Annotated in this window: 42 protein-coding genes (1 of these 42 running past the window's edge); 17 read left to right on the top strand and 25 right to left on the bottom strand. The window is 51.6% G+C overall.

Going from position 1 to position 57,671, the window contains the following annotated elements; all coding sequences use genetic code 11:
- The 3 genes from CRP01_RS36435 to CRP01_RS36425 form a co-directional block, all read right to left on the bottom strand.
- Positions 1–197: the 5' portion of a hydroxypyruvate isomerase family protein gene (locus CRP01_RS36435; RefSeq protein ID WP_099155028.1), read on the bottom strand. 724 nt of this gene lie to the left of the window's left edge; only the first 197 of its 921 coding nucleotides appear in the window; the start codon lies at positions 195–197; its stop codon lies off the left edge, out of view.
- A gap of 180 nt (positions 198–377) precedes the next feature.
- Positions 378–1,070, bottom strand: a complete 693-nt coding sequence (locus CRP01_RS36430) for a response regulator transcription factor (RefSeq protein WP_099155027.1) — start codon at positions 1,068–1,070, stop codon at positions 378–380.
- Between the two features lie 10 nt (positions 1,071–1,080).
- Positions 1,081–2,562 (bottom strand): sensor histidine kinase, encoded by a 1,482-nt coding sequence (locus CRP01_RS36425; protein WP_170110697.1) that lies wholly within the window; start codon positions 2,560–2,562, stop codon positions 1,081–1,083.
- A 122-nt stretch (positions 2,563–2,684) separates the two neighbouring features.
- On the opposite strand from CRP01_RS36425, the gene CRP01_RS36420 reads away from it, so the two are divergent.
- Positions 2,685–3,851, top strand: a complete 1,167-nt coding sequence (locus tag CRP01_RS36420; protein ID WP_099155025.1) for a redoxin domain-containing protein — start codon at positions 2,685–2,687, stop codon at positions 3,849–3,851.
- Between the two features lie 125 nt (positions 3,852–3,976).
- Here CRP01_RS36420 and CRP01_RS36415 read toward each other — a convergent pair whose 3' ends face one another.
- From CRP01_RS36415 to CRP01_RS36400, 4 genes are all read right to left on the bottom strand, one after another.
- On the bottom strand, positions 3,977–4,987 hold the full coding sequence (locus tag CRP01_RS36415) for a S41 family peptidase (protein WP_170110696.1): 1,011 nt from the start codon (positions 4,985–4,987) through the stop codon (positions 3,977–3,979).
- 195 nt (positions 4,988–5,182) lie between these two features.
- The gene (locus CRP01_RS36410) at positions 5,183–5,542 is read right to left on the bottom strand and encodes a hypothetical protein (RefSeq protein ID WP_099155023.1); all 360 of its coding nucleotides are present in this window, start codon (positions 5,540–5,542) and stop codon (positions 5,183–5,185) included.
- A gap of 227 nt (positions 5,543–5,769) precedes the next feature.
- Positions 5,770–6,558 carry a methyltransferase domain-containing protein gene (locus tag CRP01_RS36405; RefSeq protein WP_099155022.1) on the bottom strand — a complete coding sequence of 263 codons (789 nt, stop codon included), beginning with the start codon at positions 6,556–6,558 and terminating at the stop codon, positions 5,770–5,772.
- A gap of 27 nt (positions 6,559–6,585) precedes the next feature.
- Positions 6,586–7,086, bottom strand: coding sequence for a DUF4395 family protein (locus CRP01_RS36400; RefSeq protein ID WP_099155021.1), 501 nt, complete (start codon positions 7,084–7,086; stop codon positions 6,586–6,588).
- Positions 7,087–7,331: 245 nt separating this feature from the next.
- On the opposite strand from CRP01_RS36400, the gene CRP01_RS36395 reads away from it, so the two are divergent.
- The 4 genes from CRP01_RS36395 (at position 7,332) to CRP01_RS36380 (ending at position 12,846) form a co-directional block, all read left to right on the top strand.
- Complete coding sequence (locus CRP01_RS36395; RefSeq protein WP_099155020.1) at positions 7,332–9,581, top strand: hybrid sensor histidine kinase/response regulator transcription factor; 2,250 nt, start codon at positions 7,332–7,334, stop codon at positions 9,579–9,581.
- 304 nt (positions 9,582–9,885) lie between these two features.
- Positions 9,886–10,563, top strand: coding sequence for a Tat (twin-arginine translocation) pathway signal sequence containing protein (locus CRP01_RS36390; RefSeq protein WP_099155019.1), 678 nt, complete (start codon positions 9,886–9,888; stop codon positions 10,561–10,563).
- A gap of 473 nt (positions 10,564–11,036) precedes the next feature.
- Complete coding sequence (locus CRP01_RS36385; RefSeq protein ID WP_099155018.1) at positions 11,037–11,843, top strand: sulfite exporter TauE/SafE family protein; 807 nt, start codon at positions 11,037–11,039, stop codon at positions 11,841–11,843.
- Positions 11,836–12,846 carry a c-type cytochrome gene (locus tag CRP01_RS36380; protein WP_099155017.1) on the top strand — a complete coding sequence of 337 codons (1,011 nt, stop codon included), beginning with the start codon at positions 11,836–11,838 and terminating at the stop codon, positions 12,844–12,846. Before CRP01_RS36385 ends, CRP01_RS36380 begins: the two co-directional genes overlap by 8 nt.
- A gap of 239 nt (positions 12,847–13,085) precedes the next feature.
- On the opposite strand, the gene CRP01_RS36375 is transcribed toward CRP01_RS36380, so the two are convergent.
- From CRP01_RS36375 to CRP01_RS36355, 5 genes are all read right to left on the bottom strand, one after another.
- The gene (locus tag CRP01_RS36375) at positions 13,086–13,970 is read right to left on the bottom strand and encodes a hypothetical protein (protein ID WP_099155016.1); all 885 of its coding nucleotides are present in this window, start codon (positions 13,968–13,970) and stop codon (positions 13,086–13,088) included.
- A gap of 82 nt (positions 13,971–14,052) precedes the next feature.
- A complete protein-coding gene (locus CRP01_RS36370) occupies positions 14,053–16,077 on the bottom strand; it encodes a hypothetical protein (protein WP_099155015.1) in 2,025 nt (674 codons plus the stop codon).
- An 89-nt stretch (positions 16,078–16,166) separates the two neighbouring features.
- Positions 16,167–18,074, bottom strand: coding sequence for a hypothetical protein (locus CRP01_RS36365; RefSeq protein ID WP_099155014.1), 1,908 nt, complete (start codon positions 18,072–18,074; stop codon positions 16,167–16,169).
- Between the two features lie 534 nt (positions 18,075–18,608).
- Positions 18,609–19,715: an RICIN domain-containing protein gene (locus tag CRP01_RS36360; protein ID WP_099155013.1), complete on the bottom strand. Its 1,107-nt coding sequence runs from the start codon at positions 19,713–19,715 to the stop codon at positions 18,609–18,611.
- A 260-nt stretch (positions 19,716–19,975) separates the two neighbouring features.
- Positions 19,976–20,326, bottom strand: coding sequence for a DoxX family protein (locus tag CRP01_RS36355; RefSeq protein WP_099155012.1), 351 nt, complete (start codon positions 20,324–20,326; stop codon positions 19,976–19,978).
- 429 nt (positions 20,327–20,755) lie between these two features.
- Here CRP01_RS36355 and CRP01_RS36350 point away from each other — a divergent pair, with 429 nt between their 5' ends.
- From CRP01_RS36350 to CRP01_RS36330, 5 genes are all read left to right on the top strand, one after another.
- Positions 20,756–21,100: a winged helix-turn-helix transcriptional regulator gene (locus CRP01_RS36350; RefSeq protein WP_099155011.1), complete on the top strand. Its 345-nt coding sequence runs from the start codon at positions 20,756–20,758 to the stop codon at positions 21,098–21,100.
- 120 nt (positions 21,101–21,220) lie between these two features.
- Positions 21,221–21,541 (top strand): ArsR/SmtB family transcription factor, encoded by a 321-nt coding sequence (locus CRP01_RS36345; RefSeq protein ID WP_099155010.1) that lies wholly within the window; start codon positions 21,221–21,223, stop codon positions 21,539–21,541.
- Positions 21,538–22,047 (top strand): SRPBCC family protein, encoded by a 510-nt coding sequence (locus CRP01_RS36340; protein WP_099155009.1) that lies wholly within the window; start codon positions 21,538–21,540, stop codon positions 22,045–22,047. The genes CRP01_RS36345 and CRP01_RS36340 overlap by 4 nt, the downstream gene beginning before the upstream one ends.
- Before the next feature lie 95 nt (positions 22,048–22,142).
- Positions 22,143–23,177, top strand: a complete 1,035-nt coding sequence (locus CRP01_RS36335; protein ID WP_233752824.1) for an ornithine cyclodeaminase family protein — start codon at positions 22,143–22,145, stop codon at positions 23,175–23,177.
- 144 nt (positions 23,178–23,321) lie between these two features.
- Entirely contained in the window at positions 23,322–24,716 is a 1,395-nt protein-coding gene (locus CRP01_RS36330) for an alkaline phosphatase PhoX (RefSeq protein ID WP_099155047.1), read from the top strand.
- Between the two features lie 107 nt (positions 24,717–24,823).
- Here CRP01_RS36330 and CRP01_RS36325 read toward each other — a convergent pair whose 3' ends face one another.
- From CRP01_RS36325 to CRP01_RS36310, 3 genes are all read right to left on the bottom strand, one after another.
- Complete coding sequence (locus CRP01_RS36325; RefSeq protein WP_099155008.1) at positions 24,824–25,027, bottom strand: YwbE family protein; 204 nt, start codon at positions 25,025–25,027, stop codon at positions 24,824–24,826.
- A gap of 453 nt (positions 25,028–25,480) precedes the next feature.
- Entirely contained in the window at positions 25,481–27,382 is a 1,902-nt protein-coding gene (locus CRP01_RS36315) for a helix-turn-helix domain-containing protein (RefSeq protein ID WP_170110695.1), read from the bottom strand.
- A 214-nt stretch (positions 27,383–27,596) separates the two neighbouring features.
- Positions 27,597–27,971: a hypothetical protein gene (locus tag CRP01_RS36310; RefSeq protein WP_099155005.1), complete on the bottom strand. Its 375-nt coding sequence runs from the start codon at positions 27,969–27,971 to the stop codon at positions 27,597–27,599.
- A 178-nt stretch (positions 27,972–28,149) separates the two neighbouring features.
- Between CRP01_RS36310 and CRP01_RS36305 the strand changes: the two genes are divergently transcribed.
- Positions 28,150–29,628 carry a CotH kinase family protein gene (locus CRP01_RS36305; protein WP_099155004.1) on the top strand — a complete coding sequence of 493 codons (1,479 nt, stop codon included), beginning with the start codon at positions 28,150–28,152 and terminating at the stop codon, positions 29,626–29,628.
- Positions 29,629–29,634: 6 nt separating this feature from the next.
- Here CRP01_RS36305 and CRP01_RS36300 read toward each other — a convergent pair whose 3' ends face one another.
- Complete coding sequence (locus tag CRP01_RS36300) at positions 29,635–32,601, bottom strand: SusC/RagA family TonB-linked outer membrane protein (protein ID WP_099155003.1); 2,967 nt, start codon at positions 32,599–32,601, stop codon at positions 29,635–29,637.
- A gap of 156 nt (positions 32,602–32,757) precedes the next feature.
- Positions 32,758–34,002: an aminotransferase class V-fold PLP-dependent enzyme gene (locus CRP01_RS36295; RefSeq protein ID WP_099155002.1), complete on the bottom strand. Its 1,245-nt coding sequence runs from the start codon at positions 34,000–34,002 to the stop codon at positions 32,758–32,760.
- A gap of 488 nt (positions 34,003–34,490) precedes the next feature.
- Between CRP01_RS36295 and CRP01_RS36285 the strand changes: the two genes are divergently transcribed.
- On the top strand, positions 34,491–38,030 hold the full coding sequence (locus tag CRP01_RS36285; protein ID WP_143473701.1) for a LamG-like jellyroll fold domain-containing protein: 3,540 nt from the start codon (positions 34,491–34,493) through the stop codon (positions 38,028–38,030).
- Between the two features lie 75 nt (positions 38,031–38,105).
- Here the strand turns inward: CRP01_RS36285 and CRP01_RS36280 are convergent, their stop codons facing one another.
- A complete protein-coding gene (locus CRP01_RS36280) occupies positions 38,106–38,972 on the bottom strand; it encodes a glycosyltransferase family 2 protein (protein ID WP_099154999.1) in 867 nt (288 codons plus the stop codon).
- Positions 38,973–38,979: 7 nt separating this feature from the next.
- On the opposite strand from CRP01_RS36280, the gene CRP01_RS36275 reads away from it, so the two are divergent.
- On the top strand, positions 38,980–41,898 hold the full coding sequence (locus tag CRP01_RS36275) for a CHAT domain-containing protein (protein WP_099154998.1): 2,919 nt from the start codon (positions 38,980–38,982) through the stop codon (positions 41,896–41,898).
- Between the two features lie 18 nt (positions 41,899–41,916).
- On the opposite strand, the gene CRP01_RS36270 is transcribed toward CRP01_RS36275, so the two are convergent.
- Genes CRP01_RS36270 through CRP01_RS36260 form a run of 3 tightly spaced genes read right to left on the bottom strand, consistent with a single transcriptional unit; the run spans position 41,917 to position 44,350 of the window.
- Positions 41,917–42,957 (bottom strand): hypothetical protein, encoded by a 1,041-nt coding sequence (locus CRP01_RS36270; RefSeq protein ID WP_099154997.1) that lies wholly within the window; start codon positions 42,955–42,957, stop codon positions 41,917–41,919.
- A 33-nt stretch (positions 42,958–42,990) separates the two neighbouring features.
- Positions 42,991–43,767, bottom strand: a complete 777-nt coding sequence (locus tag CRP01_RS36265; protein WP_099154996.1) for a tetratricopeptide repeat protein — start codon at positions 43,765–43,767, stop codon at positions 42,991–42,993.
- A 13-nt stretch (positions 43,768–43,780) separates the two neighbouring features.
- Entirely contained in the window at positions 43,781–44,350 is a 570-nt protein-coding gene (locus CRP01_RS36260; RefSeq protein ID WP_099154995.1) for an RNA polymerase sigma factor, read from the bottom strand.
- A 1,388-nt stretch (positions 44,351–45,738) separates the two neighbouring features.
- Here CRP01_RS36260 and CRP01_RS36255 point away from each other — a divergent pair.
- Positions 45,739–46,815 (top strand): hypothetical protein, encoded by a 1,077-nt coding sequence (locus CRP01_RS36255; protein WP_099154994.1) that lies wholly within the window; start codon positions 45,739–45,741, stop codon positions 46,813–46,815.
- A gap of 60 nt (positions 46,816–46,875) precedes the next feature.
- Positions 46,876–47,829 carry a fatty acid desaturase family protein gene (locus CRP01_RS36250; protein ID WP_099154993.1) on the top strand — a complete coding sequence of 318 codons (954 nt, stop codon included), beginning with the start codon at positions 46,876–46,878 and terminating at the stop codon, positions 47,827–47,829.
- Between the two features lie 138 nt (positions 47,830–47,967).
- On the opposite strand, the gene CRP01_RS36245 is transcribed toward CRP01_RS36250, so the two are convergent.
- Complete coding sequence (locus CRP01_RS36245; protein WP_099154992.1) at positions 47,968–50,856, bottom strand: spondin domain-containing protein; 2,889 nt, start codon at positions 50,854–50,856, stop codon at positions 47,968–47,970.
- 817 nt (positions 50,857–51,673) lie between these two features.
- Here CRP01_RS36245 and CRP01_RS36240 point away from each other — a divergent pair.
- On the top strand, positions 51,674–52,384 hold the full coding sequence (locus tag CRP01_RS36240) for a hypothetical protein (RefSeq protein ID WP_143473700.1): 711 nt from the start codon (positions 51,674–51,676) through the stop codon (positions 52,382–52,384).
- Between the two features lie 155 nt (positions 52,385–52,539).
- Here CRP01_RS36240 and CRP01_RS36235 read toward each other — a convergent pair whose 3' ends face one another.
- Both CRP01_RS36235 and CRP01_RS36230 read right to left on the bottom strand, forming a co-directional pair.
- Complete coding sequence (locus CRP01_RS36235; protein ID WP_099154990.1) at positions 52,540–53,859, bottom strand: T9SS type A sorting domain-containing protein; 1,320 nt, start codon at positions 53,857–53,859, stop codon at positions 52,540–52,542.
- A 193-nt stretch (positions 53,860–54,052) separates the two neighbouring features.
- Positions 54,053–55,414 (bottom strand): apiosidase-like domain-containing protein, encoded by a 1,362-nt coding sequence (locus CRP01_RS36230; protein ID WP_099154989.1) that lies wholly within the window; start codon positions 55,412–55,414, stop codon positions 54,053–54,055.
- Between the two features lie 43 nt (positions 55,415–55,457).
- On the opposite strand from CRP01_RS36230, the gene CRP01_RS36225 reads away from it, so the two are divergent.
- Entirely contained in the window at positions 55,458–56,906 is a 1,449-nt protein-coding gene (locus CRP01_RS36225; RefSeq protein WP_099154988.1) for an amidohydrolase, read from the top strand.
- A 149-nt stretch (positions 56,907–57,055) separates the two neighbouring features.
- On the opposite strand, the gene CRP01_RS36220 is transcribed toward CRP01_RS36225, so the two are convergent.
- A partial coding sequence (locus CRP01_RS36220) for an IS3 family transposase (RefSeq protein ID WP_143473699.1) occupies positions 57,056–57,671 on the bottom strand: 616 nt, incomplete at its 5' end.

Here is a 57,671-nt window from a genome sequence, read left to right as displayed (position 1 = left end):
CCCTGATCGGCCATGAATTTGATCTGATCGATAGGGTCTTCGCCCGCCGAATGTTTGAACATGCCGAGATGCGGCGCGTATTTCAGTTTGAAAGGCTCGGCTTTGCTGATGCTGGCTTGAGCCGCCCTCCCGGTCAGGGGCACGCTTAGCGCGGCGGACGCCGACAGGGCCGTTTTTACAAAAGTTCTTCTTTCCATAAGTTGAAGTGGATTTTCGTTAAGCTTGAATAAGTAGTAAAAAGAAGTTCTAAAGTAGAGGAAAATGGAGAGAGAGAAAAGTTTCGGATGGCTTATACTGTCACGAACTTGATTTTTACGCTGCGGGAATGCGGGGAAGAGACTGGCCCGTTACCTGCCGGTCGGCTTAAAAAGGTCCGGTTAATCGTGCACCACCAGGCGGTATCCCAGTCCCCGGTGGTTGACGATCTCGACGTTCGGATCGTGCCGAAGGTAGCGACGCAGCCGGGAGATAAAGACGTCCAGGCTCCGGGAATTGAGAAAAGCATCGTCCTCCCAGATCTGCAGGAGGATGGTTTCCTTGCGCAGCAGTTCGTCCCGGTTTTGGCAGAACAACTGCAGCAGTTCGGCCTCCCGGACGGTCAACTGGGTAGGAGCCTGACCCCGGCAAACGAGCTGCCGTTTTTTGACATCCAGCTCGTACCGGCCGATGGTATGGGTATCCGCGGGGGGCGGGCCGGCGGAGAGGAGTCTTTTATCACTGAGCAGGACTTTCATCCGCACCAGTAGTTCTTCGATGCCGAACGGTTTTTTGAGATAGTCGTTGCCGCCGGCTTCAAAACCGCGGACCACATCTTTGGGCCGGGCCCTGGAGGTCAGAAATAGGATCGGCGTATCGAGATCGGCGGCCCGGATGATACCGGCGACTTCAAAACCATCCCGGCGGGGCAGCATGACATCCAGCAGAATGATGTCGGGTGCCTGCTCCCGGTATACGCTGACGGCCTGGTCACCGTCCGTAGCCTGGACCACTTCGTAGTCGGACTGTTCGAGATTATCCCGGATCAACATGGCCAAGGAGGGCTCGTCTTCAACCAGCAGGACTTTCAGCATGACATTGGGTTTACTTCTCGATGATCACTTTCATAATGGTTCCCCGGGGGTGGTTGCTGTGCACCTGGATCTTCCCTCCGAGGGTTGCTACACATTGCTGAACGTGGTAGAGGCCGATCCCCGTGCCTTTTACCGTATAATTGCGATCCTGATCCGAAGAGCGATAAAATTTTTCGAAGATATGCCGGCGGTCTTCCGGCGCGATACCCCAGCCGTTGTCGGCTATTTCCAGGACAAAACCCGGTCCGCTGTGCTCCAGACGCACATCGATGTGCACGCCTTCCTGATCCGAATAGCGGATCGCATTCTGGAGTAAATTATCGATAATGGTCGTCAGGTGAAAACGGGAGGAGACCACTGGGAATTCCTCCCGGTCGGGTAGGGTTACCGAAACCCGCTTTTCCGCCTTTTGCCGATAGCGATCGGTGGCGGCCCGCAGGAGTTCCATCAGGTCCATCGATTCTTTCTCGATTTCACCAGACTCCCGGCCGGTACTGTGCAGGAGGATACTCTCCACCAGTTCCGATAGCCGGTTCAGTTCCGTGCCGGAGATTTGGAGGTAGCTCGCAAATTTCTCCGGCCGGTCCTTTACCTCAAAGCGCCGGAGACTGTCTACGGCCAGCCGCAGCGCGGAGATCGGTGTTTGTAGTTCGTGGGTGATATTGTCGATAAAATTGTCCTTCATTTCCGAGAGCTTTTTCTGATAAAGAATGGTAGAGAACAGCAGATAAAAGCTCAGCAGTGTCAACAGGATCACGGCGGCCGATCCGGCGATGGTAAAAATGGAACGCCGGAAAATAGCGTAGCTGGGATTGTCTATTACCGCCATGGCCAGTTTTTCCTCGATCCAGGTATCAGCGAAGAGCGGATGCGCTCTGGAACGCACGGTGGCTTCCATGGCCTCATCCGCAGCGGACGCAAAGCTTGAATCGATCCGGATGGTAAAATCACTGTGAATGTCCAGGCTGTCCAGTTTGCTCCGAAAGCTGTTGTGGAGGGTGGCCGTATCTACCGGTAGCTCCGTCATGTTGCGTTTGATGCGCTCTCCCAGACGATCCGTCCAGAAGACGATACTCTCGGCGTTGAAGTCTTTACGGGCCTGCTTTTCCATCTGTTCCAAAAACCAGATAGGGGTTTCCGGGGTCAGGGTATCGACGAGTTCAATGGTTTGGCGGAAGGAGATGGAGGTGCCCAGATCCCGCGTGTCGGGGTCCATAAAATCGAAAACCATCAGTTCATCTTCCGGGTGGCGATGGGCCTGGATAATGACCACTCCGGGATCATCGAGGTCTTCCATAAAGAGGTGGACCAGCCGGTCGACCCGCGCGGATTTTTCCGCCTGGACGGACTGGGCAAATAGCTCATTTACCAATGCTTTAAAGTCGGCCTGTTGCCGCTGAAATTCCTGGTAGGCCAGATAGCCCTGCATGAACAGGAGCGCCAGCAGACAAAACAGCATGATACCCAGCAGTATGGAGATTCGCTTCGTCATGCGGCTAAAATAGGTCCTTTCTTTCCAGCGTCGAAGGCTGTTAACAAACATTTACACTTCTTAGGAGTGGATTAGGCAAAAGTCCGTGCGAATGCCTCTAGATTGCCCAAAAAAGCAGAACTATGAAGTTATTACTGACCTTAAGTATCGCCTTTTCCCTGTCGCTATCCGTTTCGGCTACCAACCCTCTGGTCGTAGGAGATAAAATGCCCGAACTGACCCTCAACCCGGTAGGGGAGGAGGCACCCCTTTTGCTGACGGACCTTCGTGGACAAGTAGTAGTCCTTGAATTCTGGGCCACCTGGTGCAGTCCCTGTATTCAGAGTATGCAGCACCTGAAAGAACTGGAAGAACAATTTGGCGACAAGCTGGTCGTCCTTGCCGTCTCGGACGAGCGCCCGGCCCGGATCGCCTCCTTTATGAAAAATACCGATTTCCCTTTCCATTACGTAGAAGAAAACGATCGGCTGCGGGAATACTTTCCGCACCGGGTCATTCCCCACACGGTGGTACTTTCACCCGAGCAGGAGGTGGCCGCCATCACCCGGCCGGGAGCGCTGACCGAAGCGTTTATTTCCGGTTTGCTCCGCGGGAATATGACTACGTTGCCGCTGAAAGAAGACCGTCCCTGGGATATGAACACGGACATTTTTGGTCTGGATACCCTGGCGCTTAGCGCTTTTCAGATCCAGCCCGCCCGCCCGGAAGCTCCGACGCATTCGCGCAGCTACCGCAAGGGGCCTTTCAAGGATCGGCGTCGAAGTTTCGTCAATTTCCAGGTGCCGATGTTGTACCGGGATGCTTTTGACATCAGTGTTTACCGCATGGATTACCTGGAAGAGGAAAATCCGGAGACGTATTGTGTTGATATCCTGGTGCGGGATTCGGAGCGGGATCAGCTGGAAGCAATTCTCCAGGATTCTCTCCAGGCTTATTTTGGCTGGACGGCCGCCTGGCAGGCCCGGGAAACGGAAGTCTGGGTACTGTCCGCGCTCCCGGATGGGATCACTCTGCCAACGGCTGAAGCCGAGGCGTACAGTACCTCCGGCGGTGATCATTTCACCTGCGCCGGTGCTACCCCGGCTAAATTTGCCGACTATCTGGAATCTCATGGGATAGCCGGTATGCCGGTGGTCGACGAAACGGGATCGGATGCCTTGTTTCGTTTCGATTTTTCTTTTCAGCCGGAAAATTCGAAATCCTTCTTTGAAGCGCTGGCCGGAATGGGAATGGCCGTCAAAAAAGAGCAACGGGTAATCGATATTTTGGTGCTTGAACCTCCGCGCTAGATAGCGGTTTTCTTGTGGCTACCGATCGCCCGGGCGAGTGGACCGTCCGGGTGATCTTAATCTCGCATGATCTGGGTTGGTGGTCATTCCCGGTGAGCTCGGGTAATAAGCGCATCAATCCGACCTTATTCCCGATTCAGCCATTCAATCGCTTCCCGGACACATTCGTCCTGGTCCGATAGCGGTTCCCGGGCAAACGGCATTGCTACATCTACGTCGACAAACTCGTCGTAAACGTTGCCGTTCCTATCTTCATAATAGCTTACGGAAATGGTCAAGCCGATGGCATCATCAATCACCGTCCAGTCCGTAGCCGTAACCATCCCCAGCGTTTTTTGCCCAAAAAACCGGGTCTTTTCCTTCCCCTTGAAAATGACCGCCAGTGCCTCGCCCGAACTCGCGGTGTACAAACTTGTCAAAACGGCAATTTTCGGTTTGTTGGGCAGCTGGCAGTGGTCTTCCAGTTCGATGGAGTAGCCATCGTAGTAAAAGTGATCGTTCTCCACGCGCCAGCTGGAGCTTTCCGCTTCGGTGAGGCCCCGGGTGCCGCCCACGGCGCCGTTCCCAATGATCAGGGCCAGACCCTCGGCCATCGGGTGCATATTGCCGCCTCCGTTGTATCTGAGATCAATGATCCAGTTTTCGGCCCCCGCTTCGATCAGGGCACACACTTTATCCTGGATTGCTCCTGCCATTTTTTGGTTATCCCCGGTAGGCAGTCCAACGATCCTTACATATCCGATATTATTTTCTAAAGTTTCGGCGTGGAATTTATAGACATTGCCCATTTGAATATCATTGTAAATGTCCGGCTGGAAGGACTGCTGGTGTGCTTTCAGTTCGCCGCTGTAATAGCTCGCAAATAGCTGGTTTTGGTAGAACATGCGTCCGTGCTCATCTCCCAGCGACCGGAGTAAATAGTTCAGGGCCGGTTTCAGATCCGCTATGTATTCGGCGTGTTTGGTCAAATCGTGAATATTCAGTTTTAGCGTATCCCAATCGACCCGGTTGCGGTAGAGGGAAGCTACTTCGGCGTGTTCGACCACGCTCTTCAGGGTACTTTGAACACCAACCGGATCTTGTCCGTAGGCGCAAGGGGCAAACAATACGAGTAATCCGAATAGTATTTTTTTCATAGTGATCATTTGTCGATTGATGACCGCCGGGCAGAGAACTGACCGGACGGACTGTATCCCCCTAGCCGGATCGAAACAGCTGAACGTTTCCTCAAGATGGACGATACGCACGAATTCGCAAAACGGCAGATATTATCCAGCCGGAATGCATGACTGTTATTGGAAAAAGACTACGGAAATTGAATTGAATGTGGTTTACCGGATCTCAAAACCCTTCACCACAAAACTCATTTGATCGTTATCCCGCAACAAGGATACCTCATTGCTATTACTTTCGTGGCGAAAACGATCGCCGACGGCAATGGTCTTGTGCAAGTACTCCGGATCGGATTGCTTCAGGAAAGAAGGCGGTACCATAAGGTTGGTTTTGCCGTCGAGTTCGATGAAAGCATATTTATGGTGGGAAAAAATATCGGTAACGGTCCCTTCGATCTGATCGTTCTCCGTCAGGATCGGATAACGCGCTTTCAGATCGGAATAGTAGATATCGCTGTGGATCATTAGTCCCAGGATCAGGGCCACGATCGGGATCAGAAAAAGCAACTTCTTATTCATAACCAGGCTAATTTTTGCCTGAATTTACAAAGAAGCCCGCAAAACCGTGCTTTCGGGCGCATTTGATCGGGCGCTTTGTCCCAACTTTAACAGAATTTCCCCGAAACACTCCTCATCAGCCGTTGTACTTTGCGTTTTCGGCCCGAACGGCAAAAAGGCAGGCACCGGGGCACTTACCTTTTCTCCGTTCACTGGTTTGCGGTGAGCCGGTCATCCAGACGGCTCAATTATTCTTTGACAGCCAGGATAGACAGGCTCTTGATGCCGTAATCGCGACTGGCGCCCTGAGCTCCTTTCGACAGAAAAGCATAGGGATTTTCCCGAACGATGCGGACCCGCATTCCGGCGGCTTCGATCAGATCCAGGTAGCGGGTTTCGGGGATAGCTCCGCCGATACAGGCCGCCCAGAGTGAAACATTACAACTGATCTTTTCCGGCAGTGGTTTGGTGGTCACGATATCGGAGAGCACGAGCCGCCCGCCCGGCTTCAGGATCCTGGCGGCCTCCCGAAAGACCTGCTCCTTCCGACTGGAGAGGTTGATGACGCCATTGCTGATCACCGCGTCGATGCAGTTGGATACAATGCAGGGCTCTTCAATGTAGCTCTCCAGGAAATGGATATTGCTGAAGCGGTATTGGTGTTGCAGGTCCCGCGATTTATGGAGTTGTTCGGGCGTCATATCCAGACCGATCACTTCGCCCTGTGGACCGACCGCATTGGCGGCGAAGAAGGCATCCATACCGGAACCACTTCCCAGATCAACGACAGCTTCTCCTTTTTTCAGTCGGGCCAGATCAAAGTAATAGCCGACGCCGGCAAAGGAATCGATCGCTGCGGCGGGAACCCGGTCGAGCGCGCCGGCGGGGTAACCCAGTCTTTCCGCCAGATTCCGGCCCATTTCAAAATGGTACCTTTCGGCGGGGTTAAGGGCCACGGCCCGGTACATACGCTTGACGCGTTGTTCTAATTCCTGGTGGTTGATTTGTGATCTAACAGGTGCTGCTAAAGTTTGCATGTTGGGTAAAGTTTTGAGGGTTTAAGATTAAAATTCGGCCTTGGTCCGGCCGTTGGTTATTTTATAAATGGCATTGAAGATGACGGAAGGCATACACCAGTCGATGGTGCTGGGCAGCGTGGCCACTACGGCCAGGATGCCGGCCAGGATCATGGCGGTCGTCACCGAGCCGGTTGCCAGAAAGTACACCACATAGCCCAGCCAGATACTGGCGAAGCTGCAGGCGAAGCGCAACTGGGTAGCTCTCGGAGGCAGAGCCGGCTTGTTCAGCCATCGGCTCAGGGTGTAATTGTAGATATAATCGAAGGGGTGATTGGGCAGGATAGCGCCGAGCATGGCGATCCCCAGCAATCCGGAAAACAGGTACAGACTTTGGGTGTAGATCCCCGTGATGATGATCAGGGTGCACAACTGGTAGGCGAAACGGATGCCGACAGCCAGTTCACTCAGTTCCCGGTCACTTTCCGTAGTATATCCCTGAGCCCGCAAGCGATTAATTCTGGTCTTTGATAAAATATTGGTTTTCATAATGATCTTTAGGTTGAAGTTTTAGTTATTTTCAAATCACAATGCAAAGTTATGGGGCCGGGCTATGGGAGGTATTAAGCATCGTTCCGAATGCGTTAAACTTGGTTGCAGGGGCCTTAAATATGGTTGCATTTTGATTAACTATTGTTGCGTCGACTGGATTTTGTAATCGCAATTATTTGATATTCAGTGTTTTGTAGTTTGAGTTGTTTTTTACCTATTTTTAAAGCCAAAACCCTGTTTCCGTGAGCTTTTCCGCTAAGAAATTTGTCGAATGGGGGCATCACCCGGATGATCCCCAGGACGAAAAACTGAAAAAATCCAGTTTACTGGTGGTATCGGGACCTTTTGCGCTGGCCGGACTGATCTGGGGCGTTTTGTATTTTTCCAACGGACTGCTCATTCCCGGAGCCATTCCTTTTACCTACGGTGTGCTGTCCATCATCAATATCATCAGCTTCGGCTTTAGCAAGCAATACGTTTTCTTTCGGAATAGCCAGTTGGTGCTCATCCTTATCCTACCGTTTGCCCTGCAGGTGAGCCTGGGTGGTTTTGTGCCCAGCAGTGCCGTCATTTACTGGGCCATTATCGCACCGGCGGGAGCCATGTTCTTCGACAGTATCAAGCGCTCGGTATATTGGTTCGGAGCTTATCTGGCATTGTGTGTGATCGCCTACCTGATCAATGACCTGATTCCGGAATACGTCAACTGGGATCTTTCGGAAAGTTTCGTCAACGGTCTCTTCCTGATGAATATCATCGGGGTCTCCTGCATCGTTTTTGGTATCCTGTATTACTTCGTCAGCACGATCACCAAACTGAACGAAGACATCGAGAAAAAGAACGAGGTCCTGCACGAGCAGTCGATCCAGCTCCGGGAGATGGATGAGATCAAATCCCGTTTCTTTGCCAATATATCACACGAGTTCCGGACTCCGTTGACTCTTATCCTGGGGCTGGTGAAAAAGCAGGTAGCCCACCCGGAGCGCCCGCCGGATCTGCGCGATAGCGATACCATGCTGCGCAACGCCCGGCGTTTGCTGCAACTCATCAATCAGTTGCTGGACCTGTCCAAGCTGGAATCCGGTGAGGCCAAATTGCAGGCCGTGCCGGACGACATTGTGCTATTCGTGAAAAACGCCACGGCGCAGTTCGAATCCATGGCCCTGGATAAAGGCCTCAGCCTGACCTTCAACGGGCGGCATCTGGAAGAACCGGTGGATATTCCGCCCATCGAGATCTACTTTGACCATTCCAAAATGCATAAGGTGCTGAACAACCTCCTGTCCAACGCCATCAAATTCACCCGTGCGGGTGAACGGGTGGCCGTGGAACTGGAACAACTCCGCGATACCGACCAGGATCGGGAAGTGGTCGTGGTGCGGGTCATCAATACGGGCACGGAGATCCCGGCGGAGAAGCTGCCGAAGGTATTCGACCGCTTTTACCAGGTGGACGGTGCGAGCAATCGCGAGTACGAGGGTACGGGCATCGGACTGGCCCTGGTCAAGGAATTGGTGGAAATGCACCACGGACAGGTGAGTGTGAGCAGTAAAATGCAGAAAACCTGTTTTTCAATCAGTCTGCCGGTGGGTGACGATTACCTGGGCGAGGAAGAGATCGTCCGGACTCCGATGGCCGATTCGGAGGAGGAACTGCCGGAACTGATACCCGGGGCCGGAGCTCCCATTGCCAACACCTTATTGGATGAGGGCGAGAACGATGCCCCGGATACCGGGCGGCTGGAGATCCTGATCGTAGAAGATAATTCCGATCTGCGCTCCTTTATAAAAGGTATACTGGAACCCGAATTTCAGGTGATCGAAGCGGTGGATGGCCTCGATGGTTTTGAAAAAGCCGGCGCGGCGATCCCCGATCTGATCGTCAGTGACGTAATGATGCCGCGGATGGACGGTTACGAATTGTGCAAACAACTCAAAACGGATGACCGCACCAACCATATTCCGGTAATCCTGCTGACCGCCAAAGCGGCCCGGGAAAATAAACTGGAAGGACTGGGGCAGGGAGCGGACGATTACCTGATCAAACCTTTTGATGAAAAAGAACTGACTGTCCGGATCCGGAATCTGATCGATCTCCGCAAAAAGCTACAGCAGAAATACCAACAGGATTTCAGTTTACAGGCCGATGCGGTACCGGTCCCCACCGTACCCAACAAATTCCTGGAATCGCTGCGGGCCGTGGTTGAAGCCAATATAGATAATGAACAGTTCGGTGTGGAGGAAGTACAACGGGAGATTGGCATGAGCCGATCGCAGATCCACCGCAAGTTGAAGGCCCTGACGGGACAATCCCTCACTACCTTTATCCGGAACTACCGCCTGCACCGGGCCGCGGAGCTCCTCAAACAGGACGTCGGCAATATTACCGAGATCGCATTCGAAGTAGGCTTTAACAGTCAGACCTATTTCAGTTCCAGTTTTCAGGAATTATTCGGTTGTTCTCCTTCGGAATTTAAAAAGAACCACAGTTAAATTACTGGGCATCCGGCGGGACGGATCGGTGGAAAACCGGATCGGATCCGGCCAATCTGGGGTTAAAATTCCCGGAAGGACGAAATTTAGGCAGCTCATTCGGATCAGGTGCTGGCACCCGCCGGCCGGCCATTTTGGGTGATTTTCGGCTAAATTGCTCAAAAAAAGACCCCGATCGGTAGTATTGGCTCAAAAATACCGGCAAAACGCTCACCTAAACTGCTCGAACACTAAACCTCCCTTTCAATCAAAGCGATTTCATCACAACTTGGGCTTATAAATTTTTTACTAAAACCCAATCGTGATGAAACATGACAATAACTCCAGGAGAAGATTCCTGGGATCGCTGGCCACCGGAACTGCCGTATCCAGCCTTGGTATTATGCCCCAAATCCTGCAAGCTGCAACCCCCATCAACACTACGCTGGTACCCGATGCGGATTCCTGGCTCAAAAAAGGGATCAAAGGCAAGCACCGGGTAGTTTACGATGGTCCTGAGCCCCACAATGCTTTCCCGATCATCTGGACCTGGGCGTTTTATTACACCAATAATCAGACCGGTGCGGACGATGACGATATGACCGGGGTTTGTGTACTGCGCCACAACGGCATCCCTTTCGCCATGAAAGACGAACTGTGGGCTAAATACAATTTCGGAGAGGTATTCAAAATTAATGACAACACCACCGAAGCACCCGCCGTCCGCAATCCTTACTACCAGCCGAAAGACGGCGACTTCCCGCTGCCCTTCATTGAAGGCATCAAAAAACTGCAGAATCGCGGAGCTATGTTCTGCGTTTGTGATCTGGCCATGACGGTATTCAGCGGCGCGGTAGCCCAGGCTATGAACATGGATCCGGAAAAAGTAAAACAAGAATGGGTTGCCGGCCTGTTACCGGGAGTCCAACTGGTACCTTCCGGGGTCTGGGCACTTGGACGGGCCCAGAAATACGGTTGTGGTTACATTTACGCCGGAGGTTAATGGCCGTCAACTCCATTTTTCAGGAGCGTGCTGGGATCATAAATTGAGCTACAAAAACTACTTTTTCGCCGGTGCACCGGCCGTTTAGCACACACCGGTAAGCACCTACAAACGTCCTTCGTTTAAACCGGAAATTGACGGTTTTTCCTCAGAGGACGATCCCAAACAAAGCAGTGAAAACTACTGCAAACGCCCCAAAAACTCCATGAGATCCCCGGTCGCCGGACCGGTATTCATCAGATTCGTGTATTTCCTCTCTTTGGTACTTCTCCCGCGGAGCAGTTCGGGGATGGAGATACACGGATCGGTGATATTCGGGAAATGGGAGCCTCCCCGTTCCCGGGTCTGGAGTACCCTAAAACCCTGTGTTAATTACCAAAATTAAGTACGGATCCCCAACGGAGCAGAGGCGTCGGTCTCCGGCCTATCCTGTTCCCGGATCCAGGGCTTGATTTTTAAATTGAAAGTGCAACGTGTTAGGATATATTGCATCATTTTGTGTCGGCTTGATCCTGGGGCTGATCGGTGGCGGAGGTTCGATCCTGGCGATACCGATCCTGATCTACCTGTTTTCCGTAGACGTGGTGCAGGCCACGGCTTATTCGCTGTTCATCGTTGGTGTAACCAGTCTGATGGGTTCCATCCAGAAGTACCGGGAGTCGCTGGTGGATCTGCGGGTCGGCCTGATCTTCGGTGTGCCTTCCATCCTGGCCAAGTTTTTATCCCGTAAGTACGTGGTGCCCCAGATCCCCGAAGTGATCATGGACATGGGACCAATCGTACTCACCAAGCGGATGTTCATCCTGAGCCTTTTCTGCCTGATGGTCATCCTGGCGGCTTCCGCCATGATCGCCAACCGGGCCCAGCCGGTGAGCCGCTGGTACGAAGGGAAAGGCGGCAGTGCCCTGCTGGGTACGCTGGGCGGTGTGATCGGCCTGATCACCGGTATTTCGGGTCTGGGTGGCGGATTTATTATCGTGCCGACACTCCTGTTCTTCACCCGTATCCCGATCAAAAAGGCGATCGGCACGGCATTATTCATCATCTCGGTAAGTTCTCTGATCGGATTCACCGGAGACCTTTCCCATACCCAGATGGCGTGGCCGTTTTTGCTCGGCATCACCGGCATTGCAGTATTGGGTATTTTCACCGGTAACTTCTTTTCCAAGCAATTATCAAACCTTCAGTTGAAAAAAACATTCGGTTGGTTCGTATTGATCATGGGGGTAGCTATATTGCTGAAAGAGACCTGCTTCATTATCCATAAGATCCATGCTTAAGTACGTTTTTTTCCTATACTTCTTCTTCGGATTATTCCTCGGCATCCTGGGGGCCTGTGCTTATTTCAGCTTTTTCCGGGAGCCAACCGTGGTGCAGCCGGTAGCAGAAAGCTCCTGGCATCTGAAAAGTATCGACACGGACCTGCCGGCCGGTGATGAGGGCGCCCGTATCAAGTACGGCTTCATCCTGATCACCAAAACTTCGGAATACATCGGCCCGCTGGCCAAGGAGGACAAGATGCGATTCGCCGGCAATAATCTGGCCTGTAACAACTGCCATCTCAACGGCGGCCGGAAGATCGGGTCGGGCTCATTTGTCGGCGTGTACAACCGCTTTCCGCAATTTCGGGGCCGGGAAAACAAGATCGGCACGCTGGAAGAACGCATCAACGGCTGTATGGAACGCAGTATGAGCGGCAGTAAAATGCCCGAAGACAGCGAGGAAATGCAGGCCATCATCTCCTACATGAAATGGCTGAGCGACGGGGTGCCTCCCGATATTGAGAAGAAATTCAAAGGATACCTCCCGATCAAGATCCCGACCTTCAAGGCGGATACCACCGTGGGCAGACAGCTTTACCAGACCCACTGCGTGGTGTGCCACCAGGAGGACGGTAGCGGTGTAGCCATTCCGGGTAAAACTTTTAGCGGATATGTCTATCCACCGGTCGGTGGGCAGGACTCCTACAACAACGGCGCCGGCATGAACCGCGTACTGACCGCCGCCCAGTTCATCAAGTACAACATGCCTTTCGGCACTACCCACGATAATCCCGTGCTGACCGACGAAGAGGCCTATCACATTGCCGCCTACATCAATACCTTCGACCGGCCGGAAAAACCGAACCTGGAGGCGGACTTCCCCGACAAAAAACTAAAACCCGTTTCTACGCCCTACGGCCCCTGGACGGATGAATTCGATCCGGATCAACATAAGTTTGGTCCATTTCCGCCGATCATTGCTTACTATAAGGAGAAATTTGATTTGAAGAAGAGTAAGTAAGTGAGATTTGGGGAGTGGGAGATGGGGTGATTGGGAGAGGGGGTGATGGGGAGAGGGCGTTGCTTTTTCTTTTTTTTCGAGGCTTTACTTTATACTCTGCCAGTAAGTTGGAGATGATGCAGCCCTGTAAACAAGTGGTTTACAGGGCTGTGTGCGTTGATTGGGCTAAGCCATTTTTGGCTTGGGGGGCATCCCGGCTTTTGGATGGCTAACTGTATATTATCCGGGAACATCATGCATCACTGGCCGCTCCTCATGCCGTCATCGGTGCCGTAGACCTTATTTTTATAAAAAGCCTCTGCCTGTACCAAAGCTTCCTGCATGTTGGTATGTTTTTCCTTGCGGTCGATCAGCCGGTTTGCGGCGGCTTCGGCGGCAGCGAGCAATTCCTTTTTACTGGCGTATCCCTCGGAAACCAGGGTCGTAGTCGTATAGTATTCACCCAGACGATTGACGACGGTTGAGATGACGTCGCCGTATTTGGCCTTGATCTCCTTGCTGGAATAGCCATTCACCATGCCCCATAGGTTTTTATTGGCCGCCTGCTTCGTCAGGGTTGACCAGGTAGAGACGGAGCTCAGGGCCTGGGTGAGCTTGACGAGATTGTTGGTGATCTGCTGGTCGGTTTCTGCCTGCCGGACTTTGTCGAGCGACCGGATGATCCCACCTAGTTCCTCGTTGGTTTTCTCCACGGCCGCCTGGGCCCGGGGGATTTCCGCCCGGTAATGCTGGGCGATGTCGTACCATAATTCCTGGCGGAAGTTACCGAGTTCGTACAGGGTGCCGGACCAGCTTTCCAGTTCTCTTTGACTGAAACTGCGGTCGAGGCCGGAGTCGGGTTCGGCGAGCCGGACGTATTCCCGCAACTGATTTTCGAGCCGGAGGTAGGCCTGGATGTTCGGTTGGTAGATTTTGGCGTTTTTCTTCCGCTTGAGCACGTTGTAATCCGGGCGGAGGCGAATGAGTTCGGCATTGGAAAACCAGTACAGTTTCACGGCGTCCAGTGCATTGGACAGCGCGTTGGTGCCCGCGGCCGATGCGGTAGTATTTTCCTGAGCGCTGAGCCATCCGCACTGCAGCAGCAGCAGACTGGCGAGTAGTAGAGATTTTATGGAGAATTTCATGATTATTGATTTTAGAGATTAAAAGAAGAAGGAGGCGTCCCGGCGCGGGAGATACCGAAGCGGGGACGCCCCCGGGGTTTTATCAGTGTTGCAATAGTCGATTTTCGTCGATGACGATGATCTGATCGTTCGTTTCAAAAGGTTTGATCTCCTGTTCCCCGTTTTCGTAAAAGGCTTTTCCCTTTACTTCCACCTGGTAATTTTCGGAATACTTCACAAAAGGGATCTCGATCTCCGAACCGATGGTAAGGGCGTAATGCGACAGGAGATAAGGGCCTTTGAAAACGGTCTGCTCCCCAAAGTGGAAGGCGAGGGTTACCTCGATGTATTTCAGCGCATCCTGGTCTTCCTGGCTCGGGCGCAACATGCTGGCCAGTACCACCTTTTCGGTCAGTTTGTTTTGTTCGATGACGTTAAAGCTGGCCAGCGGGCGGGCGTTGTCAAAAGCATCCGTAAGCTCCCGGTCGATCGCTACGGCCAGGGTTTGACTGTAGAGTGTATTACTTTCCCTGATCGTATAGTCCAGGTCAAAATTGAAACTCGGCATAAACAGGCGACGCAGCGCCAGCCCGTCATCCGGCAGATCGATCTCCAGCCGGATATGCTGATTACCGGCCGGGATGATCCGGCCTACGGTGCGCCCGTTGATTTTCAGCGGTTGTTCCTGGATGAAGGCCAGGTCGCCCGGAAATTTCGGGTTCAGAGCCGTGTCGTAGGCCCGGAGTGCGCGATTGGCTTGTTTGATCTGTTCGGGATTGTAATCCAGACTGACATTCAGGTGCAACTGGATCTTCGACTCGCCGGTAGGGGAGTAGTAGATCTCTCCCAGTTTATCCAGGCGCTGGGTCTCGGCGTGCTGCATGGGCAGCAGACTGGCCTGAGCGGGAAGCGCGTAATACTGAAAGGGTACTCTGGGCAGGTCCTGTAAAGCGCCATCCACCAGGATCTTGGTTTCCACCAGCATTCGTTCGCGGTCTGTAGCGCCGTATTTTTCTACCTGCTCCAACAGCTTGTGGAACAGCTCCTGGTACATCCGGTCTTCGCTGAGCAATACGTGGTCTACCTTTTCAAAGCGGTAGTACTGGAACTTCGCCAGCAGCTGATCCTTTTTCCAGGCATCGTGCGTCGTGGCGATCTGATCCAGGTAATATTGCAGGACATTGATGTACAGGCGGTTGATCAGTAACTGTTCTGTTCTCTTATTCCGGCGGTCGGCTTTAAAGGCATAGATCTTATTTTTGTCGCCGTTGGCATTTATGGCGAACAGCGGCGCCGGACTGGTCTGAAAGCTCTTCAGGTCCTTATGCTGACTTTTAAAAATGATCCGGTTGGCGGCAAAAAGGAAATCCGTGCCAAAGCCGCTCGTCGCATTCAGGAAGATCGGACTTTCGTAAATGATGCAGTTGGCGATCACTTTGATAAGGGCACGTTTCTGACGGCTCAGGCTCAGCAGGGTGCCGTTTATCGTGGTAGCGCGCGGCACGTACAGGGTATCGACTACGAGGTAATGGTTGCGATTGTCATTGAAGCTGACCAGCCCCAGGTTGATCCGTCTGGCGTAATGGACGTTGATGGCGCCGGGAGTCTTGCCGTTGAACACATAGGAGCGGAATTTTCCGGCTTCCAGGCTCAGTGCCTCCTTATTCTCATACCGATCGGTGATCTGCGAAATGGACAGACTATTGATCCGGGGTACGGATTTACGCGTCCCATTTTCCCTGTAGAAGGGATATTCGTCGGAAAAAGGCAGGCGTACCGAATAATCGTACAGCGGATAATCCTTTTTGGCATTAGCGCTTTTGCTGACCCAGTAACCGTTTTTGCCGGGGGCGGCGGGCAGCATCCAGTCGTAGCGGGGTTTCCCCGGCATTCTTTTGCCGGATCCGTTAGCTACGGTAGTTACGTTGGCTTTGCGGTTGGGTGATGGTTTGGCCGGAACACCGACTCTACCGGCCGGCCGGGGTGCCGGACTGATCCGGCGATTCACGATGGGAACCGGGCTTTTGCCTTTGGATCGGTTATCGATAACCCGGTCGCGCTGGGCCTGCACGCTGAGGGCCAGGCATAGGAATAGCAGTAGGCTTATATATCCTTTCAGGGATTTCATGATGTTTGGATTTTAAAGTTCAGTACGGATTTGTGATGGAATTGGCGGGTTGGGCCGGCCTGCTGCCGGCCCGTCAAAAAGTACGCTGATTACTGATCGCCGGCATCGGGCCAGTCCGGTCCGAGTAAGGTGTTTTCACCCAGTTGTACCGGCATGGCGTCCACTACGGATTTGGTCGGGCCGGTCTTTCGGAAGTAGGTCACTTTGCCGGCGGTCGGCAATCCGGTTTTGGGAAGCAAAATGTGCACCGGACTAGGGGGCGCTGCGCTGGCATTGATGAAATACGGTTTGATACTTTTGCGGATCGTCAGTTCTCCCCGTTGCAGTTCGAGTTTGGCCAGGGCAAGATCCTCATCGTTGTTGGTGATCTTTCCGAAATCGAGGATGGAGCCATCCACAATGATGTGGTCCGTGAGCAGTTCCAGCGCATCCGGGAAACGTTCGCCCTGGTTGAGTTGCACCTGCTTTTCGATGGTAAACGAAGCGTTAGGAACGGCGGATACCACCTGCAATTTCATTTCAAAGGTAGGCGTACCGGCGCGGGATTTGTTTTTCTCTCCGATCATGTTGAAGCGGAGGTAGTCGATCTGCTTGCCCATCGGCGTCGCCCATTTTTGGGTGATGCTATCCCATTTGCGGGCCTGGCTGTGGATGGTGCCGTCGCTGTTGCGGTAACTTACCTCCAGGATAAGCGCGTTGAGGTTCAAATCCGGGTTGATGTGCGGCAGTCCCATCACAACGCTCGGGAAATCGGAGTTGACATCGATGTCGATGATGTAACCGTCGGACAGCAATTGCTCCTCGGTGAGGCCATATTTGCTGAAACTAAGCAGGCCGCCGAAGCTGGTTTCGCGCATCAGCATGCGGCGCTGGGTAAAGTCAAAGCTCAGCTTACCGGAGTTTTTGCGTTTGACCTTTTTGGTATCCTGCTGGTAACCTAATTTCAGCGATTTTCCGCCTTCGGTGATCATGTCCAGGATCCGTGCTTTGGTAGTATCGTCTACACTGTTGTTGACCAGCATGGACTTCAGGCTTTCCAGTTCCGAAGCCCGATCCAGCAGGCTATCCGAATATACGGCTTCGCGAATGGTCTTCATCATGGCCGTCAGGTTGGCGTTGTCCAGGGCGTTGAGGCTGTCCGGGCCTTCGCAGGGCATAACTTCCACCTTCATGTCCTGGATCTTGTTCAGCTCCTCCCGTAGTTCCTGCTTGGTCTTGATCCCTCCGGCCTTAACGAACCAGATCTTGACACCGGCCTCTTTTTTGGTGTTCTTTTCGAAGTAATCGTAAACGTTATTCCAGTTGCCCTCGATCGAATAGCCACAGTCGGGAGACAAGCCGTTATAGGTGATATTGGCCCGGATCGGGATCCCGCCGTTGGAACTGACCAGCGCCTTGAACGAGCTGGCTCCCAGTACGGTCAGGTCGTAGAATACCGGGATCTCCTGACTGGCGGAAGTAGCGCCCTTGAATTCGGTTTTAGCGTCGATATCGGCCAGGAATTTATCCGAATCGGCCAGGAAATTGATACTGGCATCTTTCAGAGGCATCGCAGAGAGCCGGATATTTCCGATACCGGTATTGCGGCGGATCTGCTGCTTCACGGTCTCTACCACTTCGGGTTCCATGGCGTAAGTGAAAGTAGCGACCAGTACACCGCCTTCTTTCAGCTCCTTGGTCATCATGTCTTCGTATTGGTAGCGCAGGATGGTCATTTTGGGACGCACCTTGTTGTTAACGTCTCTTTCTTCGGCTACGCGTAGTTCGTTGGGCATGTAGTACCACTGTTCCCGGACGGCCGCATCCTGAAAAACCGTGTAGGTCTTTCTTTTACCCAGTGCGGTGGTGACACTGATATCATTGATGACGTTTTCAGCGGCCAGGCTCGGTTGGGCGAAAGTCGTATTTCGGACTCCAAAAAAGCAAAGAAGCAATGCGATCAACAAAGTGGCTTTGGCGCTTATTTTGGTGCTGATATTAAGAGTTGTAGATTTCATGATCTTCTAGTTTTTTTTGATAGGTTAAAAAAGCGGTAGGTTAAAAAAGCGTTGGGTTATATTTCCCGCTTGCCATACAAAGATGCGGAGATCATTAGCGCTAAAAATCCTCCGTTTCAGGGGTTTGCAGAATATCCCCATAAATGAGGAGAGCCGTTTTCGGAATGTTTTACCGACGGCCACCAAAGCAAAAAGCCCCGGCAGAAAGCTGTCTGGTTTGGCCAGTAGCAGCGTCCCACCGGGGCGGTGTATACATAGGATTCAAAACGTGATAAGAGTCTTTTTTACGGTTTGGGCTTTAGGGTTTGATCTTGGGGTCAGGGCTGAAAAGCGCCGGGGGTGGGGAAGGCCGGTAGCATTCACCGGCATTCCCACTTCCCGGTCACCTGGTCTCTGAATTTAGGATGGAAACAAGACCATTTTACAGCACAGTCAGGGCTTAGGTGTTCATGAGGATCAGTTCTTTGGGATTATGGGTTTTTAAGGGGTCGGGGCTTAGGTGTTTTCATTTGGTTTTGGGATTATTTCTTTATGCTATCCGCCTCCTTTCTGAGGATCGAGACCGTTTTCGCGGTACCATTCCAGCTCTTTTTCCCGGTCGGATTTCCGGTGATCGATCACTTTATCTCTGCCCGCAGTAGGAGCCGGAGGACGGGAAGTACTGATATTTCGGGTCATGCGCCACTTCTGGGCATCGGTGCGATTGAGTGGGTGCTGCCAGACTTCCGTTTGGGGATTCATGCCGGCTCCCCGCACGTCTAGGTAAAGGCCGCTTAACTTGGATTGCAGGTAAAAGTATCCGTTGCCGGCATCGATGGGTTTCCACAACTGGGCGGCAGCATTGGTTTTTGGGCGCTGCCAGATAAAGGCACCGGATTTACGGCTTTCCATTTTGACATTCAGGTAGAGGCCGCTCCGGCGTGATTTGATCAGATAGTATCCATTGCCGGCACTGACGAACATCCACTCTTGGGCGGTACTGCCGTTTGGGGTATACATCCAGATCGGGGCGTTGGCTTTGTCGCTTCCCCATTGTACATCCAGATTCAGGCGATTGACCTTGGATTGTAACTGGACCCATTCGTTGGCTCTCCAGGGTACCCGGGCGGTCATTTCTCCGGCACGGCGGATGGTCTTGTAGGCTAATCCAAACTGGTCGATCAACTGACCCGACCGGCCGTGGAAACCAATGACTTGTTGCCCGCTGGGGACATGGATCATAAAACTCTTGCCGTCGCGTTGTCCGAAACTGCCGATGATACGGCGCTTATTGGTATGAAAGGCCAGACTGTTGATAAACCTTCCCGAAGTGCCCGAAACGCGGGTGATATATTCGCCATCCTGCAGGTCTATATGGCTCCAGTTCCCGTACACCTCGCCACCCGCGCCGCCACTGCGGTAGCCGCCGTAGGTCAGCCAGGTGACCCTGATCTGCTCGATGTACTTACCGTGCTTGATGGAGATCCGGGTGATCTTTTTAAAGTTCTGCACATTGTCCTGGGTAACGTTCGCGGGGATCGTGAAGCGCTGGCCACCGTAACCACCTTCCGGGGGAGAGAAGGAAAGGTCCTGGGCGTTGAGCTGTACCGTCAACAGGATCATCATACTGAGCGTGGAGAACAAATAGATTAGCTTTTTCATGACTGCCTGGTTTTAGCGTGTGATTGATATTTCCTAATGATTACGATACAAAGATGCGGACAATGGGGCCGCTGCGAATCCCCCATAAATAGGGTTGACCGAATATCCCCATAAATGAGGAGGAGTTTTCGGGAAGCTAAATAGCCGATCTGAGCCGTAGGAATGGATCAGGGAAAGGAGAATGGAGGATGGCAAAGAAAACCTGGACAGTCCGCGGGGAAGCGCTGGCTCCCCGCGGACCGAAAAGATCGGGGCTATAGCTAGTTCCGGTTTTTCAAACTAAAGTAGGAAACCATTAGAATTGCGAGAAATACCACCGGCGCTGCTATCTGGCCGATCCCGTCGCCCGAAGCCACATGCGCGATCAGGGCCGAAATGAAAACGATGGTGAACCCGGCGTAAGCCCATTCCTTCCAGCGCATGCCTACCGGCAATACCAGCAGGGCAACTCCAATGATCTTGGCTACGGCGAGTTCCACCCGGAAGAAATCCGGAAAACCCATGTGGGCAAATGCTTCTTTTAATTCCGGCTTCATCAGATAGGCATAAGCGGAGAACAACATGCCCAGAGCCGTAAGCGCGGTCGATATCCAATAAATGGTAGTAGTCATAATTTACAGTTTTTATTTGCGCCAAAAGTAAACTATGCCGTTTTTCTATTGTAGATAATAACCTGGAGGTAAGTACTAACCTTTGGGTAAGTATGCGGGATTTGGGAGAGGGGGCGACTGGGAGATGAGGCGATGGGGAGACTGGAAGACGGGGCGATGGGGAGAGAGGGGGCGATGCCCGATTATTCATGCCAATCAGGGGTAAAAAGTCCCGTAGGGACGAAATATAGGTAGTCCGTCTAGTAATTCGGCAGGCTTGGCGTGCCGTAGGTACGCAATACCGTTTTACATGGCGTACCTACGGCACGTTAAGCAGGGAAAGGGTCATCTTGCTACCTCTATTTTGTGCCTAACGGCACATTTTATCCAAATTTAACTCCTGATTCGCATTATTCATGTCAGAAGACGTAATGGACTAAAAACTCACTTATGGATCACCAGGAATGTCACCAACATCTCAATGCCATAGAAGATGCCGTGTATGTGATCGGCGGTAAATGGAAGCTGCGGATCATCTTGAGCTTGCAGCAACAGGCTCTACGCTTCAACGAGATCCAGCGCGAGGTAGGGGGGATTTCGGCCAAAGTCCTGTCCAATGAACTGAAGGACCTGGAAGAAAACGGTTTTGTCAAACGCCGGGAATATCCGGGTTTCCCGATGAAGGTGGTCTACGAGCTTACGGATTACAGCAATTCTCTCAAAAGTGTAATGATCGAGCTGTCCCAGTGGGGAAGGTCACACAAGGAGTTCATCAAAAGGAATCATCAGGCCTGATAGCCATCGGGCCACTTCCGTTTATTTTTATTCTTTCCGGAAATTTTAATGACAAGCTCTTGCGAAACCGATTGGTTGCGCGTATATTTGCAACCGATCAGTTGCATAAATAGATTGAATATGAGAAGAGATGTTTTTCAGGCTATTGCGGATCCTACCCGGCGGGCGATACTGGTATTGATCGCCCTGCAGGCGATGACGCCTAATGCCATCGCCGAACACTTCGATGCTACCCGGCAGGCGGTATCGAAACACCTGCGAATTCTGACGGAATGCGAACTGGTCAGTCGCCGGCAGGAGGGCCGGGAGATCTACTACCAGCTCGAAGTACAGAAGATGAAAGAAATTGATCAGTGGCTGGAACAGTTCCGAAAGATCTGGGAGAAACGCTTCGACCAGTTGGACGAGGTATTGATAAACTTAAAAAACCAAAAGAAATGAGCAAAGCAATTCTTTTCAACTTCGATGTCGATAAGGAAAACAAAAGGGTGCTGGTGGAGCGGATGTTCGACGCCCCCGCGGACCTGGTCTGGGCGGCCTGGACGGAGGCAGAGCTACTGGACCAGTGGTGGGCACCCCGACCCTGGCGATCAAAAACCAAGGAAATGGAATTCGCCGTTGGCGGACGGCGGCTTTACGCCATGCTGGGCCCGGAGGGGGAGGAACACTGGGCACTGGCTGATTATAGTTCCATTGCTCCCAATAGCAATTTCCAATACCTGGATGCTTTCTGTGATGAACACGGGACCATCAACGAGGATTTTCCACGCTCCGACTGGAGTATCGATTTCAAGCCTTCCGGTGATGCAACCCTGGTACAGGTAGAGATCAAGCACGAACGACTTGCCGACCTGGAAAAGATCATTGAGCTGGGCTTCAGAGAAGGATTTACCATTGCGCTCCAGGGACTGGATGATATCCTGCCGACCCTGCAAAAGAATCGCTAAAAAGCAATCGCTTCGGGTGAACGGACTCTGTGCAGCCGTTCATCCGAAGGGACTTTTTCCAATACCTGCCCTACAGACTGGAGGCCGGCCAAATTTTGTACCTTTACGCCTTTCCCAACCAAAAATGCTGCCGCCGATCTACCGTGAATGAGCCTATCTCTATCTCCGCCGACTTCATTGACCGCCACCACCGATATGCCGAACTGATTGAATTGCTGCGCCGGGCTTTCGCCGAATCGGCCGTTACGATCCCCGACCGGCTCCACTACGATTTCGGTTCCACCGCCGAAAAACTCAACTCCACTTTACTGGTTATGCCCGCCTGGCAAAACGGTCAGGATCTCGGCATCAAGCTCGTAACGATCAATCCGGAGAACAGCGCGCAGGATCTGCCCGCCATCCAGGGCAGTTATCTGCTGATGGACGCCCGTACGGGGGTGATCCGGGCCATGATCGAAGGGACGTCGCTGACCCGGAAGAGGACCGCCGCCACTTCCGCCCTGGCTGCGTCCTATCTGGCCGACCCGGCGGCCGATTCCCTGCTCATGATCGGTACCGGTGCGCTGGCTCCCGAACTGATCGCGGCCCACGCCAGCGTTCGGCCCATTCGCCGGGTGTACCTCTGGGGACGCCGCCCCGCCCGCGCCCGGGAACTGGCCAGGGAATTGACCAACGATCAATACGAAGTCCGTCCCGTGGAAAAGATTGACTCCGTGATCCGCGAAGTTGCCGTGATCTCGACCGCCACGCTATCCGCCGAACCGCTCGTATGCGGTGCCGACCTGCAACCCGGTCAACACCTGGATCTGGTCGGAGCCTACAAGCCCGATATGCGGGAATCCGACGATGAAGCCGTCCGGAAAGCGGCTATTTTTGTCGATACCTACACAGGAGCCATTCAGGAAAGCGGTGACCTGCACATTCCCCTCCAAAAAGGCGTCATTCAGCGGGATCAGGTACTGGCCGAACTCTCCGAACTATGTGCCGGTAAACATCCGGGCCGGTCTTCTGCCGCTGAAATTACCCTGTTCAAATCGGTTGGCTACGCACTGGAAGACCTGGTCGCAGCGCGTTACTATCACCAAAAATGGGATACATTGAAGCCGGGCGAGCCGAAAATCGGACGCTGAAGGACAGGCTCGGGCCCGGTGGCACGGCGTCCGGGATCATTTGCCCGGGGCCAGCTACTACTGCACCAATGGGAAAAGGGGGCTGCCGATGATCAGATAACGGTCCGGAAAAATTATCTTTACGATCAAACAAGCAAACCAATCATGCAAGAAGAAAGAGCCCTCAAGCGTAGAGATTTTATCCAGCAATCCGCCCTCATCAGTCTGGGTTTTCTGGCCCTCGCCCGTTGTACCGGATCGGTCGATAAGGGTACCAAAACCCCTCCTGACTTCGATCTCAGTCTGAAAACCGATCCGCAGCAATACATGGATCTGCCCGATGGGTTTGAGTACCGGATCATTTCCCGGGTCGGTGAAAAGATGGACGACGGATTCCTGGTGCCCGGACGGGCGGACGGGATGGGAGCCTTCAGCGGACCGGACGGTAAGGTGATCGTGGTGCGGAACCACGAGAACAGTCCGCTTCCCCTGGACTACAGTCCATTTGGAAAGAAAAACGAATTGCTGTCGCAGGGAGATCTGGCGAAGCTCTACGACGCCGGCAATTCTGAGATGCCCGGCCTGGGCGGTACCACTACCTTTATTTACAATGAATCTACCGGACAGGTAGAGCGGCAGTACCTGAGCCTGGCGGGAACATACCGGAACTGTGCCGGCGGAGTGACGCCCTGGAACAGCTGGCTCACCTGTGAGGAAGACGTTACTAAAAAAAGCGATAAGATCGAAAAAGACCACGGGTTTGTATTCGAGATCCCGGCTACCGATCAGATCGGCATCGTCGATCCGGTACCGATTACCGCGATGGGGCGTTTTAATCACGAAGCCGTAGCGGTGGATCCCAAGACCGGGATCGTCTACCAAACGGAAGATGCCGGGAACGGTCTGTTCTATCGCTACATTCCCGAAGTACGCGGACAGTTGCACGCCGGCGGACGTTTGCAGGCCCTGGCGATCATCGATCAGCCCGGCCTGGATACCCGCAACTGGGAATCCGCCGCGGTCAGGATCGGAAGTCCTCTGCAGGTGCGCTGGATCGACATGGACGATGTACTGAGTCCGGCGGATGATCTGCGCTTGCGGGGCTCCGCCGCCGGAGCGGCCCGTTTTGCGCGGGGGGAGGGGATCTGGTTCGGTGAAGATGAATTGTACTTTGCCTGTACCAATGGTGGACCGAAGCGACACGGACAGGTCTTCCGCTATCGCACTGCTCCCGGCGAAGGTACGCCGGATGAGACCCAGACCCCGGGCACTCTGGAACTATTTGCCGAATCGGAAGACAAGACCGTCCTGCATATGTGTGACAACCTGACGATCGCTCCCTGGGGAGACGTGTTGTTATGCGAAGATAACGGAGAACTGAATCACATCCGGGGCATTAACCGGGATGGAAAAATTTACGATTTCGCGGTCAACCGGAGCTCTTCCTCGGAATTTGCCGGGCTGGTATTTTCTCCTTCCGGAAAGACGTTGTTCGTGAATATTCAGGAAAGCGGGGAGACCGTGGCGATCACTGGTCCCTGGGAACGCTTCTCCGTATAGCGGACTCACCAAAAAAAATAAGGCCAGCGCGCCCCGATGCCAGGTGGCGGAATGGTTTTCAATCCGCTTCGCATCAGGATACATCGGGGCACGCTGTACCCGGAGGCTCATTCCTCCTCCTCAATGATCTCCTTTACGCGGCCTACCTCTCCACCTTCCAGCCGCACTTTGATCCCGTGCGGGTGTTGTGGGGATTTGGTCAGAATATTCTTGACGATCCCTTCTGTCAGGCGACCGGTGCGCTGATCCTGTTTCTGTACCACCAGTACCAGGAGGCCGGGGTGAATGTTTTTGCGGAAATTCCCTTCCATAGATTTGCTTTTACGGTTCGGGTGCAAATATACACTGATCCCCCCAAAGGCCGGCAAAGGTGCTATGGCATCACGAGATCTTCTACCCCGATCACTTTTGGGACAAAAAGATCTCTTCGCCGGAAAGGCAAGAAGGCCCGGTTAAGACCGGGCCTGCTAAAGATTTTTTGGGTTTTTAATAAGTAGGCGAGTTTGCGGGTAATTGCGAAAAAAGTAGTTAGACCCGGGGCATTAGGGACGGAACATTTCAGGAAATTCCATCCACTGTACATGGCAATGGTCATTGTTTATTGGTTTAGGTGTGGGTAAACACGGTATCGCCTGTCTGGCAAATCGAATAGGATGAGTACGTTTGTTTCGTAAAATTGCAATTCTTTGAGCAACAGGACGGTGCGTATTGTTGCGAATACTTAGCGTATTGTTCCAGGCCTTGGTGTATTGTTCCAATGGGCGCTAATCCCGGTCGATGGCAACGGTGCCGGAATTCCGAAAGAATGGAAGAAAATTAAATTGTTCCAGAATAGCGGTAAAGGCCGGGTCGGTATGGAGCTGCTGGTAAATGGGATCAACCGGCAGGTCTTCGGGGGCCATGCCCATCGCTGCCGCCCGCTCGAGGTAGTGTAAACTCATTTCCGGCTGATCCATGCCCATGTAGGCGCGCGCGGCCCGCAGGCATTCCAGTGCGATCGTAGTGTCCAGCGTGTTTACGTAGCTGATGACCGGTTCGTGTACGCCGAGCTGTCCGAGGCAGTACATTTTTATGGATTCCGATTGCCGGAACGACGGATTGATGGCCAGGGCCTGCTCCGCGGCCTCGATGGCCGGACGATATTCTTTTTTACACATCTTCGAGAACGCCAGTACGTAGTAATACAGAAATGAATCTCCCATAAAGGGTGCTACCTGGGCGAGTAGTTGGTCGGCAAGCTCAAATTTCCCGGCCAGCAGGCTGGTGTAGATGTACCCGGCCTGAATAACGGGATGGAGCGGATCCAGTTCGCTGGCCGTCTGGTGGTAGTTCAGGGAACGTTCCAATTCCCCGATATACCGGAGTGAGAGACTGAACCAGTAGTTGATAATGGCACTATTCGGACTGAGTTCCAGGGCGATCTCAAAAGCAGGGACGGCTTTTTGCCAGCGGAATTGCTGGGCATAGACATTACCCAGGATGCCGTAGGCCAGTCCGTTGTCCCGATCGTGCTTGATCGCCTGCAGGGCATTTTGTTCGGCCAGATCCTGGAACTCGGATTCCTGCGGTGGATCGTAACGCAGGTTGGCCAGCAGGTTGTAGGCGATCGCTTTACCGGCGTAGGCCTCGGAATAATCGGGATCCAGTCTCAGCGCTTCATCAAAGAAATCAATACTCCGGTAAAGGTTATCGCGGGTACGACTCCGCTGCAGGTAGCGGCCGCGCAACAGGGCCTGGTAAGCTTCGGAATTATCGGTTTGGGGGCGGGCCAGCTTATCCCGTTGGGCCGGACTGATCGATTGGTTGAGCGAGGTGGCGATATCCCGTGCCACTTCCGCCTGGATTTCCATCGCGTTATTTTTCGGCCGGTCATAACGATGGGCCCAGATGTGCTGATCATCGTGCACCCGGATCAACTGGGCGGTAATGCGTACTTCCTGGCTGTTCTGCCGCACACTACCTTCGAGGATATAGTTGACCCCGAGTTCCCGGGCAATTTCCCGGATGGATTTTCCGGTATCCTTGTAGCGATTGGTAGAGGTTCGCGAAATAACTTTGAGTCCCTTGAACTGGGTCAGGTAGGTAAGAATATCTTCTACGACGCCCTCACTGTAAAATTCATTCAGATCATCACCGTAGTTCTGGAAGGGAATGACCGCAATGGAAGGAGTCACCATATCGGGCTCCGGGGCGGGTGTCCGGGAAAAATACAGCCAGGAGGCTCCGGCCAAAAGCAACAGGATGGCGGCGGCGATCAGGTATTTCCACAGATGGTATCCCGGGTTGGAAGCTGTTTCCGGGCTTTCGGGCGTCTGTACTTCGGGCTGGGGCAGTTCGGAGACTTCCCTGTTTTCTTTGGGAACGTCCGTCTGCTTTTGCTGAATCTCCTTACGGTAATTACTGGGACTCAGACCGTATTCTTTAACGAAGTATTTGCTGAAATTCTGCGGACTGCTGTGGCCGGTCTGAAAAGCGATCCCGGCGATATGATCGTCGGTCTGCTCGAGCAGCTGGCGGGCTTTTTCCAGCCGGATCTTGCGGATGAGATGGGAAGTGGAAAGCTGGGTGGCAGCCTTGATCTTCCGGTGCAGCTGGGTGCGGCTTACACCGGCCTTGCGGCAGAGTTGTTCAATAGAGAAGTTGGGATTGTCGAGGTTTTGTTCCACAATCTCCCTGAGCCCATTGATAAATTGATCTTCTGAAAAGTCCTTTGCCACCATCTTGCTTTACTCGTACACCCGTAAAGCAAATATACTGCCATTGGCACAGATGTGACAAAAGATTATCCAGATTTAAGTTGAAGACCTGCTACTGCGATCCTTTCCGGACTACAGTAGAACAGATAAAGTATTTTCCCAAAGAGCGATAAAATGCTGGTTATCACCACCGTCTTCGCGAGAAGGCGCCGCTGATCAACAGGAGGATCAGGGCTCCGAAAAACAGAGAAGAGCCGGTGGTTTCGGTCCAGAACCAGTTGAGCGTGACGCCGTCCCAACAGACATTCCATAAATTACTCAGTATGGGAAAATCGTAATCGGTCACGAACAAGAGGATAAAGTCGATCAGAAATGAAGGAATGGAAGCCATCAGAGCCAGTAGAAGTACCAGCACCACAACCAGGGATTTCACCACGGCGAAGAACAGACCCGGGATGGAGATGTATTGAAAACTTTCCGATGAAATCTTTCCGGTAATGAATCCGAAGACCAGAATGAAAACGGAGAATAGTACAAGACCTAAGGCGTATCGTCTCACGGCGATTGGGTTTTACGATGTTTTGAAAGGGTGTCAGATATTCCAAGAACAGTCGCGCTTAAAGGGATGTTCGGTACCGAAATGAGGGCACATTTTGTTGCAAACAATTATCTTAGAACAATGATAAGGGCGGGAAACACTGCCCCATTCTTAAACGCTCAGCCAAAAAAGCCCTTCCATGAAAAGACAGAACAGGACCCTTAGCTTTCGTTCAATCGGATACTTTCTGCTGTTAAGCCTCGTGATTTCCGTTGGATGCAAAAAAACAACTACCGATGATCCGCTGCCGGAAACAACAACGTTCGCTGTAGAGACCGGAGACAGTGAGATCCCCTATCTCACCATTGATACCAGAGGCATACAGATTGAAAATGAACCCAAGATCTCCGCCGAGCTGAAGATCTTCATCCGCAAAAATGAGGTCCAGCGTACGCCGATCGGGATTGAATACCGCGGGTCGACCTCCTTTCGGCTTTCGGATAAGAAGTCGTTTGGCCTGGAGACCTGGAATGCCGCCGGTGAAGATACCGATGTCGCTTTTTTCGACTTCCCGGCTGAAGAAGACTGGATACTCAACGGCCATATCGTTAGTCTGGGAGATCGCCGTATCCAGGACCGCACCCTGATGTACCATTACCTTGGGTATCAACTCTTCCGCAACATGGGACGGTACGCCAGTCGATGCCGGTTTGTCGAGCTGGAGATCAACGGGGTATACGAGGGCGTTTACGTTTTTATGGAAAAACTGAAAAGGGACGGGGACCGCATTGCCGTTAAATCGCTCGGGCCTGCGGATAATGACCCAAGCTCAATAACTGGGGGCTATATTCTAAAGATCGATAAAACTTCCGGAGGGGATCTGGGCCTCCAGAAGCCGCTGGAATACTACGCGGATAACTGGGCCGATGATGCCACTTACCGGGAGGAATTCAGCTTTCGCTCCCGCTACGATATTACGGGCCAACCGCTTTCCTTCGAACCCTACGGGCCGCCCTACCACGCCAATCAGTACCTGGAAACCTACTTTCTCTACGAATACCCGGATGCGGAGGATGTCAGCGCGGAGCAGAAAGCTTATATCCAGGATTACATCCATCAGTTTGAGACGGCCCTGCTGGAGGATGACTTCAGCACGGAGCTGCGGACTTATACAGATTATATCGACCTCAGCAGTTTTGTCGATTATTTCCTGATCAACGAGCTCTGCCGCAATGTGGATGCCTACCGCCTCAGTACCTACATGCACAAGGATCGGGGGGAGAAACTGAAAATGGGACCGGTCTGGGACCTGAATATCGGCTACGATACCGGCGACCGCATTCCCTGGGATGATTGGGTGATCAATTACAATCAATACGTTAGTTCCGACGCCTGGATGATGCCTTTCTGGTGGACCCGCTTGCTGGAGGATCCCGTTTTCCGGCAAGCAGTTAAGGAGCGCTGGGCGGAATTGCGGGGAGGCGTACTCAGCACGACGGCTCTGCTGGATCTGGTAGACCAAACGGCCAGTTATCTGGTGTCCAATGGTGGTATCGCCCGCAATTATACCCGTTGGGATATCGGCGGGCAGATCAATTACGACGGAGCGATCCGCAGCCTGAAAAACTTTCTCGAACTGCGCTCACAGTGGATGGACGGCGAGATCAACGCCTTCTGAAAAGAGTTACATTTCAAGCCTTACGCCCAGCGTAAAGCTGCGTGCGGGGAAATAGAGGCCCCGTTCACCGAAACTGGAGGGCGAAGCTACACCTGGTGCCAGGAGATTACCGGCATTGTTCAGCCAGAGATCCGGGTCCGGGCCGGAGTATGCGCTCAGCGTGAATACGTTCCGGGCGTTGAGGTAAAGTTGTAGCCCGGAAAGCCGGGCCGATTCGGGCAACTTAAAACGATAGGCCAGTGTAAGGTAATCCAGCCGGACAAAGGAAGCATCCTCCACATAGTAGGAAGACAGAACGGGATAATCGCGCAACCGCAGTTTTTCTCCTTCGAAAAGACTGGAAAAGACATTGTAGGGCCCCAGACTTTCCGGGTTTTCCAACCGAATGCGGTGAGCATTGATCAGATCGTGGCCCAGGATACCCCGCAACATCCAGCTCAATTCGAATGCCCCCCATTGCAGGTCGTTCGTCCAGCCGAACTGCAGGTCCGGCTGAGCGTTGCCGATCTGTTGCTCATCGCCGAAATCCGGGATGCCGTTATTATTCAGATCCGCCAGTTGCCACCGGCCTTCCTGATCGATACCCTGGTAGACCGGGCCGTAAAAATTGCCGATCTTTTCCCCTTCTTCCAGGCGTTGTGCGGTGGTGCAACAGAGCCCCGGAGAACCGAGCCGGCCCACTCCCCGGTATTCAATGACATTTCTGGCCTGCGGATGATTCATATCCAGCATGCGGGTCGTGTTGGTAGAAAACTGCAGGCCGGTATGCCACTGCAATTGAGTATTGTCTATCAATTGGGTAGCCAGGCCCACTTCCAGCCCCTGGTTTTGCAAGGCGCCGAAATTATCAAAGTAGGATATCTGGGGATAGGGAGGCGTAGGAAGTTCCGTGCGGGCGATGATATCCCGGCTGGTGCTCCGGTACCAGTCGAGGTTCAGCCGGATCCGGTTGGCGAGCAGGCCGAAATCAAGTCCGATATTCCACTCGGAGCGGTGCTCCGCTCCGATCCCGGGATTGGGCGTATTGGTGAAATCGTAGGAGCGGATATATTGCCCGGCATAGTACATGTAATCCTGAGGACCCACCTTCCAGTGACTTGCGAAATTTTTGGGCGGCAGTTGCCCGGCCTCCCCGTAACTCATCCTGAGATGGAATCGGTTGGACCAATTGAAGATCCGGTGCAGGGATACTGCCGTCTGCAGGCCGGGAAACCAGGCCCATTTATTTTTCGGCCCCAGCCGGGAGGCGCCTTCGCGGCGCAGGAGTCCCTTTACGAAAACCGTTTTGTTCCAGTGGTATTCCAGCGTGGAGGTAAGGGCGATCTGCTCGTCCAGAGTTCGGTGCTGAAGGCGTTCGAGATTGGCGGCTCCATCCGTCCGTTCGTAGGAAAAATCATCGTTTGTAAACTGCCGGGCGATAATCTGTTCGTAATCGAGATCCCAGCGCTGATAGGTATAGGCAGCCCGAACTTTTAACCGATGCTTGCTCCAGTTGAGACCGTAGGCTGCACTTAGTTGCCCGTGCTGATTATCCAGCAATTGCGCGTCACGAAGGGCCGACCCACCGACATCGTAGCCTCCGAAAAAGGCATTCCGGGGGTAGTGCTGGCCGTAGAGCCGGTCGCTGTGCTGTCGGGTATAGCGTCCTGCCAGTTCCAGACCGGCCAGCGGTTCGAGTTGAACATAGCCGCCGAGGGTATTCACCTTTTGGTGTCCTTCGCGAGTGGTTTGCTCCTGGGCCGCTACCGGGTTGAAATAAAGGTAGAAGGGCATCTGCTGGTAACCGCCATAACGGGTACTGGTATCACTGTAAATCGGGGAAGTGGGATTGTACTGCGCGGCCTGCAGGAAGATGTTGGGCTCCACATCCTGGAAATTCCTTCCGGTATGCGCGGCCTGGATCCCGATCTTCAGACGGTCCTTCCAGAGTGCCTGCTGCAGGTGCAGGCGGCTGTTCCACTGGTGAAAACCGGATCTTTTGGCAACGCCCTGCTGATCGCGGTAGTTGAGGGCAAGCTGATAGCGCGTATTCCCGAAGGTGCCTCCGGCGGCCAGTTGGTGCGTATGGTTCCAGACCTTCCGGCTGATCTCACGCTGCCAGTCCGTATCATCTCCCAGGTTAAAACCAGGGCGGTAATAAGCAGTATTGGGCGTTCCGGTCCGACGGGCAAATTCCGTAGCCGACAGTACATCCGTCATGCCGGTGGGGGTTTCGTGGGCCAGGTAGCTGTGGTAGGTGACGCTTAGCGGATCATCCCCGGGCAGCCTGGTCTCGATCTCGATGACTCCATTGGCGCCGCGCAAACCGTAAGCAGCAGTGGAGGCCACGTCCCGCAATATCCGGATGGTCGCGATATCAGCCGGGTCAAGGGTGAGGAGGTCGGCTCCGGGTAGTCCATCGATCACCAGCAGCGGTTGCCTCCGGTCGATCACCCGCTCGCGGGGATCACTCGTGAACTCATCAAAAGTATGCAGCCCCCGCAATTGTACCTGGTAGTTTCCCAGCGGATCACCGCCGGGTTTGGCGACCGTGAGACCGGGCACCAATCCCTGAATGAGACCGTAGGGATCGAAGATATTGCCGTCGTTAAAGTCTTTCCTTTGGATAGTCGTGACGGCCCCGAGGGTATCTCCCCAACTGCTGGTCATGGCGGGTTTTTCGACAGCGGGACGGGCCGTATCCTCCGGCTCACGAGCCAATTCGCTGAGTTCGATCTCCATATTTTGGCGGGCCGGTAGGATCCAGGTCGTATCGCCCTGACGGACGAACAACTTATTTCCTTCTTTCGCTTTGATGAGAAAATTACCGTTGATATCGGTGAGCGACTTAAATCCCCGGCCATTTTTTTGGATGCTCAGGCCGGATTGGGCCTCTCCATACCGGAGGATCTTCCCCCGCAGTATCTGAGCCGATGCGGTGAGCGTACTTAAGAGCAATAGCGCGAGCAAGAATGGGGTAGCGACCTGCTTCATTTTTTTGGTTTCGGATTTCTATCCCTAAAATGCAAAAAAAAGCCCGGAATTCATTCTTTTTCCGGCAACTATACTCGACGCAAATCGGAACACTCACCCATCTCCCCCTCACCTTGTCTCCCCATCTCCCCATCACCAAGTCTCCCCCTCACCAAGTCACCCCATCACCTCCGCCAACTTCCCCAGCATCCGGTCCACATCCGCCCGGGTATTGAAAATATGCAGCGAAAAGCGAAGGGCATTGTATCCCGGTAGTAACTTAATAATGATGTTGTCTTCCCGCATCTTTTCAAAGATCGCCCGGTTGGAAGCTTCGTCCAGCAGTATGCTGACGATCCCGCTTTTTAGCTCCGGTGCGGCCGGACTGATGATGCGTAGCCCCGGACGCCCCCGGAGTTGATCGGCGCAGTAATCCGCCAGTTCCCGGCAGCGTTTTTCGATCTTATCGATCCCGATGGTTTGCTGCAGGTCCAGGCTCTCTCCCAGACCGATAATAGTGGCGACATTGCGCGTGCCGGAAGCGGCCGAATAAGCCTTATTGCTGTTTCGGGTAAAAACCGCTTGGATACGCTCCTGCACCGCTTTGCGAATGTACAGAAAGCCCGTTTCCTTGGGGCCCATCAGCCACTTGTGGCCACTGCTGCTGTAGAGGTCTACGCCAAGCCGGTCGACATCCACCCGGATCTGTCCGGGAGCCTGGGCGCCGTCAGCTACCAGCAGTATATTCCGGGGGCGGGTGATCGCGCTAATTTGTTCGAACGGCATCCGCATACCGGTGATGGTCGATACGTGGCTGAGCATGACCACCCGGGTCCGGTCGGTCATCCCGGCCTGTACCAGTTCGACGATCTGTCCGGCACTTTCGGCGGCCAGCGGCATCTCTATTTGCTTAACAACGGCTCCTTTCGTTTCCGCCAGGTAGAACAGGCCGTTCTCCCCGCCGCCGTGCTCGTGGTTCGTCGTCAGGATCTCGTCGCCCGGCTGGAGGTCCAGGCAGGTACCCAGCAGGTTGATGCCTTCCGTGGTGTTGCGGGTGAGGATGATCTCCTCGACGGAGGCACCGATGAAATCCGCAACTTTGCCGCGGACGGCTTCCATGCGGGTACCCAACGATCCCCAGTTGTTGCCAACCGGATTGGCTTCCAGTTCGTGCATGGCAGCACTTACGGTACCAACGACCTGCCGGGTGGAAGGCCCCAGGCTACCAGTATTGAGGTAGATAAGGTCTTCGGGAAGCAAAAGACTTTTGCGGATAAGTTGAAACAGTATTTCATCATTGGGCGCATTAGCCAGATCCTCCGGGGTGGGAGGGGCGTCCATAGGCTTCTCTTTTTGAAACAGCGTATTCAAACCCCACAGCCCGAAGGTTGAATTTTTGATGAATTTTCGGCGTGCGCTCATACGTAACTTTTTGGATAGACTCTAAAGTAAATAATTATGGAGGGCTTCCGTACGATTTCAATTTTTTTGAAAAAAATTCTAAAAAGGTTGCAACTGGTCAAATTGGAACATTAACTCATTGACATTCGCTTTTTATCGGTAAAGCATTTACGTAGTCAAGTTCGTAGAAGATCTACCTCCCGGCGGTTGGCCGATCGCCCGGGAAGACTACCTGCTTTGCCCGATAACCACCTAAAAATCGCTACATCGTGAGAAAATTATTTCCGCTTCCAACTAACCCGTTTTTCCAGATCATAATTATTTCCGTTTGCCTCCTGGCCGGTCATGAGGTCAAGGCCCAGATCGTACAGGGAAAAAACCTTGTTTTCCCAATTCCTGACAGGGGCACCAATAATTGCCTGTTTGTATCGAATCCGGCCCGGGATTGGATTTTTTTCATCGATGGAGAACAAAGGCATCGAACCGGCTTGGGAGGAGCACAATCCATTGTGGTTAACATACCATTAAAAAGGGAAGAATTTGGCACGGAAGTCCAGTGGGAGATTCAAGTCTGGGAAAATGACTGTTTTGGGGGACTGCAGTACGTTACAGGATTCAATAGTAAGGCCTATGTTCCTTTTTACGAAGAATTTTCCGGTAACACGTCTATTACCGCTTCCAGCAATCTACCGGAACAAGCCTGTGGGTTCCGGGTGGCCTCCTGGGATAAAGTGCCCACTTCCAGTGAGGTGAAAAGTTATTTGTACGATAGTCCGGCGACCAGTTTTGCACTACCTAAAAGTAATGATGAATATACCTTTTCTTTTGATACCGGAGATCGTACTTTCAGTAAGATCCGCTATTATACCGGAGCCGTAGGAGCACCCGAAGGAAGCGTACAAACCAAAAATAATCCGGGAAGCAGATTTGATTTTTCGTATCGCCCCAATACCGTCTTTTTGAAAGCAGCAGCTAATTATACGCGGCTGCTTATTTTAGAATGCTACAATTCCAGCAATAATATTGCCCAGCTGGTAGCCATCCCGGTCATTGTTACGGGCACCCAAACGGCTTTTGCCAAAGATGCGGAAGGAAATTTTCTGACTACGGAAAGTGCACCTATTCCCAACATGGTCCTGCACAAGGCACCCGGCGATGAAAGCTTTTCCTACATCTCCGAAAGCACTAATACTTGTAGTCAGGTCAATTTCGGTTTTTCGGAAGGTAACAATCAGTCGGGAGACGTCAAGGTAACGGTAGGTTCCGATGTATCCGTATTCGGGGTTAATATCGAAAGTGAATTCAGCGTAACCGGCAGTTTTAGCCGGAATGCTACCAAGGCGGGGGAATCAGCAACGGAAGTTTGCAGAACAATTACGAAAACTGTAGAAAATCAAAATAGCTTTAACGGAGAGGAAGGGGATCTTTTCATCGGCAATTCGACCATATTTCGGTACGGTCCTGCCCTAGAAGTCAGGTATAATAACTGTAAGGTACAATTGAGGAATAAGGCGCTAAACTTTCTTGCGGTAGATATGAAGGACTTCGCTTATCTGAAAACAGATATCGAAAATGATGTCATTCCGGCAATTGTAAATCTCCAGTCCGGTTTAAATCCAAATTCAGTAGAGTGGAAAGAGTTGGAAAGAAACCGCAAAGCCTGGCAGGATATGATCGAGCAAAATCATCAGCACCAGGCCGATGCTCCGGCTTTAAGCGGTATCGTCACTTTGAACGGAGACCGGGCCGGTATCGGTGCCGAAGTCAGTGTGGAGAGAAGCGAAACTTACAGCACCAGCAGTTCACTGATCTTGGATGCTTCCATACTCGTGGAAGCGGGCATTAGTGTAGGTGGAAGCGGAGTAAGCACCTCCCTTGAGGTTGGCATCACTACCGAAGTAAGCCGGGGTAGCTCCAGTAGCCAGACCAGCGTGCAAACTTTTGGGTATCAGTTGAAAGACAATGATCCCGACGACAAACTGTTGATCAAAGTGAAAAGGGATCAGCGTTTCGGGACCCATATCTTTGAATTACAAGCCGAATCCCGTACCAGTTGCCCCTACGAAGGCGGGCGCCAATTGAATCAGCCGAAATTATTTGCGCTGGATCAAGGGGTGGAGAAAAAAGAAATCAATATTTATGCGGCGGCCGGCACCGCCGCCCAGATTCCGATCCGGATCAGGAACGGGAGTTCGATCACGGAAGTGACAACGGCCTATCGTCTGGAGGGAGGTAATCTTGCCGACGCTGATGTCGAACTGGGCGCCGAAGGCATCGGGCTGGATAACCAAACCAAGGAGTACAACCTGGCCGGCAATGCGTTTATCGATCTGGTGGAGGGCTCCGGGCAAGATCTTCTCTACGTCAAACAAAACGCCAATTCACCCAACCAACTCACTTATGAAGGCATTGAAATACTGCTAACCCCCAGTTGCGAAGAAGAGTTGTCCGACATTTTTGACCGGATCACCTTAAACGTTTATTTCGAAAATCCTCCGGCGGTTTCCCCGGCAAACCGAACGGTGGACGGCATGGCAGGGATGACCAGTTTTCAGGTCAATACCAATTCAAACTGGACCGCCAGCAGTGAGGCCGACTGGTTGAGCATCGACTCCGGTAGTGGAAATGGCAATGGAAGTTTCACCGTAACCTACACCGAAAATCCGGAGTTTTTTTCACGTACGGCTATGCTCCAAATCCAGACTACCGGCGGTGCACTCACTACCGTACAACTTATTCAGGAAGCTATTTGTGAAAGTAGTACCGGTTCGGACACTGATTCGGACGGGATCCCCGATGGCTGTGACAACTGTACGGAAGTTGGCTCTATTGGAATGGCCTTTGACGGCAAGGACGACTATTTGCAACTGGAAAACCTGGACAACTTCAATCCAGCTAAAAATACTATTGAAATGTGGATCTATCTGGAGTCCCTGCCTACCACCACCCGATCCTGGCCGCTTTTCCTGGGTGAATGGAATAGTGGGCAACACTGGATAATCAATTCCGATGGAACTACGGCTATCGGACCGTTCGGTGGACCCCAACACCATCCTGAGCTGCCCCTGGGTGAGTGGATGCATCTGGCTACGGTGTATGATGGCAGCAACTTTATACTCTACATCAACGGCGTCCGATACGGAAGCAGGTCCGTGGGTTTTGCTTATCCGGTTCCTCTGCTCGTCATTGGGCGCCCACGGGGTAATGATGAGTATTTCCACGGTAGAATGGACGACATCCGGATCTGGAATACCGCAAGAACGGAAGAACAGATTGCGGAAGCCATGAACCGGGAACTAATGGGTACGGAACCGGGACTATTGGCTTACTACAATCTTGGAGAAGGATTACCCGCCTTGAATAATACCTGTGTGTCCGAAATACGGAACAAAACAACCGCTCTCGCGGATCTGAGCCTGCACAATTTTTCGCAAACGGGAACCACTTCCAACTGGATTTCGGGTGCTCCCATTCGACTGCGCAACAGCCAGGAAAATGACGAAGGCAATGCCTGCCGGTACAGTCCCGGAGTTAACTTCCAAGCTTTGCCGGTCGACACCCTACGGGTTGGAGAAGATGTAGCCACCCTGGAACTGCCGGTGATCACTCCCGATGAAGGGGCCTACAGTAGTCCTTTTGTGACCGACCGTACTTTCGATGTCAATCAGGCCGGCCCCGGCACTTACGAAGTGGTTTACACCGTTCCTACAGTAGGTTCAGATTGTACGATCTCAGATGCGCTGACGGTAGTGGTAGAAACCGTGACCGCGACCGTAGACGAAGAATTTTTGGCCAATCTGGATGTCTGGCCGAATCCGGTGAAAGATCGCATCAGGATCCGCTTGGATGGAATCGGTTCCGGTCCTTTACGCATTCAGCTGTGGTCCAGTGGCGGGCAACTGCTGCAGAATGAGCTGTTACCTAATGTTTTTTCCTCAGGAATGGAGCATGAATTGTCGGTGTCTGATCTACCGGACGGTCTTTATCTCCTTACTTTTGAAAGTGCTGCCGGCCGGTATAAAGGCAGCAGGAAGATTGTAAAGCATTAGGGGCGGTGAGGTCGCATTTGCTTAGAGTTTGGCATCCCGGATTTTGAAGTTATTTCAAAATCCGGGATGTTTATTTTAGACTATATTTCTCATTCGTCTTTTGGTAGGAACACTGATTGGATTGGGAAGCTTTGGATTACCAACACCTTTTGCTTGCAATGCCGTGCAGATCACTTTCGGATCCTGACATCTAAATACTGTGAAAATTTTCCGGTTTTTCATATGGGATCGCTGGTCCCGGTTGGTGTGAAAGAGATGCGCAATTCCTGTACCCTTGATTTGTTCTAGCTCTGAATTCCTGATTTCAAGAATGTTAAGAATTCTGTTTACTGCCTCTATTTCTTCCCATCCCCACCTAAAAAAATTTTCAAGATATCCTCCGAACGTGTTTAGATACCAATCCCGATCGTAGGCAATAGCGAGGTTAGTAGCCCATATATCCAGGAAAGGGCTTTCGGGGACGTCCGATATATCCAATAATGCAGTCAGATCACGGGATTTTAAGAATTCTTCTTTTTGCTTACGGGTAGTCCAAATGGTATAAGTGGAAGCGATAAAGAAGGGGGCCCCCTTAAAATTAGCTACGCTTTCCAACAGCCCGTCGGCAAAAACAATATCACCGTTCATAATTACCAGCCGGTTACCTTTTGCTACGCCGGCACCTACATTATTGACCCATCCCAGATTGAACCCTCGGTTCTCCGGGTCCTGGATAGGAATATATTGATCGCAAGGAATTTGATCGTTGTAGAAATTTCCATCCAGACTTTGTTCTACGATGATCAATTCCCAATCGCTGTAGGATTGATTCCGCAGGCACTGTAGGGTCTCCTGCAAATTGATTATCCTTTCCGGGTTATTACCCGCAGTTGGAATAATTACGGAAATCATCTTTGGAACCGGATTAATTTGTTTATTATTAAAGTAAATATAAACATTCATCCAATAAATGAAGCCTGGTTTTACGGAAATGAAACTGAACCTGCCCCTTTATTTAATTATTTTCCTTGTTGTGCAATGGGCTCTATCGGGCTGTACCTTTACCGATCAGCGGGTGATTTCGGAAAAGATCATAGATGTTTATTCTTCTTCTCCTAAATTCAGTAACGCCAATAATTTAAGGTATAAGCGATATTTTTTCGAAGCTGCCAACGCATATAGAGAGGCCTTAATTAGCCCCGATCTAAACAGGGAAGATTCACTTTTTGCCTTAAACCAAATAATTTACTGCCACTTAATAGTCAACAAAACCAAGGACCTGGAAGATTACTGGGTGAAAACTGAGGAGTTACTAGCCCGGACTGCCCATCTTCCTCCTGTTTTATTGGCAGATTATCATTTTAATAAGGGGCGCTATTACTTGTTGCAGCAAGCTCCGGACTCTGCTCTTATGTATAGCCGGAAGGCATTACAGGCATTTTATCGACTATACCCACCCGGCCACATTAAAACAGCTCAGGGATTGACATTAATACCGCTCGTTTTAATGCACTATGATCAAGGCAACCTCATCGACTCCATTCATTATTACGCTTTACAGCTTAATAACATTTTTCTTAAAAATCCTGAGATCGAACCTTATGATTGGGAAATGGATTACGTACTGGGCTTTAGTAGTTTACTGGATAGAGCGCACGAAAGGGGGACGTACCATGGTCAAAGGGCGCTGGAAAGGATAAAGGCCCTACCCACTGAGAACAAATGGCTGGAAGCCCGGGCCTGGGGTCAGCTGGGGAATATGGTAAAAAAACGCGGAGACGCGCTTATCGGAGAAGATCCTGTACGATTGCATAAACGGAAAAGCAAGCTGTATCACTCTGCTGATTCCATCTTTAAAAAGGCGATCGCCATTGCTGAGGCCAATCAGGATGAAGGCCTGATGACCTTTTATGAGAACTGGATCATTAACGTTTGCCGGTTTGGTGACTCCACCGCTTTTTTTGCTTCCATGGATCTGTTTGAACAAACCTTCCGGGATCGGCGAGGATGGCGTCCCCACTATAATCGTCTATTGGGATATTACAATATCCTTAAAGACCCGGACAAGATGATAAAATACTACACAGCGTTCTTAAGTCAAGAACATGAGGATCCTTATTTTACTTATTGGGAACTGGCAGAAGCTTATTATTGCCTGAGGATGGCTAATGGCATGCTAAATCAATTTGATAACGCTGCATTTTTTGCTAAAAAAAGTTTGATCCTGTACGGTTGCATAGAAGAAGGAGTTGACATTCGCCAACCGGAGGCCGTTACCCGAATGGATAGTACTCGCAGTAAATGTCTGATTACCAGTGGATACGTTGCTGAGGAATTTTTTAAAAATTATTTGCATAAAGGAGATTTGCAGGACTTGAAACTGGCAGACGCTTATTTTGATTTTGCGGTAAAACACAGTGTTAAGAGCCTGCTACATGTAGATGAAGATGCCTTTTTGACTTATCAGTTTGAAGCGGGCAACAAAACCTACAGTAAGGCTTTGGAAGCAGCTTTTGAAGGGTGGTCAGCGACCAGGGACCTGCACTGGCAGGATAAGGCACTCCAGTATATGGAATTTTTGAAATCATTTTTATTATACCGGGACATGTTAAAACAGCCGGGTAAGGAAGAAAAACAATATTCTTTAACGGACAGCATACGGATCCTGCAGGGGCAGCTTAATCAGTTATTATTTTCCTTGAATACGGAAAAAAAGAATAGATCCGATCATTTGGATAATGATAAATTGGTCGGTCTGCTCCGTAAGCTGGAATACCGGAGACGGGAGAGATTAAGCTCATTCACCTCTAATGCATTGGACACCCCACAAACCGTAACCGATATTCAGAAGTATTTGGGAAAATCCCGGGGGGTAATACATTATTACTCGGCTCCGGGTCACTTATTCGGGATGTATGTCGATTCGGATACCAGCATTTTATTCAGGGAAACAAATAATTATTCCTTGCTCAGGGAAGCCGTTGAAGATTACCGCAAAAGCATTGAAGAAGCGGTCGTGCTGGATGAAAATACAGTCAGCCGCTATGTGCAATCGGCCCGTATTTTATACGATATCCTGATCGGGCCTTTTGCCGATCGACTTTCCCGTATTGATCAGCTTGTGATTATCCCGGACCAGTTACTCGACCCGATACCCTTCGAAGCATTTTTAAGCATCGATCCGGATAGCACCGATTTAAATTTCAAAACCCTTCCATATTTGCTACTACAGGTAGAAACGGTATATGCATCATCCTGGAAGACCTTCAAAGTAAATCAGGAAAAAAAGCAACTGGATTTTAGAAACCAAACCATTGGGTTCTGGACCACACCAGAATTGAATAATACGAACGGTTTGCAGGTGATTGAACAAGCTATCCAATCGGGATTTAAAGATAATTATCACGTTTTCAATCAACAAAAGGGCGGAAAGCAGATCTTTTTAGAAAACCACGATCGCTTTGACGTACTCCATTTGTTACTGCATGCTCGTAGTAGCCGTAGTAATCGGTACGATAATCAGATAAATTTTGGAGAGGGTCCGGAAGAAAGGCTTTATGGCTTTGAATTATACAAACAAAAATTCAAAGGTAAGTTACTTATCCTGGCATCCTGTGAATCTGCTACCGGAGCGCCTCAGGCCGGAGAAGGAACCTTTAGCCTGGCCAGGTCTTTCACCAACTCTGGCATTCCGGAAATTATTGCAGCGCAATTTTTAATCCCACAGACTACAACCGGACCATTACTCAATTACTTTTACGCTCACCTCATGCGGGGGAAAAATGCTACCGCAGCGCTGCATCGGGCTAAACTTGAATATTTAGACGCAGTAACTAAAAAACGACATGCCTACCCTCGGTTTTGGGCAGGCATGGTGGCGCTAAATTAAATTGACTATTTCAACCTTTTATATGCGTAATACTTCTCCTTCCAGCACTTCAGGTAATAACAGCTCTTCGGAATTTCCTACAACCGGATAAGCATTTTTCGCAATGCTACAGGACCAATTATCCATACAGCAGCTGTATAGATCATCTATACCTATAAAGAATTCTTGATCTTGGTGGTTGGTAGAATGATTAAATTTTTCCATTGCGTCAATCCATAACGCTAAATTTTCTTTGGTGGACTGTCTAAGGTTCGCGCTTCTCTTCCCATCTACATTCAAAATACATTGGTATATAATACCTCCATTGGGGCTTTGCATCGGTAATAGAAAAACACCCTGAACCGCTTCCCAATCGAGTCCTATTGGTTTTTCCGAAATCTCCCCGTTTTGTTCATCAAAGAATATCTGTAATTTAGCTTTGATGGGCAAGCTTATCGAAAACTCTCTTGGGGGCTCTCCTCGATGAATTCGGTGGTATTTTGCTTCTTCTATAGCATCCGATCTTTTAAAATCTTCAGCCGATAAATAGAAAAAAACTAACTTATGTAGCAGCTGGTTACCTTTGAAATAGGATGTGATATGAGATCCTGAACAATTGTCGTCAGTTCTTCCATAGGTAAGTGAATGCAAGCCTTTGTACGCGATCTTTTCCGGGCGAAAGTTTTCACAATGATGAAAATTCATTTGTGGTCGAGAATGCGTACTTACACTACCACAAACATCCAGGAGAATGCTTCGATCTAATTCTGTAGCGTACAAAAGGTCCTTGACTGAAGTAGATACGGCTTTGTCGTCGAAGCCTTTTTCAATGATTTGTTTAAGTACATCGTAGTTTACCATTTGGGCAAACTGGGGGATCACCATTCTGTCAACCCGCATGAAATGTTGCAAAAAACGGTCGGGGTCAGGCACCTGGTCACCGAGAAAAGCGACTTCCCGGCCATTGATGGACATCATATGGATAAAATCAGGTTGCCTTTCTCTACTTGCAATCCTATCAATACGCTGTATTCTTGATAATTGTTTGCTAGAATGTTTTTCCAAAAAACTTATTGCCATGACGATTGGGTTTAGGTGAAATAAATAATTGGATTATTCAAGTTGTTGTAGCAGAGACGCAGCTTCCTCAGCATAAGACGCATTCGACCGGACGATGGCGTTCAGCAGATCATTTGCTTTGTCTGCTTCCCGGCGATTTACATAGGCCAATGCCAGGTACCATCTGATCTCCTCCTGGTAGAACTGCCATTTATCCGACTGCAGCAAAGGTTCCAGGATCGAGATCGCTTCTGCTCCCTGCCCGCTACCCACCGCCGCCACTCCGGCGTAGATCAGGTTTAAACTATCTCCACCGGCCGCCACTTCCTCCAGCAGCAAAGGATATGCCGTTTTGTAATCCTGCCGGTCATATGCTTCCTGCCCCGTTTCGGCATCGTCGCTCAAATTGGCATTATCCCGCGGCAGATGGGCAAAATATTCTGCGTAGGGATCATCGGGCTGAAAGATATTTTTGAGCGGCGTAAACAGGAACAATAACAGGACGGCTGCCGCCGCCGCTACCGCCAGGTAGATCCTGCGTAATGCGGGGGCTTTTTCGTTAGTAGAAGGAGTTGGTTGAGTATCCTTTGGCGGTTTTCCTTCCGTTTCAGCGTAACTTTTCAGTCGGATCTTAATTGCTTCCAGTTCCCGGCGCTCTCCGGAAGCTGGGCCAAAGCCCTCTTCCAGCAGCAATTTCCATTCGCCGGCGGCGGCCGCAAAAACAGGATCTTCTGCCAATCTTTGCTCGAGTGCGGCACTTGCGGTTGCATCCAGTTGCCCCTGCCAGTAGTCCTCCAATAATTGTATATCTGTTTCGTCTAAATTTTTCATGGTCAACCGGATTTTAAATATCACTGAGATTGGTGACTGCTACGTAGAGCTCGCGAAATCGCTTCCGGCATCTACTGATCAGGTTTCGTACTACATCGCCATTGTTTTTGCCGGTGGCCTGAGCGATGTCTTCGTAGTCTTCCCAACCGAGTATGTAGCGGTAGGTCATCATTTCCCGGCACTTATCGTCCAATTGAGCGATGGCTCTTTGAACATTGATCCGCATGGATTCCTTTGCAGTCTCAGCAATCTCCTCCGGCGGGCTTTCCGGCCTGGGTTTGCTGGCCACCCGCGCCTTGTTGTACCAGAAATACTGCATGGTCTTGATCAGATAGGTAGAGATCTTTATCTCCAGCTGATCGATCCGGTCTTTCAATATGTTTTGAATGAAAAGCGCACAGGCATCATTGTAAAGCTCTTCGGCATCTTCCGGGGAGCACCTGATGCTGATTCCTTCTTTATTTTTCCAAAAGAACCTTTTGCAAGCGTAGTGAATACATGGCTCTTTATTCTCTCGGTAAAAATATTGTTCTGCTCGCTGATCGCCCCGTTTAATGGCTTCGGGGATTTCTCGATCCGTCATTCCTCTGGTACTTTAATGTTGACTTTTTGCGATTTGCAACCTGTAGCAGGTATTGTATCTTGAAATTCAGCTCTAATTTCTAATAAAGAATATTGCGGAGACATCTGCTGATGCTTGTTTGAGAGCGGGGAACTTATAAAATAGGCAGCAACTCAAGATAAAAATTTTTAATGATATGGGTAATAGGATCCGCTGAAAATGGCCGCTGGTACCCATATTTTGCAAATAATTTTCAACGGCAGGTTGCAATCGTGAAAATGCCGACATTATTGGAGTAAGAGACCAGTTCGGTACTGGGTAATTATTAGTAACATGAAAATGCTAATTCCAATAATTTTCTCTGGAAGAAGGCTGTTTATCTGAGCCAACTGAAACTCACGGTTTATTTGATGCTGATCCTTGAAAATTATTTATTAAACGGACGGACATCGACCGGGCAGCAGTAAAGTTATTGATCACGCAGCAGGCCGGACCGTGAAAATTAAGTGGTTCCCATTAGGCAGCTTTCTCTTTTTCTTATAGTTCGCAAAAGCGAAAAGGATAAAACCAGGTATTTCTACCTGTTTCCCCAAACCCTGCTTTTTGCGGATGCACAGCAACCGTTAAATGGAGAACTTGCCGGTAATTTAAAACCTAAAGTGGGGATTTACCCGGTATATCCACCATAATTCGGTTTGAAGTCATCTAAGAGAAATATAAGGACAGAGAAAAAACCAAAAAATGCCTTTCTGATGGAAGGGGTGAATGGGCCGGAAATTCCAATGTGATGGCCTGAAAACCCGAAAACACAATTTTTTGACTAACCCTAAACGTCCTGACAATGAGACAACTTTCAAATTCCATCAAATGCCAGGTAATCTTCGGCATTATTTTCCATCCATCTTAAAACGCGGTAGAGATCGTGTGGTACGGTAGCCTGTACGACCCGGAGCGTATTGATCCGGCGGAATACCTGAAACTAGCAGTCAGGGATCCCGGCCGTGTTTCTTGTGCTTAAATGTTGTATAGTTCACCCGCAGCAGATCTGTGCCGGTTCCTGGCAACATTGCTTTACCCACAAACCCGGGGTATGCACTAAGATAGTTGCCGCTTCCGGCAGATCGCCGCTCACCACGCAAATTGCAACCGCAAAATGATCGATCAGGCAGGCAAGACCCAGGCGGACCGCCCTTAACAGTGCCGATCCGCTCACCTTCCTGCAGTTCCAATTTTTCGAAGTAACCAGATTTTTAGTTTATGGATCCCCTGGATCCGTGAGGCGTATGGATTTACGCTTTGCGGATGTATTCCTTTACCGGCAACCCGGTAGAACCGGCCGGAGTTTTGCTATTACGGAACGCCGGTCGGAGTGAAATAACTGAGATCTGGAACACTTAAAACTAAACATCATGCTAACCAACATGAACGGGGATCACTATGCCCGTGCCCCAAAGATCCAGACCAATCAATGCTCCATCGAGCGGGTATTCGCCAAGTACGAAGCCGTCGGCTTTTTGTATCCCGCCAAGAAAAAATTACTGGCTCCACATCTGCCAAAGATCACCGATCACTGGCGATTACTGGCCAATTCCAGGGAGCGCCTTTTGTGGATACTCAGTGCAAACGACCGGAAGAAGGAACCGAATTTTGCCTCAATCAGCCTCTGGAAGCAGAGCAATTACGGCATGTTTGCCCAGCATTTGGTTTCCACCGGGAACCCTCATCTGTCGCTCCGGATCATGCTGGAAGCCCAGTTCATCTTTGAGCATCAATTTACCGAGGAGGAAGTCCGCGCTTCCCAAAACTGGTTCCGCCCTAACAACCGGTACGCGTACCGGGTATTCGCCAGCATGTTTGAAAAACTGGGCGACCGGAAGTCCGCGCTTCTCCACCATCACTATCTGCACCTGCCCCTGACGGCCACTCCCGTCCGGCCGCAAAACGGAGGTTATACGGTGGAAGAAGTTGCCGGGTTGGACCCGGAACTGAGCCGGTTTGTGAAAAATCAATACGGTGAAGTTTTTGTCCGGGCCGAAGAACTGGACCAGCCGGATATTGAATTACGGCAGATCGGCCGGGTTTTCCAGCGGTATGGCCTCCAGCGTTTTCGGAAAGTCTGGAAAGTGCGGGATAGCCGCAGCGGTCAGATCGTTGCCTGCTCGATTGCCAACCGGGCACCACTGGGGCTCAATTTCAGTTTCCTGGAAAACCGGGCGTATTACATTCTGGACCAGGATCTGGACGGTGGGCAGCGGGCGTCGGTCCTCCGGGCCCTGCACCACCGTATCGCCGAGACCTATCGGGATATCCGGATCGGGGTGGTCCCGATCGTGACGGATTGCCGGACCGCGGAAGTGCTCACCACTCAGGGCGCTGTGAAAATCCGGGAATACGTGCAGAGTATCTGGTTGCGGGAAGGTTTCCGGCAGTGGTACGATCACATCAATTCCTTTCTGCAGCGAATTGAACGGAGAGATCACAACTGAGCCCGGTAACCATTGCCGAGCTGACCAAATTAATTGACTATCCACAAAATATTAAGAATCATGAAACAACACGATGCCCGGGATCTGCAGTTGCAGATAAACCCCCAATCGATGAAACCCCTTTTTCGAACCAGCGCCTGGCGGCACGCAGTGGCTATGGCTTTCGACTGGCTGGTTATTGTCTTTGCCGCACTGATCTGCATCCGGTTTTTCAATCCGGTATCGTACCTGCTGGCCGTTATCCTGATCGGTGCCCGCATGCACGCCCTGGCGATACTGATGCACGATGCCACACATTACCGCTTCCTGAAAAACCGTAAGTGGAACGATCGGCTTACCAACTGGCTGACGATGTATCCCTTGTTTACGTCCATCGAGAAATACCGTCAGAACCATCTGGCCCACCACCAGCACCTGAACACGGAACACGATCCGGACTGGGTGGCGAAGCTCACCAAACGCGAGTTTATCTTCCCCAAAACGAGATCCGAATTCCTGTGGACCATTCTGTCTTACCTGACGCTGGTCCAGGGCGCAAAGGATGCCGTCTGGTTTTTCAAAAGGTTTGGATCGGCGCGGGATAGATCGGGACAAACGCTGGGGTACCCGCGCCAGCAATTGCTGTTTTATGCGCTTTTGGTAACCGCTCTGACCGTATCCGGGCTTTGGAAATATTACCTCCTATTCTGGATCGTACCGTATCTGTCTACCTTTTTTATGTTCCAGTATATCCGCAGTGTGGCTGAGCATTTCGGCGAACTGGCTTACGATCATTTGCTGACGTCCACCCGTTCGGTAAAGGCCAACTGGCTGGAGCGTTTGATCGTGGCACCGCATCAGGTAGGTTACCACCTGGAGCATCATCTATACCCCGGAGTGCCTTTTTACCATTTACCAAAATTACACCGGCTGTTGATGGAAGATGCGGACTACCAGGAAAAAGCCCACGTAACGCTCGGTTATTTCAGTGGGCTGCTCCAGGAGTTGGGCGATCCGGCACTGGCGGCGCATTAAAAGGGTGGGTGCGGTGATTAATATTGAGACGGGGAGATGGGGAGACTGGGGTCTCCTGGTCCCCAATTCTCCCGGTCTCCCCGTCTCAAAGTCCCCTGATCATTGCCTTTCATTTCTTCAGGGGTCTGGCCTTTGTTATTAGCGAACCATCAGCCGCAGGGTTTGTACGGTTTCGTCCGTTACGATGGAATAGAGATACATTCCGCCCGGGAGATCACTGATATCTTCGGTAATCTGATGGACACCCTCGGCGGCCGTCCCCTGATAAATAGTTCTGATCAGGTTACCGCGTAGATCACTCAGTCGAATATTGACCCGGGTGGACTCCGGAAGTTCGTACTGTAAGGTAGTGAGCCCTTTTGCAGGGTTAGGAAATACCACAGCAGTTGGTGGGGTAGTGGCCGTAGCCGTACCATTCAGGTGCTCGACTGAAATACCGTTATCTACGAAGTTGTCAATCATGGAAAGCGGATAGGTCCCACCGTTGCTCAACGCTACCCAGGGTTGAATATCGCTGCTGCCGGCCGTTCCGCTGGCAAAAATAACGGCAGATTTGCCGCTCCAGAAACCAAAGGATCCCTCATAATCACCCAATCCGGGAATACTCAATTCAAAATCGGCAGCAGGAAAATCCACGAAATCGTCAAATGTGCTGTAAGCGGCACCGCTGAACAAGGAGCTGCCGTTATGCAATACCTCTACGACTCCTACACCGTTTGCTCCGTGGAAGAAGGATAAAGCTACGTTACCCGACTCGGCGGTTGCGACTGCCGGACTGAAAAGAGCGACGCCAAAAGGGAATTCGTCATCAGGATCAAAAGTGCCATAAGCGGCGGCTACGTAGGTTTCGCCGCTTTCCAATTCTACTTCGATCGTTTCGACCTGATCGGCAGGGATCGGACCACCGACGGGAGTCAGTTCAATGGTCAGTGGTGTACCGGCGGGTACTTCCAGATAAGGAGTGGCGGTACGATAAGCAAAGGCCGGGCTGATCACTGCACCGTTTATTTTAACTTCAAGGGTCTGGCTTTCCGCAGCGTGAATGACCTGAATTTTGGCCGTTCCCGTCTCAACTACCGGATTGATGGTCACCCTGATCACGTCCTCATCCGCGGGATAGCTGTAGGCATCATTAACCAGGCGTACCAGGTCATCCATGTCCATGGCTCCCATATCCGGTCCGCTCTGACGGGGTGCCTGATTGGGACCTACTCCGGGTTGTTCGTTTTCTTCGGTACCGGCATCCCAGAGGTCAAAATACTCTGTAATATCTCCGGAGATCGGATCTCCGTTTTCGTCAAACAGGGGAACTCCCATTTCCCCGGGTGCGTAAAAGAGGTCATTGGATTGCACAAACATCGTTGCTAAGGAAAGGTAGATTCCCGGAGCGGCGGTAATCGTAAATTCGTAAGCTTCACCGGGAAATGCCGGAGCCGGATCCATGCCTCCGGCCGGAGTAGTGAAAGCTCCGCGCGGTGTACCCATCTTCCCGGCTAATGTTTCGGCAAGTACCGCCGGATCACCATCCTCTGCGATCTCTTCCAGACCCTGACCCCGATCCGGGGCACCCACTGAAAAGAGGGGAGCAGGCGTAGCGTGTAAGGCCCAGAACCCGGGGGAAAGAGGTACCGCTACCGAACTTCCGTCGCCGGTCGGCAGGGTTTCCGGAGTAGAGACGTTTTCTACGCGCACCGTAAATTGTGTCGTTTCCAGCGGCATCAGCGTCACCCTGATTACCGATTCATCCGCCGGATAGGTAAAGCCGTCGTTTACCAGCCGTACGGTATTATCGGGATCGTCGGCTCCGGTATCCGCCCCACTTTGGCGGGGTGCCTGGTTGAGTCCGATACCGGGGATCTCATTTATTTCCGACCCTACGTCCCAGAGATCAAAATATTCGGTAATATCGCCCGAAACTGGCATGCCGTTTTCCGTAAAGAGCGCCACCCCCATACCGTCCGGCGCGTAAAAAAGATCATTGGACTGGACGAACATGCTTACCAGGGATAATTTACCGGTAGGACCGGAAGCGATAACAAATTCGTACGCGCCACCGGGGCCAATGGGGGCCGGACCACTTCCACCAACTGGAACGGCGAATGCACCACCGGTCATACTGGTGGCATTTTGTAATACGAGGGCCAGCATTTCCGGGTTGCCATCTTCAGCTATTGCAACCAATCCTTCCCCGCGATCCATCTCACCGGCACTAAATAAAGGATCCATCCCGCCGTGTACCACAAAAGCGCCCGGTGATAAAACCGGAGTGATGCCCGTATGGGCATGAATGGTTTCGCCCAGGAGGCCGGTGTTTCCATCCTCCGCAACGCCTTCCAGGCCTTCGCCGCGATCCATTTCCCCTTCCGTAAACAGGGGCGCCGGGGCCGTGTGTACCACAAACACTCCGGGAGCCAGCGGTACGGCTACCGTAGATCCGTCGGACAGCGCCAGCGTAGCGGACGTAGATACATTTTCAATCTGTCCGGTAAAAGAAGTACCGCCATTGTGAATAAGGGTAAAACGGATGACTTCACCGGTCATCGGATAATCGTAGCTATCATTGACCAGGCGGACGGTATTATCCGGATCGGCCATACCCACGTCCATACCGCTCTGACGCGGCGCCTGATCGGCACCTTCCCCGGGAGCCTGGTTGATTTCCGTACCGGAATCCCAGAGCAGGAGTTGATCCGTCAGGTCGCCCGTCATCGGGTTCCCCATTTCGTCGTACAAAGCGATGCCGGATTCAGCCGGCGCGTAAAAAAGGTCGTTGGACTGTACGAACATGGTCGCAAAAGACAGGTAACTTCCGGGCGCAGCTTCAAAGTCAAATTCGTAAACTCCTCCGGGTAAAATCGGACCCGGAGCTGCTGCTCCCACAGGTGTATGGAAGACCCCACTCTGGGAAAAGGGATAAGCTTCGCCTACATTTTCGACTTTAACTTTGAAGTAGGTAGGTTGAGCGGTTAGACTGAATAAAATTCCGAAAAAAAGTAAAAATGTTAGTAAGTAAGCAGGTTGCCTCATGGTGCAAAATATTTAGTAAGGGTGTTGGTATTATTACCACTTACAATATTAAAGGCTAAGCTTTGCAATACTTTCACGGAATTATTACAAAAGTATCACATGAGTTCCGGGGGAACTTAGAGCCTATCCAAAGACCATCCTTTGGTCTTAAAATAACCATCTATGGAACCTCATTTCGTCATTTTCTCCTTCCGTAGCGCTGCTACGAAACTCGAAAATGACTTCGTGAGCACCCAGATCTGGTCATTTTCGACGGCAAAAACGGTTGCTGGATAGGCTCTTAATCCGGTCGGATAGGAAAAGGAGAAGACGAGTAAATCCGGAGCATGGAAAAAGCCTGAACGCTTATCCTATGCTTCCCTCGGGTATTTTTCCATACCATTGGACCTTTTTTTAAAATGAGCAGATTCGAAGACTTGGAGACTTGGAGATCAGGAGGCCAGCAATGCTTCGGAGTTCCTCAGTATAGTCCGTTCGCATTACCCTGACATTGATCATCCTTAGCTTTTGAAAAGTTTTTTCTTATCCTGATTTCCGTCATTGATACCCGTCCGAAAAGAGCGTAACTAGTAATTTGAAAAAGAGATCAGCGATCGCGAACAAGAAGGAGTTGGGGCAAACTGGATCGCAAAGCGCCCCACCTCCAGACATCCCAAATAAACAGATCTCCCACAGGAAATACCCTTGCCGAGGCGCTCATCTGACCACTAATCGAAAACTCCCCTTTGCGCCAAGTACATCAAACACTGCACCCAGTAGCCTGTCATTCACTCATCGGATAGGTTACCTTGCATGCCCTATCCAAAAAACTAGAACGATGAAAACGAGACTCCAAATTATGGCAATGGGGCTGGCCATCGGGTTTTACGGCCTCTTCATGTCCGGCTGTGCTCCGGTATTTTCTGAGTTACAAAGTGCCCGAACGGCGGGTAAAGGGCAGGTAGAATTGACCGCCGGTTACGCTACGGTAAATAACGGAGAGTACCGGGACGGTGAATTTATCATGGCATCCGAAAAGGTGCAGGAACAAATCGGCCTGCAGGCCGCCTACGGTATCACCGAAGACCTGGATATGCGGGTGCGGTTTGAGCACATTACCGTTGCGGACGACGGCGGCAATGTCAACGTACTGGGTTTTGGGCCGAAGTATGAGATCGTAGATAACATCTTCTCCGTCTACGTACCGGTAGGTTTCGCCTTTGGCGGAGACTTCCAGGGGAAAATAGAAGATACCTGGGAAATCCATCCTACCCTGTTGGCTACCGTGCCGTTCAATAAGTACATTGAACTGAACACTTCTTCCAAGTTCATTCACGCTTTTCACAAAGATGGCTGGAATTACATGGCCTTCAACGCCGGTCTTGGGCTGAGTACCGACCTGGATAAATACGTAGTCCGTCCGGAATACGGCTGGGCCTGGTGTACCAACGATAACAATTCCGATAAGTTTCGGCAATTCAGTATCGGTGTAACTATATATCCGAATATGTTCGGTAGTATAGGAACGAAAACGGTAAACCGTAAATAGATGGGCAGTGATGCAAATTGGAAGTTCCGGCGGGAAGTTGCCGGAATGGTGTCAACGCTGAACTTTACTTTACCCGGATCATTAAGATGGTCAGTTACCATTGTTTGCGGTAACTGACCATCTTAATGATCACCAGTAACAAATGCTAAAGGACCCTATCGGGTAATGACCATCTGCCGGCTGGCCTTCAGCACTCCATCCACAATCAGCGAATAGCTGTAAGTACCGGGAACCAGTGAATTACCCGGGATCTCCACTTTTCCATCCGGCGCGGGATCCAGTCGGAACTGCCGGACCAATTTTCCGGTAACATCAAAGATCTGTAATTCGGCCGAACGGCTCGTAGCCGGAATGGAATAACCGATGACGGTCTGCCCGCCGGCCGGATTGGGTCGGTTTTGTTGCAGCCGGATCTCGGTAGTATTCGCCGTCTCCTCCTCTGTTCCGTCCGCTTTGGGTACCATATTTTCCTGGGGTGAAGTAGCTTCTTCCTGCAGGGTACGGGGCGTTTCCATATGGCCCGCCGCTACCTCGCTGGCCTCCCGGATGACCCGGTAGTTTTCGTGGCCTTTACGCACGCCTTTGACTTCCCAGTCAAAACTGAAATTACCTTTTCCACCTTTGAATTCCTGCACCCGGAAACCCTCTGCTGTTTTTTCAACTACCGCCAGACCGTAGGTGTCGGCCGAATGCGGGGTTAGAATAACGGTCATGGTCTCGGGATTGACTACCAGTCGGAAATGATCGGAAAACGGGATAAAGGTCTGGCCGTATTGCAATTGGGCCGTGCCCCGCTCGTAGGCGGCCGCTTCGGGACCTTCCAGACTGGCGTACCAGATCTCCTTGCCGGGCTGCTCGGGGTGTGCCATGCGGAAGTTTTTGGTATCGGCAAATACCGAACCGCTACCGTCGGCATTAACGATGAGGCCGGCCTGGATCTGCCCGGCGGGATCCTGAGCGATCACGTAGCCGGCGTTCGGTCTGCCGGTTGGCCAGGTCAGGGAGGCATTTTCAAACCCGTTTTGACCGTAAGTACGGGCGACACCGGCCTCGGAAATGATCCGCATATTTACTTTGGTGAGACCCTGATCGTACAAATACAGCTCGCCCTGGGTGGCATCAGCTCCATCGGGGCCTACCGAAAAGATAAGACCGGTGCCTCCGCCGGCATGCAGGTCTAAAGCCCCCGAAGCACCGATACTGTTGTAAAGCTGAGCGGAGAGCCAGCTTCCCCCGTTGATAAAAGCCAGGCCGTCCTTGTTGAGGAGAGTACGCAGGTAAGTGATGCCGGCGGCCTCATTTTCATCGTTAAAAATAAGGGCGTCGTGTTCTAAATTGCCGGTAGAGATGAGGTCCCCACTATCAAATTGCCTCATTTGTAGAATTTCGCTTTTCAGGGTTGAGGCGTAAGTGATCTGAGCCAGACTTTCCTGGCAAAGCAGTAAGAGAATGGAAAAGACATACAATAGTCTCATACAGTTAAGGTTTTAGGTTAACAGATTAAATGTAAATGAATGAAGTACCTCCTACGCAGGGAGGCTCCATATCTATGAAATATTAGCTATAGAAAGTGGTAAATTCGACGACTCTATATCACATCAATACAATTCCAGACGGTTTGGTTACTATAATGGAGCAATAATTTGAATGAGCTTTTTCATTCTGGGACTATTTTCGGCTTCTGATTACTAATAAAGCATCTTCCCAACCGGATGGAGGGGTGAAGGTGTGACTGGATTGGCCCCGGTCCAATTTCCCGATCTTTTGTTTTTTCCCCGTCTGGGGATTGATCCAGAATGCCCTGGGTGGGGCCGTGGTTCCGATCCGCGAAAGATCCAGACTGAGGGACGTTTCACTCGAAAAATAGACCAGGATCCGGTCACCCGACCGGGAACGCATAGCGGCGTTAAGGAGGTTACCGTCATTGGCACCGGACAGGATCAGGGACTGATCGGGAATGAGTTCCCACCAGCGTTGAGCGGTCATGATCTTATTACTCAGGCCTGCCTGTTTCGCTCCGGGAGAGAAAACCGCCTCTTTCCAGTCCGCACTGACGTATTTGGGGTTGGTGCCGAAACTCCACACGTTGGAGTTGCCGTAGGTATGCAGCCCGCCGGCAAACATAGCCCAGTAGGCCTGTTTGCGGATCACGAAGGGCGTGATGGGTTTGGTCGGATATTCCGGGCCGTCTTCGTAGGCACCTTCACCGTGCAGGATCGGTTTGACGGGTTCGCGCCGGTAATCGGCCGAAACTACATCGTAGATCCTGGTGTAGGAATCCCAGGTTTGCAGCATGTGAAAGTCGAGCCACTCCGCATCGGGAAAATAATCGCTGGAGGAATGACCACCCCGGGTGTGGAAGGTCATCAGGGTTTTGGTGTAATCTTCGGTCCCGCTTACGCCTTCGTTAACGCCTTTGGCCAGCAGGTTCCAGACCGACTTGCGCAGCTCGTTATCGGCCAGTACGTCTCCCCCTATACACCAGATGATGTTGGATTTATCCTTAAAACGATTGCCGATAAACCGGCCGTATTCGTAGGCGTTTTCCGGCGTGAGGAGATTGTATCCATCACCTTCCGCCATGTTGAAGACCGGGAGGAAATTGATGTACAAACCGTAGCGGTCCGCCGTATTGATGATGTACTCGATATGGTCCCAGTAGTCGTACGCCTCCGGGTCATCGGGATCATTCCCGGGAGTGATGGCCGGCCGGGTAGGATCGTCATCGATGAATGCCGGATCGTTGTAGCTATTCGACAAAGGGGGCGTAACGAAGGGATTTTGGTGAACGGCGGCGGCATGGATCACCGAAAAACCCTGCCGGGCCCGGGCTTTGAGGTAGAATTTGACCTCTTCCCGGTCGATCTTTTGCAACAGCGCCCAACCGGTATCTCCGAGCCAGTAAAATGGGCGCCCATCCTGCCGGACCAGATGGCGTCCGTTGGGGCTGACGGCCAATTGCGCCGGGGCGATCGGGGTGAAAATAAGGAGACTTAAAGCAAGAAGGATCGATTTTTTGATAGGGTTCATATTTGGCAGTATATTAGCAAACTCAAGAATAGCAAAAATAATTATGAAAGTATCATTTACTATCCTGCTCGTCCTTTGCCTGGGTGTCTTCGGCTATGCGCAGCCCAAGGCAAAGGTCAATAAGAACAAACAGGCCGTCATCGCCACCATTGACGAAAAATTCGGCGAATTAACCGATCTGAGTGATAAGATCTGGTCCTTCGAAGAGATCGCTTTCCAGGAAACCCAATCCGCCAAAGCCCTGGCGGACTACGCCGAAGCCAACGGCTTTACGGTGAAGCGGGGACTGGCCGAGATCCCCACTGCCTTCACCGCCGAATTCGGTTCCGGCAGTCCGGTGATCGGTATTCTCGGAGAGTTCGACGCGCTGCCCGGCCTTTCCCAGAAAACGGTACCGGTAAAAGATCCGCTGCATGCCGGTGCTGCCGGACACGGCTGCGGGCACAACCTGTTCGGTACGGCTTCTCTGGGGGCCGCCGTGGCAATCAAAGAACTGATCGAAGCCGGCCAACTGAAGGGAACGGTCCGTTTTTACGGAACCCCCGCCGAGGAGAAATTCTTCGGAAAGCTCTGGATGATCCGGGCCGGTCTGTTCGATGATGTCGATGTGGTTATGGACTGGCATCCTTCCGCTGAAACCAAAGCCAATGTTCAGAGCTCGCTGGCGCTGGTGGATTTTATCGTAGAATTCAAAGGGCAGGCGGCCCACGCTTCCGCCGACCCCTGGAACGGCCGCAGCGCCTCGGATGCGCTGGAATTGTATACCGATGGCATCAACATGTACCGGGAGCACATCAAACCCACCGTCCGGATCCATTATCACATCCAGGATGCCGGTCAGGTGGTCAATGTCGTCCCGGACTATTCCCGCATCTGGGTACGGGTACGCGACACCAAGCGCTCCGGCATGGAGGAAGTATGGAAACAGGTAGAACGTATGGCCGAAGGAGCCGCCATCATGGCGAATGTGGAGCATGAGGTCAGTCTGGTATCGGGCATTCACGAGGTCCTGGTGAATCGTACCGGCGGCGCGCGCCTGCAACAAAATCTGGAATACCTCGGAGCGATCGAATATACTGATGCCGAACAGGAATTTGCCAAGAAGATACAGGAGTCAACCGGCAAAGAGCAGGTCGGGATCGAATCGGAGATCAACCCCCTGGAAGAAACCCAGGAGCATCCGATGGGCGGTTCTACGGACGTGGGCGACGTCAGTTTTGTGGTGCCGACGATCCGGCTGAGTGCCACTACGGCACCCAAAGGTACCCCCTGGCACTCGTGGGCGGTAGTGGCCTGCGGCGGCATGTCGATCGGCCACAAAGGTATGGCCTACGCCGCCAAAGCACTATCGATGACCATGGTCGATCTTTTTGAAGACGCCGAACTCCGGGCCAAAGTGCAGGAAGAGTTCAAGGAACGTAAGGGAGATTACGAATACAAAGGCATGGTGCCTCCGGGGCCGCCGCCGATTGATGGGGGAGTGGGGCAGTGAGTGCTGGTACCGGATGAGATGAGGGAGACGGGGAGACTAGGTGACTAGGAGATGGGGTGACCGGGAGATTGGGAGACGGGGTGAACAGGAGATTGGGAGAGGGCTGCTTTCTCCCTGGAACTCCTCAGAATCGTGGACAGTGAATTGGGCTAGGCTGTCTGTTTTAGTTGAGTTAATCGATAATACATTTCTTTCGGAGAAATACCTCCTATACCAGAGTGGATACGTCTGGTATTGTACCAGCCCTCAATATAACGAAAAAGGACGGTGAAGGCCTGTTCTTTACTGGTAAAGTGGTGCTTCATGATGCACTCTGTTTTGATAGTTTTGAAAAAGGATTCGGCTACAGCGTTATCCCAGCAGTTTCCTTTTCGAGACATGCTTTGTTGGCATCCGCAGCTATTAAGCAGGCGACGAAAATCGTCGCAGGCATATTGTACTCCGCGATCGGAGTGGAATATCATCCCTTTTCTGGGAGGACGATTGGCGATTGCCCGCTTAAAAGCAGCTTCGGTAGTTTTCTTTGAACTCATCCTATCGCTAATGGTCCACCCCACTACATAGCGATCGGCCAGGTCCAGGATAACCGTCAGATAACACCACTGACGATTAATTCGAAAATAGGTGATGTCGCTGACCCATTTGGTGGCTGGAGTCTGTGCGGCAAAATCACGATTAAGGATATTAGGGGCTATTGGCTCATCGTGTTTGGACTGAGTTGTTACAACATACTTTTTGGCTGCTTTTGCCCTGATACTGAGTGCA

The organism is Flavilitoribacter nigricans DSM 23189 = NBRC 102662, from assembly GCF_002646595.1.
Taxonomy (GTDB): domain Bacteria; phylum Bacteroidota; class Bacteroidia; order Chitinophagales; family Saprospiraceae; genus Flavilitoribacter; species Flavilitoribacter nigricans.
Note: the sequence above shows the minus strand (reverse complement) of the source record. Positions and strands in the feature narration are given on the sequence as shown.

What these genes read in the sequence shown, in the direction of transcription:
- CRP01_RS36430 (WP_099155027.1), bottom strand. Translation starts at nt 1,070, where the DNA reads ATGCTGAAAGTCCTGCTGGTTGAAGACGAGCCCTCCTTGGCCATGTTG.
- CRP01_RS36425 (WP_170110697.1), bottom strand. Translation starts at nt 2,562, where the DNA reads ATGACGAAGCGAATCTCCATACTGCTGGGTATCATGCTGTTTTGTCTG.
- CRP01_RS36420 (WP_099155025.1), top strand. Translation starts at nt 2,685, where the DNA reads ATGAAGTTATTACTGACCTTAAGTATCGCCTTTTCCCTGTCGCTATCC.
- CRP01_RS36415 (WP_170110696.1), bottom strand. Translation starts at nt 4,987, where the DNA reads ATGAAAAAAATACTATTCGGATTACTCGTATTGTTTGCCCCTTGCGCC.
- CRP01_RS36410 (WP_099155023.1), bottom strand. Translation starts at nt 5,542, where the DNA reads ATGAATAAGAAGTTGCTTTTTCTGATCCCGATCGTGGCCCTGATCCTG.
- CRP01_RS36405 (WP_099155022.1), bottom strand. Translation starts at nt 6,558, where the DNA reads ATGCAAACTTTAGCAGCACCTGTTAGATCACAAATCAACCACCAGGAA.
- CRP01_RS36400 (WP_099155021.1), bottom strand. Translation starts at nt 7,086, where the DNA reads ATGAAAACCAATATTTTATCAAAGACCAGAATTAATCGCTTGCGGGCT.
- CRP01_RS36390 (WP_099155019.1), top strand. Translation starts at nt 9,886, where the DNA reads ATGAAACATGACAATAACTCCAGGAGAAGATTCCTGGGATCGCTGGCC.
- CRP01_RS36380 (WP_099155017.1), top strand. Translation starts at nt 11,836, where the DNA reads ATGCTTAAGTACGTTTTTTTCCTATACTTCTTCTTCGGATTATTCCTC.
- CRP01_RS36375 (WP_099155016.1), bottom strand. Translation starts at nt 13,970, where the DNA reads ATGAAATTCTCCATAAAATCTCTACTACTCGCCAGTCTGCTGCTGCTG.
- CRP01_RS36370 (WP_099155015.1), bottom strand. Translation starts at nt 16,077, where the DNA reads ATGAAATCCCTGAAAGGATATATAAGCCTACTGCTATTCCTATGCCTG.
- CRP01_RS36365 (WP_099155014.1), bottom strand. Translation starts at nt 18,074, where the DNA reads ATGAAATCTACAACTCTTAATATCAGCACCAAAATAAGCGCCAAAGCC.
- CRP01_RS36360 (WP_099155013.1), bottom strand. Translation starts at nt 19,715, where the DNA reads ATGAAAAAGCTAATCTATTTGTTCTCCACGCTCAGTATGATGATCCTG.
- CRP01_RS36355 (WP_099155012.1), bottom strand. Translation starts at nt 20,326, where the DNA reads ATGACTACTACCATTTATTGGATATCGACCGCGCTTACGGCTCTGGGC.
- CRP01_RS36350 (WP_099155011.1), top strand. Translation starts at nt 20,756, where the DNA reads ATGGATCACCAGGAATGTCACCAACATCTCAATGCCATAGAAGATGCC.
- CRP01_RS36345 (WP_099155010.1), top strand. Translation starts at nt 21,221, where the DNA reads ATGAGAAGAGATGTTTTTCAGGCTATTGCGGATCCTACCCGGCGGGCG.
- CRP01_RS36340 (WP_099155009.1), top strand. Translation starts at nt 21,538, where the DNA reads ATGAGCAAAGCAATTCTTTTCAACTTCGATGTCGATAAGGAAAACAAA.
- CRP01_RS36330 (WP_099155047.1), top strand. Translation starts at nt 23,322, where the DNA reads ATGCAAGAAGAAAGAGCCCTCAAGCGTAGAGATTTTATCCAGCAATCC.
- CRP01_RS36325 (WP_099155008.1), bottom strand. Translation starts at nt 25,027, where the DNA reads ATGGAAGGGAATTTCCGCAAAAACATTCACCCCGGCCTCCTGGTACTG.
- CRP01_RS36305 (WP_099155004.1), top strand. Translation starts at nt 28,150, where the DNA reads ATGAAAAGACAGAACAGGACCCTTAGCTTTCGTTCAATCGGATACTTT.
- CRP01_RS36300 (WP_099155003.1), bottom strand. Translation starts at nt 32,601, where the DNA reads ATGAAGCAGGTCGCTACCCCATTCTTGCTCGCGCTATTGCTCTTAAGT.
- CRP01_RS36295 (WP_099155002.1), bottom strand. Translation starts at nt 34,002, where the DNA reads ATGAGCGCACGCCGAAAATTCATCAAAAATTCAACCTTCGGGCTGTGG.
- CRP01_RS36280 (WP_099154999.1), bottom strand. Translation starts at nt 38,972, where the DNA reads ATGAATGTTTATATTTACTTTAATAATAAACAAATTAATCCGGTTCCA.
- CRP01_RS36275 (WP_099154998.1), top strand. Translation starts at nt 38,980, where the DNA reads ATGAAGCCTGGTTTTACGGAAATGAAACTGAACCTGCCCCTTTATTTA.
- CRP01_RS36270 (WP_099154997.1), bottom strand. Translation starts at nt 42,957, where the DNA reads ATGGCAATAAGTTTTTTGGAAAAACATTCTAGCAAACAATTATCAAGA.
- CRP01_RS36265 (WP_099154996.1), bottom strand. Translation starts at nt 43,767, where the DNA reads ATGAAAAATTTAGACGAAACAGATATACAATTATTGGAGGACTACTGG.
- CRP01_RS36260 (WP_099154995.1), bottom strand. Translation starts at nt 44,350, where the DNA reads ATGACGGATCGAGAAATCCCCGAAGCCATTAAACGGGGCGATCAGCGA.
- CRP01_RS36255 (WP_099154994.1), top strand. Translation starts at nt 45,739, where the DNA reads ATGCTAACCAACATGAACGGGGATCACTATGCCCGTGCCCCAAAGATC.
- CRP01_RS36250 (WP_099154993.1), top strand. Translation starts at nt 46,876, where the DNA reads ATGAAACAACACGATGCCCGGGATCTGCAGTTGCAGATAAACCCCCAA.
- CRP01_RS36245 (WP_099154992.1), bottom strand. Translation starts at nt 50,856, where the DNA reads ATGAGGCAACCTGCTTACTTACTAACATTTTTACTTTTTTTCGGAATT.
- CRP01_RS36240 (WP_143473700.1), top strand. Translation starts at nt 51,674, where the DNA reads ATGAAAACGAGACTCCAAATTATGGCAATGGGGCTGGCCATCGGGTTT.
- CRP01_RS36235 (WP_099154990.1), bottom strand. Translation starts at nt 53,859, where the DNA reads ATGAGACTATTGTATGTCTTTTCCATTCTCTTACTGCTTTGCCAGGAA.
- CRP01_RS36230 (WP_099154989.1), bottom strand. Translation starts at nt 55,414, where the DNA reads ATGAACCCTATCAAAAAATCGATCCTTCTTGCTTTAAGTCTCCTTATT.
- CRP01_RS36225 (WP_099154988.1), top strand. Translation starts at nt 55,458, where the DNA reads ATGAAAGTATCATTTACTATCCTGCTCGTCCTTTGCCTGGGTGTCTTC.